Annotated in this window: 50 protein-coding genes and 1 pseudogene (1 of these 51 running past the window's edge); 31 read left to right on the top strand and 20 right to left on the bottom strand. The window is 70.8% G+C overall.

The features are described from left to right. Positions 1-373, top strand: the 3' end of a protein-coding gene (locus ACWCPM_RS13040; protein WP_450976201.1) for a YihY/virulence factor BrkB family protein. Its footprint begins 557 nt before the window's first position; only the last 373 of its 930 coding nucleotides appear in the window; its start codon lies off the left edge, out of view; it ends in the stop codon at positions 371-373. Between the two features lie 190 nt (positions 374-563). Here ACWCPM_RS13040 and ACWCPM_RS13045 read toward each other — a convergent pair whose 3' ends face one another. Beyond that, the gene (locus tag ACWCPM_RS13045) at positions 564-1,856 is read right to left on the bottom strand and encodes a D-alanyl-D-alanine carboxypeptidase family protein (RefSeq protein WP_450976253.1); all 1,293 of its coding nucleotides are present in this window, start codon (positions 1,854-1,856) and stop codon (positions 564-566) included. A 106-nt stretch (positions 1,857-1,962) separates the two neighbouring features. On the opposite strand from ACWCPM_RS13045, the gene ACWCPM_RS13050 reads away from it, so the two are divergent. The 3 genes from ACWCPM_RS13050 (at position 1,963) to ACWCPM_RS13060 (ending at position 4,445) form a co-directional block, all read left to right on the top strand. Beyond that, a complete protein-coding gene (locus ACWCPM_RS13050; protein WP_450976202.1) occupies positions 1,963-2,202 on the top strand; it encodes an SCO4848 family membrane protein in 240 nt (79 codons plus the stop codon). A gap of 37 nt (positions 2,203-2,239) precedes the next feature. Beyond that, positions 2,240-3,631: a metallophosphoesterase gene (locus tag ACWCPM_RS13055; protein WP_450976203.1), complete on the top strand. Its 1,392-nt coding sequence runs from the start codon at positions 2,240-2,242 to the stop codon at positions 3,629-3,631. Between the two features lie 412 nt (positions 3,632-4,043). Next, a complete protein-coding gene (locus tag ACWCPM_RS13060; protein WP_450976204.1) occupies positions 4,044-4,445 on the top strand; it encodes an ATP-binding protein in 402 nt (133 codons plus the stop codon). A gap of 189 nt (positions 4,446-4,634) precedes the next feature. On the opposite strand, the gene ACWCPM_RS13065 is transcribed toward ACWCPM_RS13060, so the two are convergent. Together ACWCPM_RS13065 and ACWCPM_RS13070 are read right to left on the bottom strand one after the other, a co-directional pair. Continuing rightward, on the bottom strand, positions 4,635-6,101 hold the full coding sequence (locus tag ACWCPM_RS13065; protein ID WP_450976205.1) for an ATP-binding protein: 1,467 nt from the start codon (positions 6,099-6,101) through the stop codon (positions 4,635-4,637). Continuing rightward, on the bottom strand, positions 6,098-6,787 hold the full coding sequence (locus ACWCPM_RS13070; RefSeq protein ID WP_450976206.1) for a response regulator transcription factor: 690 nt from the start codon (positions 6,785-6,787) through the stop codon (positions 6,098-6,100). The genes ACWCPM_RS13065 and ACWCPM_RS13070 overlap by 4 nt, the downstream gene beginning before the upstream one ends. A gap of 167 nt (positions 6,788-6,954) precedes the next feature. Between ACWCPM_RS13070 and ACWCPM_RS13075 the strand changes: the two genes are divergently transcribed. Continuing rightward, positions 6,955-9,378 carry an MMPL family transporter gene (locus ACWCPM_RS13075; RefSeq protein ID WP_450976254.1) on the top strand — a complete coding sequence of 808 codons (2,424 nt, stop codon included), beginning with the start codon at positions 6,955-6,957 and terminating at the stop codon, positions 9,376-9,378. Here the strand turns inward: ACWCPM_RS13075 and ACWCPM_RS13080 are convergent. The 5 genes from ACWCPM_RS13080 to ACWCPM_RS13100 form a co-directional block, all read right to left on the bottom strand. Continuing rightward, complete coding sequence (locus ACWCPM_RS13080; protein ID WP_450976207.1) at positions 9,350-9,967, bottom strand: Uma2 family endonuclease; 618 nt, start codon at positions 9,965-9,967, stop codon at positions 9,350-9,352. The two genes, ACWCPM_RS13075 and ACWCPM_RS13080, sit on opposite strands and share 29 nt — an antisense overlap. 91 nt (positions 9,968-10,058) lie before the next feature. Beyond that, positions 10,059-10,829, bottom strand: coding sequence for a TetR family transcriptional regulator (locus tag ACWCPM_RS13085; protein WP_450976208.1), 771 nt, complete (start codon positions 10,827-10,829; stop codon positions 10,059-10,061). A 9-nt stretch (positions 10,830-10,838) separates the two neighbouring features. Beyond that, on the bottom strand, positions 10,839-11,330 hold the full coding sequence (locus ACWCPM_RS13090; protein ID WP_450976209.1) for a thiol-disulfide oxidoreductase DCC family protein: 492 nt from the start codon (positions 11,328-11,330) through the stop codon (positions 10,839-10,841). 137 nt (positions 11,331-11,467) lie between these two features. Continuing rightward, positions 11,468-11,875 carry a hypothetical protein gene (locus ACWCPM_RS13095; protein ID WP_450976210.1) on the bottom strand — a complete coding sequence of 136 codons (408 nt, stop codon included), beginning with the start codon at positions 11,873-11,875 and terminating at the stop codon, positions 11,468-11,470. A 132-nt stretch (positions 11,876-12,007) separates the two neighbouring features. After that, a complete protein-coding gene (locus ACWCPM_RS13100; protein WP_450976211.1) occupies positions 12,008-12,418 on the bottom strand; it encodes a VOC family protein in 411 nt (136 codons plus the stop codon). A gap of 68 nt (positions 12,419-12,486) precedes the next feature. Here ACWCPM_RS13100 and ACWCPM_RS13105 point away from each other — a divergent pair, with 68 nt between their 5' ends. Both ACWCPM_RS13105 and ACWCPM_RS13110 read left to right on the top strand, forming a co-directional pair. Continuing rightward, a complete protein-coding gene (locus ACWCPM_RS13105; protein ID WP_450976212.1) occupies positions 12,487-12,879 on the top strand; it encodes a hypothetical protein in 393 nt (130 codons plus the stop codon). Further along, positions 12,879-15,356, top strand: coding sequence for a DUF4132 domain-containing protein (locus tag ACWCPM_RS13110; RefSeq protein ID WP_450976213.1), 2,478 nt, complete (start codon positions 12,879-12,881; stop codon positions 15,354-15,356). Before ACWCPM_RS13105 ends, ACWCPM_RS13110 begins: the two co-directional genes overlap by 1 nt. Positions 15,357-15,492: 136 nt before the next feature. Here the strand turns inward: ACWCPM_RS13110 and ACWCPM_RS13115 are convergent, their stop codons facing one another. The 5 genes from ACWCPM_RS13115 to ACWCPM_RS13135 all read right to left on the bottom strand — a co-directional run bounded on the left by ACWCPM_RS13115 (position 15,493) and on the right by ACWCPM_RS13135 (position 19,571). Next, entirely contained in the window at positions 15,493-16,254 is a 762-nt protein-coding gene (locus tag ACWCPM_RS13115; protein WP_450976214.1) for a succinate dehydrogenase iron-sulfur subunit, read from the bottom strand. Continuing rightward, complete coding sequence (gene sdhA, locus ACWCPM_RS13120) at positions 16,254-18,008, bottom strand: succinate dehydrogenase flavoprotein subunit (protein WP_450976215.1); 1,755 nt, start codon at positions 18,006-18,008, stop codon at positions 16,254-16,256. The genes ACWCPM_RS13115 and sdhA overlap by 1 nt, the downstream gene beginning before the upstream one ends. Positions 18,009-18,030: 22 nt before the next feature. Beyond that, the gene (locus ACWCPM_RS13125; RefSeq protein WP_450976216.1) at positions 18,031-18,513 is read right to left on the bottom strand and encodes a succinate dehydrogenase hydrophobic membrane anchor subunit; all 483 of its coding nucleotides are present in this window, start codon (positions 18,511-18,513) and stop codon (positions 18,031-18,033) included. Positions 18,514-18,518: 5 nt separating this feature from the next. After that, on the bottom strand, positions 18,519-18,899 hold the full coding sequence (gene sdhC, locus ACWCPM_RS13130) for a succinate dehydrogenase, cytochrome b556 subunit (RefSeq protein ID WP_450976217.1): 381 nt from the start codon (positions 18,897-18,899) through the stop codon (positions 18,519-18,521). A 156-nt stretch (positions 18,900-19,055) separates the two neighbouring features. Further along, positions 19,056-19,571, bottom strand: coding sequence for a 2-oxo-4-hydroxy-4-carboxy-5-ureidoimidazoline decarboxylase (locus ACWCPM_RS13135; RefSeq protein WP_450976218.1), 516 nt, complete (start codon positions 19,569-19,571; stop codon positions 19,056-19,058). Between the two features lie 290 nt (positions 19,572-19,861). On the opposite strand from ACWCPM_RS13135, the gene ACWCPM_RS13140 reads away from it, so the two are divergent. The 7 genes from ACWCPM_RS13140 (at position 19,862) to ACWCPM_RS13170 (ending at position 26,081) form a co-directional block, all read left to right on the top strand. After that, positions 19,862-21,442, top strand: a complete 1,581-nt coding sequence (locus ACWCPM_RS13140) for a beta-N-acetylhexosaminidase (protein WP_450976255.1) — start codon at positions 19,862-19,864, stop codon at positions 21,440-21,442. Positions 21,443-21,771: 329 nt separating this feature from the next. Then, positions 21,772-22,380, top strand: a complete 609-nt coding sequence (locus ACWCPM_RS13145; protein ID WP_450976219.1) for a hypothetical protein — start codon at positions 21,772-21,774, stop codon at positions 22,378-22,380. A gap of 222 nt (positions 22,381-22,602) precedes the next feature. Beyond that, positions 22,603-22,953, top strand: a complete 351-nt coding sequence (locus ACWCPM_RS13150) for a hypothetical protein (RefSeq protein WP_450976256.1) — start codon at positions 22,603-22,605, stop codon at positions 22,951-22,953. A 166-nt stretch (positions 22,954-23,119) separates the two neighbouring features. Continuing rightward, entirely contained in the window at positions 23,120-23,734 is a 615-nt protein-coding gene (locus tag ACWCPM_RS13155) for an RNA polymerase sigma factor (protein WP_450976220.1), read from the top strand. After that, positions 23,734-23,940 carry a hypothetical protein gene (locus ACWCPM_RS13160; protein WP_450976221.1) on the top strand — a complete coding sequence of 69 codons (207 nt, stop codon included), beginning with the start codon at positions 23,734-23,736 and terminating at the stop codon, positions 23,938-23,940. Before ACWCPM_RS13155 ends, ACWCPM_RS13160 begins: the two co-directional genes overlap by 1 nt. 402 nt (positions 23,941-24,342) lie before the next feature. Continuing rightward, positions 24,343-25,014 carry an RNA polymerase sigma factor gene (locus ACWCPM_RS13165; RefSeq protein ID WP_450976222.1) on the top strand — a complete coding sequence of 224 codons (672 nt, stop codon included), beginning with the start codon at positions 24,343-24,345 and terminating at the stop codon, positions 25,012-25,014. Then, positions 25,014-26,081 carry a hypothetical protein gene (locus tag ACWCPM_RS13170; protein ID WP_450976223.1) on the top strand — a complete coding sequence of 356 codons (1,068 nt, stop codon included), beginning with the start codon at positions 25,014-25,016 and terminating at the stop codon, positions 26,079-26,081. The genes ACWCPM_RS13165 and ACWCPM_RS13170 overlap by 1 nt, the downstream gene beginning before the upstream one ends. 190 nt (positions 26,082-26,271) lie before the next feature. On the opposite strand, the gene ACWCPM_RS13175 is transcribed toward ACWCPM_RS13170, so the two are convergent. Continuing rightward, positions 26,272-27,111: a L,D-transpeptidase family protein gene (locus tag ACWCPM_RS13175; protein ID WP_450976224.1), complete on the bottom strand. Its 840-nt coding sequence runs from the start codon at positions 27,109-27,111 to the stop codon at positions 26,272-26,274. A 145-nt stretch (positions 27,112-27,256) separates the two neighbouring features. Between ACWCPM_RS13175 and ACWCPM_RS13180 the strand changes: the two genes are divergently transcribed. Together ACWCPM_RS13180 and leuE are read left to right on the top strand one after the other, a co-directional pair. After that, on the top strand, positions 27,257-28,837 hold the full coding sequence (locus ACWCPM_RS13180) for an acyl-CoA mutase large subunit family protein (RefSeq protein ID WP_450976225.1): 1,581 nt from the start codon (positions 27,257-27,259) through the stop codon (positions 28,835-28,837). Positions 28,838-28,876: 39 nt separating this feature from the next. Then, a complete protein-coding gene (gene leuE / locus ACWCPM_RS13185) occupies positions 28,877-29,524 on the top strand; it encodes a leucine efflux protein LeuE (RefSeq protein WP_450976226.1) in 648 nt (215 codons plus the stop codon). 34 nt (positions 29,525-29,558) lie between these two features. Here leuE and ACWCPM_RS13190 read toward each other — a convergent pair whose 3' ends face one another. Both ACWCPM_RS13190 and ACWCPM_RS13195 read right to left on the bottom strand, forming a co-directional pair. Beyond that, positions 29,559-30,491: a class I SAM-dependent methyltransferase gene (locus tag ACWCPM_RS13190; RefSeq protein ID WP_450976227.1), complete on the bottom strand. Its 933-nt coding sequence runs from the start codon at positions 30,489-30,491 to the stop codon at positions 29,559-29,561. A gap of 396 nt (positions 30,492-30,887) precedes the next feature. Beyond that, a complete protein-coding gene (locus tag ACWCPM_RS13195; RefSeq protein WP_450976228.1) occupies positions 30,888-32,057 on the bottom strand; it encodes an acyltransferase family protein in 1,170 nt (389 codons plus the stop codon). Between the two features lie 379 nt (positions 32,058-32,436). Here ACWCPM_RS13195 and ACWCPM_RS13200 point away from each other — a divergent pair, with 379 nt between their 5' ends. The 3 genes and pseudogenes from ACWCPM_RS13200 (at position 32,437) to ACWCPM_RS13210 (ending at position 37,110) form a co-directional block, all read left to right on the top strand. Then, a complete protein-coding gene (locus ACWCPM_RS13200) occupies positions 32,437-33,849 on the top strand; it encodes a glycosyltransferase family 29 protein (protein WP_450976229.1) in 1,413 nt (470 codons plus the stop codon). Then, the gene (locus ACWCPM_RS13205; protein WP_450976230.1) at positions 33,846-36,182 is read left to right on the top strand and encodes a glycosyltransferase; all 2,337 of its coding nucleotides are present in this window, start codon (positions 33,846-33,848) and stop codon (positions 36,180-36,182) included. Before ACWCPM_RS13200 ends, ACWCPM_RS13205 begins: the two co-directional genes overlap by 4 nt. Positions 36,183-36,321: 139 nt before the next feature. Continuing rightward, positions 36,322-37,110: pseudogene (locus tag ACWCPM_RS13210) on the top strand (winged helix-turn-helix domain-containing protein). A gap of 5 nt (positions 37,111-37,115) precedes the next feature. Here ACWCPM_RS13210 and ACWCPM_RS13215 read toward each other — a convergent pair. The 3 genes from ACWCPM_RS13215 to ACWCPM_RS13225 all read right to left on the bottom strand — a co-directional run bounded on the left by ACWCPM_RS13215 (position 37,116) and on the right by ACWCPM_RS13225 (position 40,464). Beyond that, entirely contained in the window at positions 37,116-37,961 is an 846-nt protein-coding gene (locus ACWCPM_RS13215) for an FkbM family methyltransferase (RefSeq protein WP_450976231.1), read from the bottom strand. A gap of 185 nt (positions 37,962-38,146) precedes the next feature. Further along, a complete protein-coding gene (locus ACWCPM_RS13220) occupies positions 38,147-39,478 on the bottom strand; it encodes an alpha-2,8-polysialyltransferase family protein (protein ID WP_450976232.1) in 1,332 nt (443 codons plus the stop codon). After that, on the bottom strand, positions 39,478-40,464 hold the full coding sequence (locus ACWCPM_RS13225; protein WP_450976233.1) for a glycosyltransferase family 2 protein: 987 nt from the start codon (positions 40,462-40,464) through the stop codon (positions 39,478-39,480). Before ACWCPM_RS13225 ends, ACWCPM_RS13220 begins: the two co-directional genes overlap by 1 nt. A 198-nt stretch (positions 40,465-40,662) precedes the next feature. On the opposite strand from ACWCPM_RS13225, the gene ACWCPM_RS13230 reads away from it, so the two are divergent. From ACWCPM_RS13230 to ACWCPM_RS13245, 4 genes are read left to right on the top strand one after another with little or no spacing between them, the layout of a single operon-like run. Continuing rightward, positions 40,663-42,012: a DUF6716 putative glycosyltransferase gene (locus ACWCPM_RS13230; protein WP_450976234.1), complete on the top strand. Its 1,350-nt coding sequence runs from the start codon at positions 40,663-40,665 to the stop codon at positions 42,010-42,012. 32 nt (positions 42,013-42,044) lie between these two features. Beyond that, complete coding sequence (locus ACWCPM_RS13235) at positions 42,045-43,325, top strand: cytidylyltransferase domain-containing protein (protein ID WP_450976235.1); 1,281 nt, start codon at positions 42,045-42,047, stop codon at positions 43,323-43,325. A 14-nt stretch (positions 43,326-43,339) separates the two neighbouring features. Next, positions 43,340-44,278: an N-acetylneuraminate synthase family protein gene (locus tag ACWCPM_RS13240; RefSeq protein WP_450976236.1), complete on the top strand. Its 939-nt coding sequence runs from the start codon at positions 43,340-43,342 to the stop codon at positions 44,276-44,278. A 58-nt stretch (positions 44,279-44,336) separates the two neighbouring features. Continuing rightward, positions 44,337-45,401 carry a hypothetical protein gene (locus ACWCPM_RS13245; protein ID WP_450976237.1) on the top strand — a complete coding sequence of 355 codons (1,065 nt, stop codon included), beginning with the start codon at positions 44,337-44,339 and terminating at the stop codon, positions 45,399-45,401. Positions 45,402-45,428: 27 nt separating this feature from the next. Here the strand turns inward: ACWCPM_RS13245 and ACWCPM_RS13250 are convergent, their stop codons facing one another. Beyond that, positions 45,429-46,088 (bottom strand): class I SAM-dependent methyltransferase, encoded by a 660-nt coding sequence (locus ACWCPM_RS13250; RefSeq protein ID WP_450976238.1) that lies wholly within the window; start codon positions 46,086-46,088, stop codon positions 45,429-45,431. A 266-nt stretch (positions 46,089-46,354) separates the two neighbouring features. On the opposite strand from ACWCPM_RS13250, the gene ACWCPM_RS13255 reads away from it, so the two are divergent. The 8 genes from ACWCPM_RS13255 (at position 46,355) to ACWCPM_RS13290 (ending at position 56,450) form a co-directional block, all read left to right on the top strand. Then, positions 46,355-47,602 carry an amidohydrolase gene (locus ACWCPM_RS13255; protein ID WP_450976257.1) on the top strand — a complete coding sequence of 416 codons (1,248 nt, stop codon included), beginning with the start codon at positions 46,355-46,357 and terminating at the stop codon, positions 47,600-47,602. Positions 47,603-48,074: 472 nt separating this feature from the next. Beyond that, on the top strand, positions 48,075-49,127 hold the full coding sequence (locus ACWCPM_RS13260) for a BMP family lipoprotein (RefSeq protein WP_450976239.1): 1,053 nt from the start codon (positions 48,075-48,077) through the stop codon (positions 49,125-49,127). A 327-nt stretch (positions 49,128-49,454) separates the two neighbouring features. Further along, positions 49,455-50,504: a BMP family lipoprotein gene (locus ACWCPM_RS13265; protein ID WP_450976240.1), complete on the top strand. Its 1,050-nt coding sequence runs from the start codon at positions 49,455-49,457 to the stop codon at positions 50,502-50,504. Positions 50,505-50,656: 152 nt separating this feature from the next. After that, a complete protein-coding gene (locus ACWCPM_RS13270) occupies positions 50,657-52,309 on the top strand; it encodes an ABC transporter ATP-binding protein (protein WP_450976241.1) in 1,653 nt (550 codons plus the stop codon). Continuing rightward, on the top strand, positions 52,309-53,427 hold the full coding sequence (locus tag ACWCPM_RS13275; protein WP_450976242.1) for an ABC transporter permease: 1,119 nt from the start codon (positions 52,309-52,311) through the stop codon (positions 53,425-53,427). Before ACWCPM_RS13270 ends, ACWCPM_RS13275 begins: the two co-directional genes overlap by 1 nt. After that, positions 53,424-54,698, top strand: a complete 1,275-nt coding sequence (locus tag ACWCPM_RS13280; RefSeq protein WP_450976243.1) for an ABC transporter permease — start codon at positions 53,424-53,426, stop codon at positions 54,696-54,698. Before ACWCPM_RS13275 ends, ACWCPM_RS13280 begins: the two co-directional genes overlap by 4 nt. After that, on the top strand, positions 54,695-55,096 hold the full coding sequence (locus ACWCPM_RS13285) for a cytidine deaminase (protein WP_450976244.1): 402 nt from the start codon (positions 54,695-54,697) through the stop codon (positions 55,094-55,096). The genes ACWCPM_RS13280 and ACWCPM_RS13285 overlap by 4 nt, the downstream gene beginning before the upstream one ends. A gap of 70 nt (positions 55,097-55,166) precedes the next feature. Further along, a complete protein-coding gene (locus tag ACWCPM_RS13290; protein WP_450976245.1) occupies positions 55,167-56,450 on the top strand; it encodes a thymidine phosphorylase in 1,284 nt (427 codons plus the stop codon). Positions 56,451-56,521: the final 71 nt, after the last annotated feature.

Consider the following 56,521-nt stretch of genomic DNA (forward strand, 5'->3'; position numbering starts at 1 on the left):
GCGCACCGCGGCGTTCGCCGTCGCCGTACTCGCCGCCTTCCTGCTCCTGCTGTACGTCCTCACGCTGCTGCCCGGGGTCGAGCCGTCCCGGCGGCGGTTGATCGTGGGCGCGCTGATCGGCGCCGTCGGCTTCGAACTGCTGAAGCTGCTGCTGAGCGGTTACATCCAGGGCGTCGCCGCGAAGAGCATGTACGGCGCGTTCGGCGTGCCCGTCGCGCTGCTGCTGTGGATCAACTTCACCTCGAAGCTGATCCTGTTCTGCGCGGCCTGGACGGCGACGCCGAGCACGGAGGCCGAGCGCGCGGAGCCCGACGGGAGCGACGGCGTCGACGGGAACGGCGTGGCGGGCGCGACCGCGCCGAGCGGCGGCTGAGCGGCTGCCACGCTCACACACCCGGGACACCCGGGACACCCGGGACACCCGGGACACCCGGGACACCAGCGCCACCGGCGTCACGCTTCCGCTCGGCTCTCGTGCCAGCCGGCGGCCCGCCGCACCCAGCCCCCGCCCCAGCCTCGTCCCGGGCGCCCGCCCCAGCCTCCGTCCTGGCCCCCGTCTCCGCTCACCGACGGCGCAGCGGCCACCGTCGGTTCACCAGGACCGCACCGGCCGCGAGGAGCGCCAGCAGTCCGGCCGTGACGGCGAGGGCGATCCCGACGCCGGTGGAGCCGTTCCCGGTCGTCGAACTCGCCACGGGCTTGCCGGACTCCTCGCCCGCCCCGGAGCCGCCGCCCGCCTCGCCCGCCGCCGCTCCGGCGGCGGTGGCGGTGGCGCTGGGCTGGGTGCCGACCGCGCCCTTGGGCGGCACCAGTTCGCCCACCGGCTCCACCTTCCCGGCCGCCTTGAAACCCCAGTCGAACAGTCGAGCGGTCTCCTTGTAGACCTGGTTGTGCTCGCTCTTCTCCGGGTTCATCACGGTGACGAGCAGCACCTTGCCGCCCCGCTCCGCGACCCCGGTGAAAGTGGCGCCGGCGTTGGTGGTGTTGCCGTTCTTGACGCCCGCGATGCCCTGGTACTGGGAGAGGCCCGAGTCGCCGGTCAGCAGCCGGTTGGTGTTCTGGATCTCGAAGGTGTCGCGGACCGGCTTGCCCTTCTTGTTCTTCGTCGTCTGTCCCGGGAACTTCGCGCTCACCGTCGAGCAGTACTCGCGGAAGTCCTTCTTCTGCAGCCCGGAGCGGGCGATCAGCGTCAGGTCGTAGGCCGACGAGACCTGACCGGCGGCGTCGTAGCCGTCGGGGCTGATCACGTGCGTGTCGAGGGCCTGGAGCTCCTCGGCGTGCCGGTTCATCTCGGCGACGGTGTTGTCGACGCCCTTGTTCATGGCGGACAGCACGTGGACGGCGTCGTTGCCGGAGCGCAGGAAGACACCGAGCCACAGGTCGTGGACGGTGTACGACTCGTTCTCCTTTATCCCGACCATGCTCGATCCGGAGCCGATGCCCGCCAGGTCGGTGGGGGCCACCTTGCGGGTCATCGTCTTGGGGAACTTCGGCAGCAACGTGTCCGCGAACAGCATCTTCAGGGTGCTCGCGGGGGCGAGCCGCCAGTGCGAGTTGTGCGAGGCGAGCACCGCGCCGGATTCGGCGTCGGCGATGATCCAGGATCGTGCGGAGATGTCCTTGGGCAGTACCGGGACCCCGCTCGCCAGGTTCACCTGCGTCCCCGGACGGCCCAGCCGTGCGCCCCCCACCGTCGACATGTTCGACGGGGGAGTGGCCGACGGGCTGGTCGAGGCACTCGGCGACGGGCGGGGCGCCGCGAGAGCGGCGGGTGCCGTCAGCGAAACGGTCAACAGGGTGGCGGAAGCAAGCAGAAGAGAGCGCCGAGCGGTCGTCTTCTGCGCGCGGGTGGTCATCATCGGTGCGGGCACGAGCGAGAACGTACATGTACGGTCCCCGGAAGTCCCGTCCCCCGCACCACCCCGGCGCACGAACCGGACACCCTGCGGTGATACTGAACGCATGAAACTCAGCCGCCCGATCTCCTGGTTCCTGCTCGCCTTCGGGGTGTGGAGCTGGGTCATCTGGGTCACTTTCGTCAACAACCTGATCAAGGACAGCAGCGGGCTGGCTTTCGAGGACGGTCGACCGACGGCGTACTTCTGGGTGCATCTGACGCTCGCCGTCGTCTCCCTCGTATTGGGGACGATCGTCGGGGTCATCGGGTTGCGCGGAGTGCGCGCACTGCGCCGCAAGTCTTAGCAATCCGCAGCACCCCGGCCAAGGAGAGAACAACGGCATGGTGATCGTCTTCCTGCTCGTCGTGGTGAGCGTCCTCGTCGCGGCGAACTGGTATCTGTGGCGCCGACTGTTCCGCGACACCACCCGGAGCCCGGGCGTGTCGCGCCGGGTGGGTGCGGCGGTGATCGCGGGCGGCTGGGTGTTCGCGATCGGCGCCCTGGTGGCCGAACGCTCCGGTGCGCCGTTCTGGCTCCAGCGCACCCTGGCGTGGCCCGGCTTCCTCTGGCTCGCACTCTCGGTCTACCTGCTGCTCGCCGTGGTCGCCGGTGAGCTCGTACGACCGTTCCTCCGGCGCTACCTGGAGCGCCGCGACGCGCGCAGGCGCGGGCCGGCCGACGCCGGGCCGCCGCGGCCCGAACTGCGGCCCGAACTGCGGCCCGAACCGATACCGGCAGGTGCACCGCCGAAGGAGGAGGCCGCCGCCTCGCACGAGCCGCCGAGGGAGCCCACCGGCCGCGTCTCCGACAAGCCCGCCACCGGCCGCGTCTCCGACGAGTCGCCCACGGAGCCCGCCGCCCCGGAGACCGGGACACCCGCCCCCGGCGAGGGGCCTCAGCACCCCGCCCCGTCCCGCCGGTTGTTCGTCTCGCGCGTCCTCGCGGGTGCCGCCGCCGCGGCGGCCGTCGGCACGGTCGGCGCCGGCACCTACGGCGTCCTCGACGGCCCCGGCGTGAAGCGGGTCACCGTCCCGCTGGCCAAGCTCCCGCGCGCGGCACACGGTTTCCGGATCGCCGTGGTCAGCGACGTCCACCTGGGCCCGGTCCTCGGCCGGGGCTTCGCCCAGAAGGTCGTGGACACGATCAACGGCACACAGCCCGACCTGATCGCGGTCGTCGGCGACCTGGTCGACGGCAGCGTCAAGGACCTGGGCCCCGCCGCCGCACCTCTGGCCCAGCTGCGCGCCCGGCAGGGGACGTACTTCGTCACCGGCAACCACGAGTACTTCTCCGGCGCCGAGCAGTGGGTCGAGCAGGTACGGCGGCTGGGCATGCGCCCGTTGGAGAACGCGCGGACGGAGCTGCCCTGGTTCGACCTGGCGGGCGTCAACGACGTCGCGGGCGAGAGCGAGGGGCAGGGCCCCGACTTCGCACGGGCGCTCGGCGACCGCGACACCGCGCGCGCGTGCGTGCTCCTCGCCCACCAGCCGGTCCAGATCCACGAGGCCGTCGAGCACCACGTGGACCTCCAGCTCTCCGGGCACACCCACGGTGGTCAGCTGTGGCCCGGCAACCTCATCGCGGCGGCCGCGAACCCGACCCTCGCCGGCCTGGAGCGCTACGGCGACACGCAGTTGTACGTCAGCCGCGGCGCCGGCGCCTGGGGGCCGCCCACACGCGTGGGTGCCTCCTCCGACATCACGGTGATCGAGCTGGCGTCGACCCAGGCGTAGATCCGTGACGGCTGAAGGGGCCCTTCTCGCGAGGAAGGGCGCCGACCGTGCGGTCCCCCACAGTCGCTTCCTTGTGAACATTGTGTGAATCCCCCCGGAGGTGAGCACCCGACAAGTTCGTCCTCCTCTCGGTGAAGTCGCCTACTTCACCGGAAACACCCCGTGATGGACTGGGTGTTGCCCTGGGGGCCGGCGCATGGGGTCCGCCCGCTCCCCGCCGCACGACATCCCTGTCCACCAGGCCATGAGCCGCCCGGCCGACCGCGTCCGGCCCGTGGGCACGGTGTCCGACGGGAGGCCGCCGTCACGCGATCCCGCGGCTTCGACGACCGCCGGATCCGTCCAAGTGATGCCGGACAGCCCTCGGACACAGCACCATGTGTCGCAGGTGTGTGCGGGGTGAGGAGTGAATGTGGTGAGACGCTACGCCTTCCGGCTGCCCCGGCACCCGGCCTCCGTCGGTCTCGCCCGGCGCCGGGTGCGCGACCATCTGACCGACTGGGGGCTCGGACCCGGCACCCCGGCACTGGCCGACGCCGTGCTGCTGGTGTCCGAGCTCGCCACCAACGTCGTGCGCCACGGGCCGCGGACGGAGGCCGAGTTCGAGATCGCGGTGACCGCGCTGGCCGACGGCTCGTTCCTCCTCGAGGTCTCGGACGACGGCAGCCGCATACCCCGCCTGAGGGCGGTCGACGACGACGAGGAGGCCGGTCGGGGCCTGCATCTCGTGGAGCACATAGCCACCGCGTGGGGCGTCTGGAGCAGGGGCGCCCACGGCAAGACGGTGTGGGCCCTGGTGCACTCGGGGGCATAGGCCCACGCACGGCGCTGCAAGGGCGCCGGGTCCATGCACGGCGCCCACAGGGCACCGGGCCCACGCAGGGCGCTATCACGGGCGCCGGGCCCCCGAGGGGTGCCCACGGGGCACCGGGTCCGCGCGCGGCGGTTTCAAGTGCACCAGGCGCACGAGGGCCGCCCACACGGCACCGGACCCACGCAGGCGCTACAAAGGCACCGGCGCCCGCATGGGCAGCGTCACCGTCACCGTCATGCCCTCGCCCGGCGCCGTGCGCACCCCCACCGCGCCTCCGTGGGCGTGGACCACCCCCTGCACGATCGCCATCCCCAGCCCGCTGCCCGCGCCGCCCCCCGTGCGGAAGAAGCGGTCGAAGACGCGGGCCGCGTCGTCCGCGTCGAGCCCGGGACCGTCGTCGGCGACGCACAGCCGCACCGCCCCGTCGTCCGCCCGCTCCAACGCGAGCCGTACCGGCGCCTCGGCGGGCGTGTGGACGCGCACGTTGGCCAGCAGGTTGCCCAGGACCTGCCGGAGCCCGGACTCGTCGGCGTGCACCAGCACCGAGCCGTCGGCGCTGACGGACATCGGGCGTTCCGGCTGCTGCACGCGCAGGTCCTCGGCCGCGTCGCGCACCAGTCGGCTCACGTCGACGTCGCGGAAGCGCAGTTGGGGCTCCTGGTCGAGCCGGGCGAGCGTGAGCAGTTCGTCCACGAGCCGGCCCATGCGGTCGGCCTCCGCGAGCACCCGCTCCCAGGCGCGTGCGCGGTCCGCCGGGTCACGCAGCATGCCCTTGTCGTAGAGCTGGAGGTAGCCGCGTATCGCGGACAGCGGGGTGCGCAGTTCGTGCGAGGCGTCGGCGACGAAACGGCGCAGCTGGGCGGCGCTGTGCTCGCGGGTGCGGTACGCCGACTCCACCTGGTGCAGCATCGAGTTGAGGGCGAGCCGCAGCTGTTCGACCTCCAGCGTGGGTTCCAGGCTGGACGGCACACGCCGGGTCAGGTCGCCCTCCGCGATGGCCGTGGACGTCTCGACCATGTCCTCCAGCGGCTGGGTGCGGCGCCGCACGCTGAACATCGTGAGCCAGGCCAGCATCGCCGTCAGCACGATGCCGGCCGCGATGTCGAGCTTGAGGGCACGCGCGACGACCTCCCTCAGGGACTCGGTCGACGCGGCGAGCAGCACGGTCGTGCCGTCGGCGAGCCGACCGGCGGTGACGCGGTAGTGGCCGCCACTCATCTCCAGGTCGTGCGGCTCGGTGTCGGCGGAGAGGGCCGCCGGATCGTCCACGGCGGCAGCCAGGGCCCGCTGGGCGCTGGTCGGAGTGATGCCGCCGATGGTCCTGGCCTGCCCCTCGCGGTCCACGGCCACGAAGAGCGAGCCCTGCACGAGGGAGTCGGTGTCGTCGCCTGAGGCGCCGGACCCCACCTTTTCGCTCAGGGCGAACAGTGCGGTGAGCGAGTCGACCTGCTCGAAGGTCAGCGGGGTCTCACCGATCGAGTCCCGGGACACCATCAGCTCCCGGTCGATGGCGTCCAGCAGATACAGCCGCATGCCCATCAGGCTGACGCAGGTCGCCACGACGACGCCGAAGGCGAGCAGCAGCACGTTCGCCATCGTCAGCTTGCCGCGCAGGGAGCGCGGTCCGCGTGCGCGGCGCCTTTTCGGCCACCTCATGCCAGGCCGTACCCGACGCCCCGCCGGGTGGTGATCACCGGCGGTCCCAGGGTGTCCAGTTTGCGCCGCAGATAGCTGATGTAGGTCTCCACCACGGTCGACTCGGACGGCGCGTGCTCGTACTGCCAGACGTGCCGCAGGAGTTGCTCCTTGGGCACTATCCGGCCGCCGTTGCGCACCAGGAAGCGCAGCAGCGCGTACTCGGTGGGCGTCAGCTCGACCGACCTGCCCGCGCGGTGCACGCGGTACGTCGTCTCGTCCAGCTCCAGGTCGCCGTAGCGCAGGGGTGGGCGCTGCGGCAGGACGTCGGCGGGACGGGTGCGGCGCAGCACCGCGGTGACCCGGGCGACCACCTCGTCGATGTTGAACGGTTTGGTGATGTAGTCGTCGCCGAAGCCGAGGGCGCCGACGATCTCCGCGGGCGCGTCGCGCGCGGTGAGGAAGACCAGCGCCAGATCGGGGCGGCGCGCCCGCAGTTCACGGCCGAGGGCCCGGCCGTCGCCGTCGGGGAGCATGACGTCGAGGAGCGCCGCGTCGGGCCTGGTGCGCTCGGCCAGGGCGAGCGCCTCGCGGACGGTGCCCGCGGTCATGACCTCGAAACGGTGGTAACGCAGGGCGATCGCGAGGACGTCGGCGATGCTCACCTCGTCCTCCACGACCAGCACGGTGCCGGGAGCCGTCGTCATGCCCCCAGTATCGGCGCGGCCACTGACAACCGGGCCCGGGATCGCTTTGGAGTTCCTTGAGAGTCATGGCCGCGTCGTGTCCACGACCGCGCGGCGCCGCCGATCCTGTTGCGCAGGACCTGGGGGACCGACCGACTTGCGACGAAGGAGCGTAGAGCGTGGCGACATTGGCACGCTGGTGCTATCGGCACCGGCTGGTGGTCCTGGTGCTGTGGGTGGGGGCGTTGTCCGGCCTGGGCTTCTCGGCGACGACGGCGGGTACGGACTACGCGAACGTCTTCTCCCTGCCCGACACCGACTCGAAGCGCGCGTACGACCTGATGGAGAGGGCCTTCCCGGAGAGCGCGGGCGACACCGACACGGTGGTGTGGAAGGTCGACGAGGGCACGGTCCGGGACCAGGAGGTCCGGTCCCGGATCGAGCCCGCGCTGGAGAGCATCGGCGCGATGGACGGCGTCGGCGAGGTCACCGGCCCCTACGCCGGTGAGCGGGGCGCCGCGCAGATCAGCCGGGACGGAAGGATCGCGTACGCCCAGGTGACCTTCACCGAGCAGGCGAACGCCGTCCCGATGGAGCTGATCGAGGACGTCGTGGACACCGCGCGGGCGGCGCAGCGCGACGGGCTCCAGGTCGAGCTGGGCGGACAGGCGATCGCGCGCACCCAGGAGCCGCCCACCGGCACGGCCGAACTGGTCGGTATCGGGGCGGCGGCGATCGTGCTGTTCCTGGCGTTCGGCTCGCTGTCCGCGATGCTGCTGCCGATCGTCGTGGCGATCTTCGGCGTGGGTACCGGCATGCTCTCGACGATGCTGCTCAGCCATGCCACGAACGTGCCCGACGTGGCTCCGCTGCTGGGCTCGCTGATCGGCCTCGGCGTCGGCATCGACTACGCGCTGTTCATCGTCACGCGGCACCGGCGTGCCATCCTGCGCGGTACGAAGCCGGAGGAGGCGGCCGTCATCGCCCTCAACACCTCGGGCCGGGCGGTGCTGTTCGCCGGTGGCACGGTCTGCATCGCCCTGGCCGGCATGCTGGTGATGAACCTGCGCTTCCTGGACGGCGTGGTCATCGCGACCTCGCTGACCGTCGTGTTCAGCGTCCTCGCGGCCGTCACGCTGCTGCCCGCGCTGCTGGGCGTGCTCGGCATGCGGGTGCTCAGCCGCCGGCAGCGGCGTCGGCTGGCCCACTCGGGCCCGGAGTCGGAGGAGGCCAGCGGCCTCGCGGCGCGCTGGTCGGCGTACGTCCAGCGCCGGCCGCGCACGATCGCGGCGCTCGCGCTGGCGGTCATGGTGGTGCTGTCCCTGCCCGTGCTGTCGATCCGGCTGGGCGCCACCGACCAGGGCAACCACCAGGACACGCAGACCACCCGGCAGGCCTACGACCTGCTCGCCGAGGGCTTCGGTCCCGGTGTCAACGGCCCGCTCCAGGTCGTGGTGGACGGTGCGGCACCCGACGCGCTGGTCTCGGGCATCGAGTCGGCCGAGGGCGTCGCCCAGGTGGCCGCGCTGCCGCCCGTGAACGACGTCACGGTGATCCAGGTCGTGCCGACCACCTCACCGCAGTCCGAGGAGACGGACCGGCTGATCGACGTGCTGCGCGACGAGGTGATCCCGGCGTCCGGCGCCGAGGCCCATGTGGGCGGCGTGACAGCGGTCTTCAAGGACTTCGCGTCGGTGACGGGTGACCGGCTGCCGTACTTCGTCGCGACGATCATCGCGCTCGGTTTCCTCCTGCTGCTGGTGGCCTTCCGCTCGCTGGTGGTCCCGCTGACGGCGGCGCTGATGAACCTGATCGCGGCGGCCGCGTCCTTCGGCGTCCTGGTGGCGATCTTCCAGTGGGGCTGGGGCACGGAACTGCTAGGCATCGGCAAGGAGGGCCCGATCACGGCGTTCCTGCCGGTCATCATGCTGTCGCTGCTGTTCGGCCTGTCGATGGACTACCAGGTGTTCCTGGTGAGCCGGATGCACGAGGAGTGGGTGCACACCAAGGACAACGCGCGCGCGGTGCGGGTCGGCCTCGCGGAGACCAGCCGCGTCATCAACTGTGCCGCCCTGATCATGATCTGTGTCTTCTCCGCGTTCGTGCTCAGCGGTGACATGGAGGGCGCGATGGCCGGCATCGGCCTGGCGGCGGCGGTGGCGCTGGACGCGTTCATCCTGCGTACGGCGCTGGTGCCGGCCGCGATGCACCTGCTGGGCAAGGCCAACTGGTGGCTGCCGGCGGGACTGGAGAAGCGGCTGCCGCATCTGGCGGTGGAACCTCGGGAGCAGGAGCCCGTCGAGGAGACGAGCGGTCCCGCCTCGGTGGTCCACGGCTTCATCCGCACGGTGGAGGGCGAGCCCGTGTCGGACGCGGCGGTGACGCTGCTGTCGCGCGGCGGGCGTCAGCTGGACCGGGTGGCGTCGCTGGCGGACGGTTCGTACATCGTGGCCGTACCGGGGCCGGGGACGTATCTGCTGGCGGTGACGGCGGCGACGCACCCCTCACGCGAGGGTCAGGTGGCGGTCGGTGAGGGGCCGTTGGTGTACGACGTGGAGCTGGCGGAGGGGGAGGTGGACGCCGTCAGTCAGCCTTCCGCTGCCCGGCCTTGATGATCTGCTCCACGTCGAGGGCGACCTTGGCGCCGATCGTCTCGGGCAGCGTGATCGTCTCGCCGGGAGCGTGAACGCGGTGGTTCGCGTACTCGCTCCCGGTCGGCTCCGTGAGGACGTGGAGTCGCTGATGCTTGCGGTCGACGATGACGTAGACGGGGATCTTGGCCTGGGCGTAAGCGCCTGGCTTGGTCCTCAGGTCGTCCTTCCAGTTGCTGGATGTGACCTCGAGGACGAGGCGGAAGCAGACAGGGTCGTACGTGTTCTTCTCGACGAAATGATCATCGATGTCGGAATCCACCACCACGAGATCGGGGATGGCGTAGTCCTCGGCCCCGGTGGGCAGCCAGAGGCCGACGTTCTGGAGTACTTCGGTCTCCGTGCCGTGCAGTCCAGCGGCAATGAACGGCAGCATGAGGCCGGTGAGGGCGCGGGCGTGCGGCGCATCCGGTGTTGGGGTCACGAGGAGGTGGCCTCCGATGATCTCGACGCGGTAGCCCGGATGGCGCTCCATGATCTCGTCGGCGATGGCCGTGAGCGAGAACGGCTCGTCGTCGTCGAAGGGCTGCTCGACGGATGCAGCGGACATCGCGTGCCTCCTAGGGGCTGGTGTCGAGAGCATCATCGTAGGCAGGTGAGGACCCGAACGTCCCGATCGTGGGGCTTCACCCGATCGTGGATCAGCCCGCCCGGCCCTTGCCTCCCGGGTCCGGCAGCACCTTGGTCATCCCCGGCAGGAAGTCCGTGAAGAGCTCGTGGACCTCCAGCACCAGCGGCCGGAGCACCCGGAAGCGGGCCAGGGAGACGCCCCGGGCGGTGAGGCGGGCGCCCCGTTCGGCCAGGCGGTAGCTGCGCTCCCGCCCCTCCGTGCGGTCGAAGATCCAGTACAGGACGAGGCCCATCTGGGAGAGCCACATCAGCTCCGGAAGGATGTCGCGGAGCTCCGGCGCCACCTTGGTCCGCGAACCCGAGAGCACCTCCCGGTGGACGCTGATGGCCTCCTCGCGCGCGTGCTCCGACTCCGGGGAGAAGGGGCTGAGCGGGCTGTCAGGGTCGGCGGCGTTCTTGAAGAACTGCACTGCGAACTCGTGGTACGGCATGGCCACGTCCAGCCAGGCCTTCAGGACGCCCGCGAGCCGTGACTCCAGGTCGGTCTCCCGGCCCAGCACGTCCCGGACCGCCGCCTGGTGCTCGGCGGCGACCCGGTCGTAGAAGCCCTGGATGAGGTGCTCCTTGCCGGCGAAGTAGTAGTACGCGTTGCCGACGGAGACCCCTGCCTCCTGTGCGATGGCCCGCATCGTGGTCTTGTCGTAACCGCGCTCCCGGAACAGCCGCATCGCGGTCTCCAGGATCAGCGCACGGGTCTGCTCGGACTTGGTCTGCTCGGCCTTGGCCGGCGTACCGCCGCCCGCACCGGGGCGTTCGTTCGGGCTGTCGTTGTTCGCGGGCACGAAGAAAGCCTAGTCAGTGGGACAGGCGCCGTCCGCGCACCCCTTGGGGAGGTACACCCACCCCAGGGACGGCTCGTACGTCCACCCCTCCGCGCGCGGGTAGGCCTGTCCGCCCCACTGCCCGCCACGCCACTTCGCGGCGGCCAGCGCCGCCCCCTTCGCGACCCGCATCCCCGCGGGCGTGCTCAGGCGGTGGGCGAGCGGACGGTGCTCACGCAGCGCCCACAGGGTGACGATCCACGCGGCGGCGCCCTGGTAGACCTGCCCGCCGTCGCCGACGACGGTGATGTCGTCGAGCGTCGTGCGGTGGTCCAGGCCGGGGAAGCGCCGCCGCGCCTCGGCGGAACCGGCCGGCACCAGGTCCAGCGGCACCAGTTGCCGTTGCCGTGCCAGCCAGTCGCGCAGGAAGGCGCACAGCGCGCACTCGGCGTCGTACAGCACGGTCAGCCGGCGGACCGGGACGCGCACCGCGCCCCGGCTCCCCACGGCGGCCGTGGCCACGTCGCTTCCGCCCCGACCCCCGTCCGGGGCGGAAGCACCGCCACCCTGGCCCTCCGGCCCCCCTGCACCGCACCCGCTCCCCGCCGGGGCCGAAGCGCTGTACCCGCTCCGGCCCCCCTGCACCGTCTCCACGGTGCTCAGGCCCCGGTCGCCGGAGCGACCCACCCCTGGGGCGGGACCGGCGGCAGCTGCTCCCGCTCCATCGCGCCGCGCCGCCGGATCCGGTTGAGCACGTAGACGTTGCCCAGGTGCATCACCCCGAGCACCAGCAGCACCACGCCCAGCTTGGTCGACAGTGCCTCGAAGATGCCGCGCGTGTCGGTGATGGTCTCGTCGCCGCTCAGATAGAGCGCGACGAAACCGAGGTTGACCAGGTAGAAGCCGACCACCAGGAGGTGGTTGACGGCGTCGGCGAGCTTCTCGTTGCCGTGCAGTACGTCGGCCAGGAAGATCCGCCCGTTCCGGCTGAGCGTACGGGCCACCCATATGGTCAGAGAGATGCTGACGACCAGGTAGATGACGTAAGCGACGACTGTGCGGTCCATGTCCCCACCCTTTCTTGAACGCGTTCAAAACGCTGACAGGGATGACTGTAGCCCCATTTTTGAACGCGTTCAAGGCGGGCGTGGTGCTCGTCCGTCGGGGAGGCGGCGCGCGCCGCCCGACCTGTGCCCGGGTCAGGAGATCCGGCCCAGCTCCGGCCGTTTGCTGTAGTCCGTGAACCCGACGACGTTCCCCCAGGGATCGGCGATCTCGACCGTCCAGCCGGTCGCCACGGGGGAGGGGGCGTCGAGCAGCGGGATGCCCGCGGCGGTCAGCGACTCCGCCGCCACCCGCGCGTCCGGCACCTCCATCCACACCCGCGGGGACGGCCACGGTGGCGGCCGGTGCCCGAACTCCTCCTCCTCGCGCAGCAGGAGCCCGGGCATCTCGCCGCCGACCTTCAGCTGCGCGATCCCGGCCTCGTCGATCCGGAACCCGGTCGTGAACCCGGCCCGCTCGTAGAAGTCCACGGCCTCGCCGAGGTCCCCGACGGGCAGCAGCACGTTGTCGAAACCGAGCAGTTCGTACGACTCGTCATCTGACATGCCGTCAGCGTAGGTCGGCGGGCGCCCGAACCCCGGCATTGTCAGTGGTGGCCCCTACTGTCGTCGGCATGGCAATCGTGACGTTCGTCGACGAGACGACGACGGGGGACAGGGGCGCGGGCTGGGAGCTCGAGGTCGCCGAGGAGCGGCTCACCGTGGGTGAGTTGATCAGGCGCCGGGTTTTCCAGGAGGTCGCCGAGTACAACGCGCGCACACCGGGCGTGTTCCAGGGGCTGGTGCAGCCCTCGGACGCCGAGCGGGTGCTGAACGGGTACGCGCTGCGCACCCCCCGCCGGATAGACCCCGAGGCGCAGACCGAGCTGGCGCTGAGGGCCTTCGCGGGCAACGGTTTCCTGGTCCTCGTCGGGGATCGTCAGGTCACGGACGTCGAAGAGGAGATCGAGCTGCCGCTCGGCACCGAGGTCACGTTCCTCAAGCTCGTCCCCCTGGTGGGTGGCTGATGATCACATCGACATCCGAGTACGCCGGGCAGGTCAGGGCCGTCCTCGACCTGGTCGCCGCCGGCGACGCCGAGGGGGCCGTGCCCGCGCTGCTCGCCCTCGCCGGGACGATCGACGACCTCTGGAGCGGGGAGGGCCGCAAGGCCGCCACCGCCGTGCGGGACGCCGCCCCGGACTTCAAGGCGGCACTGCTGCACCACCTGGCGGTCCGGTACCACGAGTACGCGGCCGTACGCAGCCGCATCGTGCACCTGGTCGACTGGATCCAGGGCGGGGAACTCGTCGAGGGCCAGTCGCGCGACACCCGCGCCGCGCTGATCCGGCTCGCCGCCGAGCGGGAGATGCACTACCACACCGACCAGTTGGTGCGGCTCGCGGAGCTGGAGCTGACCGAGGGCCGTGACCTGCCCGGCGGGTTCGTCGCCGTCGTCCGCCGCTCCCAGCTGATGCTCTGGAACGGCTCCCACCAACTCGGAACCCTGGTGAAGCGCATGCCCCATCCCGTCGTCAACCCCGGCGAGGCATGGTCCGACCGGGCGCTCGCGGACGTCTCGGGCCTCGACGAGGTCTGGCAGCGGCTGCTCGCCCACACGGCCACGGCCACGGCCGCACGCCCTTCGGTGAAGTGGGAGCGGACGGCGCGGTCCCTGATCGACGCGGTCGGGCCCGAGGCCCTGCGGCAGCCGGCACTGTCCTGGCTCGCCCTGGTCGGCCGCCCCCGCACCCACCCGCTCGTGCCCACGTACTACGGCGCGAACCCCAACGACACCCTTGACCCGTACAACGCCAACGCGCTGCGCGGTCTGACCTGGCTGCTGGCTCTGCTGCCGGCCGACGCCGCGACCGCGCGCACCCTGGGCACGCTGGTGGACACCTGCCTGAGGAAGGTCCAGGGGCTCGGCCCGCGCAACCCCAAGGTCGCCAACGCCGCCGTGGGCGCCCTCGCCCGCCTCGACGGCGAGGCCCCGCTGGCCGAACTGGCCCGGCTCACCACCCGCGTCACCTACAAGGGCACGCTCAAGCTGCTCGACGCCGCGCTCGACACCCGCGCGCAGGCGCTCGGCCTCGGCCGGGACGAGATCGAGGAGCTGGCTGTCCCCGCGTACGGCCTCACCGACGTCGGCCACGCCCGGTACACGTTCGGGGAGGCCACCGCCGAGCTGTCCGTCGACGGCCCCCGGGCGCTGCTGAACTGGCGGAACGCGGCGGGCAAGCCGGTCAAGGCCGTCCCCGCCGCCGTGCGCCGCGACCACGCCGACGAGCTGAAGGAACTCAAGGCCGCGGTCAAGGACATCGACAAGATGCTCACGGCCCAGAGCGAGCGCCTCGACCGGCAGTTCCTCGCCCGGCGCACCTGGTCCTACGACACCTGGCGCGAGCGCTACCTCGACCACCCCCTCGTCGGCACGCTCGCCCGGCGCCTGCTGTGGACCGTCGACGGCATGACCGTCGGCCACGCGGACGGCGCCCTGCGCACCCTCACCGACGACCCCGTCACCCAGGGCGCCGAGGTCGCGCTCTGGCACCCCGTCGACCACGAGCCGGCGCAGATCGTCGCCTGGCGGGACTGGCTGGAGCGCCACGCGGTCACCCAGCCGTTCAAGCAGGCCCACCGCGAGGTGTACCTGCTCACGGACGCCGAGCGCGCGACGGGCACGTACTCGAACCGGTTCGCGGCGCACATCCTGCGCCAGCACCAGTTCCACTCGCTGGCCGCGATCCGGGGCTGGCGCAACAAGCTGCGGCTGTGCGTCGACGACGAGGCCCCGCCCGCCACCCGCGAGCTGAGGCAGTGGGGCCTGCGCGCCGAGTACTGGGTCGAGGGCGAGGGCGAGGACTACGGCGTCGACACCACCGAGTCCGGCAGCTATCTCCGGCTGCGCACCGACCAGGTCCGCTTCTACCCGATCGACGCCCCGGAGAACTCGGCGCACTGCTACGGCGGCGAGTACCGGATGTGGCTGCGCGACGGCGCCGACCCGGTCGGCCCGGTCCCCCTCACCGACATCCCGCCCCTGGTGCTGTCCGAAGTCCTGCGCGACGTGGACCTGTTCGTCGGCGTGGCCAGCGTCGGCAACGACCCGACCTGGCAGGACGGCGGCCCGGACGGCCGCTTCCGCGAGTACTGGACGTCGTACGGCTTCGGTGAGCTGGGCCAGAGCGCCGAGACGCGCCGCGCGCTGCTCGAACGCCTGATACCGAGGCTGGCGATAGCCGACCGCTGCACCCTGGAGGGCCGCTTCCTCCAGGTGAAGGGCGAGCGCCACACGTACAGGATCCACCTGGGCTCGGGCAACATCCTCAGGAGCCCGAACGACCAGTACCTGTGCATCGTCCCCAAGTCGGCCGCGGGCGCACCCCGGTCCGGCTACCTGCCCTACGAGGGCGACCGGATGCTGGCGGTCATCCTGAGCAAGGCGATGATGCTCGCGGACGACACCAAGATCACCGACCCGACCATCCTGAGCCAGCTGTAGACGCAGCCGACCCGGCTTCGGACGCGCCCGAGCCCGCTGTGGACGCGCAAGGGCCCCGTCTCCGGTGCCTCACCGGAAACGGGGCCCTCGCAAAGCGGCGCAGATCAGAAGCGGCGCAGATCAGAAGCGGCGCGGATCAGAAGCGGCGCGTGATGAGCGCCCGCTTCACCTCCTGGATCGCCTTGGTGACCTCGATACCGCGCGGGCAGGCGTCCGTGCAGTTGAACGTCGTGCGGCAGCGCCACACGCCGTCACGGTCGTTGAGGATCTCCAGGCGCTGCTCACCGGCCTCGTCACGCGAGTCGAAGATGAACCGGTGGGCGTTGACGATCGCCGCGGGGCCGAAGTACTGGCCGTCGTTCCAGAACACCGGGCACGAGGAGGTGCACGCCGCGCACAGGATGCACTTCGTCGTGTCGTCGAAGCGCTCCCGGTCCTCGGCGGACTGCAGACGCTCACGCGTCGGCTCGTTGGTGTCCTTGGTGATCAGGAAGGGCATCACGTCGCGGTACGCCTGGAAGAACGGGTCCATGTCCACGATCAGGTCCTTCAGGACCGTCAGGCCCTTGATGGGCTCGACCGTGATCGGCTTCGCGGGGTTGATGTCCTTGATCAGCGTCTTGCAGGCAAGGCGGTTCTTGCCGTTGATCCGCATGGCGTCCGAGCCGCAGATGCCGTGCGCGCAGGAGCGACGGAACGTCAGGGTGCCGTCCAGATCCCACTTGATCTTGTGCAGACCGTCGAGGACGCGCTCCTTGGGGTCGATCTCCAGCTGGAAGTCTTCCCAGGTCGCGTCCGCCGAGACCTCCGGGTTGAACCGGCGGACCCGGAAGGTGACGGTGATGTACGGGGAGGCCGCGGACTGCTCCTCGGCCTTGTCCAGAACGGGTGTAGCCATCAGTACTTACGCTCCATCGGCTGGTAGCGGGTCTGGACGACCGGCTTGTAGTCGAGACGGATGGATTCGGTGCCGTCGGCGCCGACCTCGCGGTACGCCATGGTGTGGCGCATGAAGTTGACGTCGTCGCGGTTCGGGTAGTCCTCGCGGTAGTGACCGCCGCGGGACTCCTTGCGGGCCAGAGCGGAGACCGCCATGACCTCGGCCAGGTCGAGCAGGTTGCCCAGCTCGATGGCCTCCAGCAGGTCCGTGTTGAACCGCTTGCCCTTGTCCTGGATCGACACGTTCCTGTAGCGCTCGCGCAGCTCGGCGATCTTCTCGACGGCCGTCTTGATCGTCTGCTCGGTGCGGAACACCATGACGTTCGCGTCCATGGTCTCCTGCAGCTCCCGCCGCAGGATCGCCACCCGCTCGTTGCCCGTCGACGTCCGCAGCCGCTCGATCTGCTCCAGGACGAGGGACTCGGGGGTCTCCGGCAGCTCCACGAAGGACGCCTTCTGCGAGTACTCCGCCGCCGAGATGCCGGCCCGCTTGCCGAACACGTTGATGTCCAGCAGCGAGTTGGTGCCGAGGCGGTTGGCGCCGTGCACGGAGACACAGGCGACCTCGCCGGCGGCGTACAGACCCGGGACGACGGTGCTGTTGTCCGCCAGGACCTCACCCTCGACGTTGGTCGGGATGCCGCCCATGGCGTAGTGCGCCGTCGGCTGGATCGGGATCGGGTCGGTGTACGGCTCGATGCCGAGGTAGGTGCGCGCGAACTCGGTGATGTCCGGGAGCTTGGCGTCCAGCTGCTCCGGCGGCAGGTGGGTGAGGTCCAGGTAGACGTGGTCACCCTCGGGGCCGCAGCCGCGCCCCTCACGGATCTCGGTGTAGATGGAGCGGGACACGACGTCACGGGACGCCAGGTCCTTCATGACGGGCGCGTACTTCTCCATGAAGCGCTCGCCGTCCTTGTTGCGCAGGATGCCGCCCTCACCACGGGCGCCCTCCGTCAGCAGGATGCCCATGCGCCAGATGCCGGTCGGGTGGAACTGGAAGAACTCCATGTCCTCCAGCGGCAGCCCCCGGCGGTAGACCGCGGCCTGGCCGTCACCGGTCAGCGTGTGCGCGTTCGACGTCACCTTGAAGAACTTGCCGGTGCCGCCGGAGGCGTAGATCACGGCCTTCGCCTGGAAGATGTGGATCTCGCCGGTCGCCAGTTCGTACGCCACGACACCGGCCGAGCGCTTGACGCCGTCGACCTCGGTGATCAGCTGGTCCAGGACGTAGAACTCGTTGAAGAACTCCACGCCCTCCTTGACGCAGTTCTGGTACAGCGTCTGGAGGATCATGTGGCCGGTGCGGTCGGCCGCGTAGCAGGAGCGGCGGACCGGGGCCTCGCCGTGGTTGCGGCTGTGACCGCCGAAGCGGCGCTGGTCGATCGTGCCGTTCGGGGTCCGGTTGAACGGCAGGCCCATCTTCTCCAGGTCGAGGACCGAGTCGATGGCCTCCTTCGCCAGGATCTCGGCGGCGTCCTGGTCGACCAGGTAGTCACCGCCCTTGACCGTGTCGAAGGTGTGCCACTCCCAGTTGTCCTCCTCCACGTTGGCCAGCGCGGCGGCCATGCCGCCCTGCGCGGCGCCCGTGTGGGAGCGGGTCGGGTAGAGCTTGGTCAGCACGGCGGTGCGGCTGCGCTTGGTCGCCTCGATCGCGGCGCGCATACCGGCGCCACCGGCGCCGACGATGACGGTGTCGTACTTGTGGATCTTCATCAGTAGTACCTCAGCCCCGTGCCTAGCGGATGTTCGGGTCGAAGGTGAAGATCACCAGCGTGCCCAGCAGGATCGTGAACACCGTCGCGGTGTACAGCAGGCCCTTCAGCCACAGACGCGTGTTCGTGCGCTCCGCGTAGTCGTTGATGACGGTGCGCAGCCCGTTGGTGCCGTGCAGCATCGCGAGCCACAGCATCAGCAGGTCCCAGACCTGCCAGAACGGGGACGCCCAGCGGCCGGCCACGAAGGCGAAGCCGATCTTGGAGACACCGCCGTCCAGCACGAGCTGGATCAGCAGGTGGCCGATGACCAGGACGACCAGCACGATGCCGGACAGCCGCATGAACAGCCACGCGATCATCTCGAAGTTGCCGCGCGTGGTCCGCGGGGTCTTCTTGGTGCGCAGGCGCGGGGCCTCGATCAGCGGTGCGGGGTCGTCGACCGTGTAGAGGGCGGCGCCCTCGACGGGGCCGATGCCGGAGACGGTCTCGTCAGTGGTGGACATGCGCGTCAGCTCCCGAAGACTTCACGAGCGGCGTGACCGAGGACGGGGTAGATCGCCCCGAGCATCAGCACGAGCCAGACACCCACGACGGACCAGAGCATCTGCTTCTGGTAGCGCGGGCCCTGCGACCAGAAGTCGACGGCGATGACACGCAGGCCGTTGAGCGCGTGGAAGAGGACGGCGGCCACGAGGCCGTACTCCAGCACGGCGACGAGCGGCGTCTTGTAGGTGGCGACGACCTCGTCGTACGCCTCGGGGGAGACGCGGACGAGAGCGGTGTCCAGCACGTGTACGAACAGGAAGAAGAAGATGAGGACGCCGGTGACTCGATGAGCCACCCAGGACCACATTCCTTCCCGGCCGCGGTACAGCGTTCCAGCCGGCACGGAAGCACCCTCCGGGAGCGGGGACTGGGGCCTGCCGGCTTCGGTGTCGGACGGGCCCGGCCGGGTACGGTCCACCGGCCCCCAGCATCGTAGCGACGCGCCGCCGCTCGGCTGAGCCCGGGTCGCGCGATGTGATCAAACTGGCAGTCGAACGGGCTATTCAGGTGGCCTGTACGGTTCCGCGCCGGGTGGGGGTGTGTCATGGCCGGTCGTGCGGTTCCTCGTGCCCCTGAGCAGCTCCAGCAGCCGTCCCCTCGCCAGGTGGCGGATCTCCTCGGCCGCCACGACCCGCTCTTCCTCCGGATCGTTCGTCAATCGTGACCGGATGGCGGCCAGCAGCCGGTCGAGGATCTCGTCCTCGGGCGTGTCGTCCAGGCAGATGACGAACACGTGACCGAATCGCGCCTCGTAGGCCGCGTGCGCCGCGCTCAGCGCCGTGTGGGCCGCCGAGTACGCGCCCTCCGGGAGGGCGGGCAGGGACTCGGCCGACAGGGCCTCGGCCAGGTCGCCGGCCGTGAGGTCGTAGGCGGCCTCGTCCGAGGCGGCGAGGAGGGCGGCCGGGTCGGGATAGGGACGGTGGGCCGTGAGGCGGTCGGCCCAGCGGACGCTGTTCAGGCAGCCGAGCAGGGACTGCCGGAGCTCGGCGGCGGGGGCGGTGTTGACGTGCGCCAAGGCGGGCGACAGGCCGGTCCGCACCGGTATGGCGACTCGGCCGGGGAGGTCTGGGAGACGGTGCGCGGGCAGCGTGATTCCTCGTGGGCGTCGCGTGTGTCGGCAGGGGATTGTGGAGGAGATGTGCCGTCACGTTATCGAGAGTGTTCACGGCGTGTCCGAGGGAGGCCTGAATTTCACCCGGACGGGAGAGTTTAGGGACGCGCGGTGGACGCTTGGAGTCGTACGTTGGTGGAGTGAGCCAGCACAGGCGCCGGGTGTCGGCGCGCAGCGACATACGGACGCGGTGGTTGATCGTGGTGGTCGCCACCGCCGTGGTGCTCGTGGGCCTCGGCCTGGGCCTGTGGACCGGCAAGGGGGCACCGGGCGGCGCGTCCGCGAACCCCTCCGCCCCCGTCGCGGCGGCACCGACGCCCACACCCACCCCGTCGCCCACCCGTTCCTACGCGCTGTCCGAGGCTCCGCGCACCATCCCCGCCGTCCGCGAGCACTCCCCGGCGCGCGGTCCCGGCTGGCGCCCCCAGGAGGGCGGGCGCGTCGTGGTGGCCGACGCCGGGCTGGCCGACGAGGGGCGCCTGACAGCCGGCGAGCTGGGGCTGACGTACGCGGGGGAGCGGAGCGACTCGCGGGCCGGGGACGTCCGGCTGGCGCTGGGCGGGCCCGACGGGGCGAACCAGGAGTCGTACACCATGACCGTCCGCGACGGGCGTGTCGACATCAGCGGGCCCTCCGAGGCGGGTGTCTTCTACGGCACCCGCACGCTCAAGCAGACGGTGGACGACGGCGCCACGGCGCCCGAGGGGGTCGTGCGGGACGAACCCGCGAAGGAGCGGCGCGGGCTGATGGTGGACATCGCCCGCAAGCACTTCACGGCCGACTGGATCGAGGACCGGATCCGGGAGCTGGGCGACCTCAAGTTCAACGAACTGGGCCTGCACTTCTCCGACGACCAGGGCTTCCGCATCGAGTCCACCTCGCATCCCGAGGTCGTCTCGCAGCAGCACCTGACCCAGGCGGAGGTCCGAAGGATCGTCCAGCTGGCCGAGAGCCGGCACATCGGCATCGTGCCGGAGATCGACTCGCCGGGGCATCTCGGCGCGATCATCGCCGCCCACCCCGACCTGCAGCTGCGCAACGCGCAGGGCGTCGCGGCGACCGGCGCGGTGGACATCGCGAACCCCGAGGCCGGCAAGCTCGTCGACGAGCTGTTCCAGGAGTACGCCGGACTCTTCCCCGGAACGCAGTGGCACCTCGGCGGTGACGAGTACCGGGCGCTCACCGTGTCCGACCCCCAGACCTCCTACCCGCGGCTCGCCGCCGCCGCGCGCGAGGCGTACGGCCCCGGCGGCACCGTAGCCGACCTCGCCACCGGCTGGCTCAACGACCGCGCCGCCGCGGTCCGGGCGCTCGACCGCACACCGCGTGCCTGGAACGACGGCTTCTACCGCGACGCCTCCGTGCAGCCCGACAAGGACATCGAGGTCGCGTACTGGACGGGCAAGGAGATCGGCGCGCGCCAGCCGGTGGAGTATCTGAGCGCGGGCCGCGAGGTCATCAACTACAACGACGAGTTCCTCTACTACGTCCTCGGCCAGCCGCAGACCTTCGTCTATCCGACGGGGCAGCGGATATACGAGCAGTGGACGCCGCGCGTGCTGCGCGGTACGCAGCCGGTCGCCGCCCGGTACGACGGCCAGATCCTCGGCGGTTCGTTCGCGGTGTGGTGCGATCTCGCGAACTCCCAGACGCAGGACCAGGTGGCAGCGGGGATACGGCTGCCGCTGCGCGCGACGGTCCAGAAGCTGTGGGACGCCGGGGAGCCGGAGCTCACCTGGGCGGAGTTCAGCGCACTGGCGGGCCGGCTCGGCTGAGGACCTCGCGGGGCGGTACGCCGGTGGTGACGGTGACGTCGGCTAGGGGAACGCGCTCGCCGGGAGGCCGGGGGGCGGACGCCTGCCTCCTCGGAGCCCGCGAATCCTCCGGCGGGCGGTCGCCCGGGCGGCGGTGACCGGGTACATCGCGCCCGCGGGGCCGCTGCCCGACGTGCCGGGCGCCGACGCCGCCCTGTTGGCCGAAAATCTATTCTTCCGGTTCCTTCGCCGAGCGGGTGTCGTGCCGGTGTGACAGTACGGCAGTATGGCGCGCAGTCAGGGGAAGTGCGGGCTCCGTAACGGATGGCGCCCCGGATCGGGAGGCGTGGATGAGCCTGGTGGAACTGATCGCGCGGGCCGACGAACGCGGGCTGACCGCAAGCGCGTTGGCTTGTTTGGACCGGTGCGTTCCGCTCCTCGGAGGCGACGACGAGGTGCTGCGCCCGTTGTGGGCGAACCTGGCGGACGACGGGGACGCCGTCGCGTGGGGAGCGCTGCTGGACAAGGCGCGCGGACAGTTGGGCGTCGGCGACGTCATGGACGCGGCGGACGTCGAGGACGAGGCGGCGCTGCTGGTGCGGCGGATGCTGGCCGGGGCCCCGGCCGTGCGGTCCGCCGCCGAGGCGCGGGTGTGGGCCGACGGCTGCTCGGTGGCGTCCTTGCAGATCCACCGGTCGCTCGACCCGGCGGAGGACGGCGCGGTCTCGGCCGAAACGTTCCCGCAGGTTCTTGAGGCCGTCCGGTCCGAGGCGGCCCCCGTCGCGGGCCGCGCGGACGCCGTGTCCCCCCTCGTCGCCGCCGAACTGCGCCGCCAGGTCACCGTCCTGGAACTCCTCACCGAACACGGCACGGTCGGCCTGCGCCGTGCCCTGGAGGTCTCGACCGAGGGCCGCAGGGTCCTGCGCGCGGTGGTCTCGCGGCGCGCGAGGAACGCCTGAGCCCCGGACAGGGAACCTGAAACCGGCGCGGCGCGAGGATCCTGTGACCGTCCCCGGGGTGCCGTGGGGCGGTCCTGTGCCGGTTGCGGGCAGCGGCCGAACAGGCGTGACGAATCGCTGCCGCAGCACGCTTTCCCGAAGGTGACGACCCCGACTGTGACGAACCAGACTGTGACGACGACCCGAACGGGGACCACCCCGGAGAACAGGCCCTCGGCCGCGATGAAGCCGGTGCGCTGGGCCGCGGACGCGGTGGCGGCCCTACGGGAGGGGGCGCGGCTGCGGCTCGACTACTCCGCGCAGTCCCTGTGGCATGCCGACCGGCTGATCGACGAGCTGCGCAGGGAGGGGACGCCGTACGCCGCGGCGCAACCCATTCTGCGCGGCCTCGGTTCCTACGCCGGTGAGGTGATCGCCCGTCAGACGGGTGCCGAGTGGTGGGCCGGCGGCGGCGACCACTGGATCCGCACGCCGGACGGCCGCCTCTGGGACCCCCTCGACGAGGCCCGCCGCTGCTTCACCGGCGACGGTTCGTTGCGGCTGCTGTGCCGGGACGCCGGTCGCGGCCGATGACGGAGCGCCGCTCGGCGCCCGTGTGACTCGGTGGTGTGCGGGGGCGTCTGACGAGCTGTGACACTTCTGTGTGGCCTGACGCTGATGACCTCGGGGGCGTCGACACGACGGGGTCGTGTCGCAGGGCGTGCCGACTCCTACGAACGCGGTGCGAACGAGGACGGTAGTGGGCCAGGGAGGGGAATCCCGTCGCGCGCACGCGTACGACGGGGAATTGGGCGTCGCGGTCGCGCGGGCGCAGGACGGCGACGAGGCCGCTTTCGCGGTCGCGTACCGGCTCGTGCAGCCGGGGCTGCTCGGCTACCTGCGGGGGCTGGTCGGCGACGATGCCGAGGACGTGGCGTCGGACGCCTGGCTGGACATCGCCCGCGACCTGGGCCGGTTCAAGGGCGACGGCGCCGGGTTCCGCGGCTGGACCGCGACGATCGCCCGGCACCGGGCGCTGGACCATCTGCGCCGCACCCGGGCACGGCCCCGGCCGGCGGCGCTCGAACCGGACGTACTGGATCTGCCGGGCCCGCACAGCACACACGACCAGGCCCTGGAGTCCATCACCACGGAGCGGGCCCTGACCCTGGTGCGCGAACTGCCGCGCGACCAGGCGGAGGCCGTGCTGCTGCGGGTGGTCGTCGGTCTGGACGGCCCCGCCGCCGCCCGGGTGCTGGGCAAGCGGCCCGGCGCGGTGCGGACGGCCGCCTACCGGGGACTGAGGCGACTCGCCCGTCGGCTGGGCACCGAGGACGGGCCGCAGGACGATCCCCTTGGCCCGGAGGAGTCGTGATGCAGGGTCAGCGGCGTTCCGGGGACGGTCGGCGCGGCGGGCGGTTCGCGGCCGTGCTCCGCGCCGCCCTGCGGGACGGCCGGCTGGACGCGGAGGCCGAGCGGCAGGCTCTGGACGCGTTCCGCGCCGCCCGGGACGGGGGCGCCCACCGGGCTCGTACGCGCCGCCGGGACGACTGGAGGACAGGGAGCGCCGGGGCCGGGTGAGGCCGGGGGCCGCCAAGGCAACGACCGGGGCCGCCACCCCCCACAGGAGAGGCCCCGGCCGTCGCGCGGCACGGGCCGCGCGGCGGCCCGTACTTCCTTCAGCGTCATGAGTGCGTTTTCTGTCACACCTCACTGCGTCACGAGTTAGTTGCATCGTCGACTACCTGCATGGACGGGACACAGTTTCAAGACGTAACGTGCCTTTCGCGCCGGAAGGCGGAGGGCCGGAGCGCGGAAGCGGTACGACCACCGCGACCGCAGCGGTCCTCGAACCGCAGCCGTCGACCGAGGAGCCACGACGGCGGGAACCCGGGCCGCGGGAGCGGTGCCGGCTCGGTCGCAGACGAGATGCGAACCCGGTCCGTGAGAGCGGTGCCGGCTCGGTCGCAAGGAAGGGCGCGCGTGGTGGGGGACGACGCGGAGCTGACGGCCGCGGTGCTCGCGGCACAGCACGGGGACGAAAGCGCGTTCCGGACGGTGTATCGCGCGGTGCACCCGCGCCTGCTCGGATACGTGCGGACGCTGGTCGGCGATCCCGACGCCGAGGACGTGGCGTCGGAGGCGTGGCTGCAGATAGCCCGGGACCTGGAGCGGTTCAGCGGCGACGCGGACCGGTTCCGCGGCTGGGCCGCCCGGATAGCCCGCAACCGGGCCCTGGACCACATACGGATGCGCGGCCGGCGGCCCGCGATCGGAGGGGACGAGACCGAGTTGACCGGCCGGCCCGCGGAGTCCGACACCGCGGGCGAGGCCATCGAGGCCCTCGCCACCGACCACGCCCTGTCGCTGATCGCCCGGCTGCCGCAGGACCAGGCCGAGGCCGTGGTGCTCCGGGTGGTGGTGGGGCTCGACGCGAACACCGCCGCCGAGACGCTCGGCAAGCGGGCGGGCGCGGTGCGCACCGCGGCGCACCGGGGGCTCAAACGGCTCGCCGAGCTGCTCGGTGACCTCGACGCCGATCCGGAATCGGCCGGTGTGCTCGACGCCCTGCCGCCCCAGCGTGAACCGCGCGCCCGCGCGGTGACGTCCGCGAGTGTGACGCCTACGCGCACGCGGACGCAGAAGGACATGTGATGGCCGACGAGCAGTACAGGTGGCTGGACCGCGAAACGGCGGAGCGCCTGCTGAGCGGTGAGCCGCTGGACGCCGCCGCTAACGTCACCCGCCGACAGGCCGACCGACTCGCCGGCACCCTCGGCGCACTCTCCCCGGAACCCCCGCTGAACAGCGACGAGCTTCCCGGCGAGGCCGCCGCGTTGGCCGCCTTCCGCAAGGTGCGGGCGGACCGCGACAGCGAACAGGCCGTCCTTCGCGTGCCTGGCGAAATAGCGGCTTCCGACGCCGGGTTGGTACGCATCGGCGCTCGTACGGGTGGCCGTGCCCACGCCGCCCGGCGTCCGTGCCGGGGCCGTCCCGTACGGATGGGGCTGGCCGCCGCGCTGGCCGTCGCCATGGTCGGCGGAGTGGCCGTCGCGGCCGGAACCGGAGTCCTGGACACACCGTTCCACGAGGACGCCCCGCGCCCGGCCGCCTCCGTCTCGGCGGCCGAGCCGCCCGAGCGGCCGCAGGTCCCGCCCTCGCCGACACGGCGCGAACAGCCCGGTTCCCCCACGCCGGACGCGAGCGCGGGTGACCCCGCCGTCGGCGCCCCGGGAACCTCCGGCGACGACACCCCGTCCGGCCGCGAGGAGAGCGGGAAGGGGACGCGTGACAGCCGCGGCTGGTGGCGAGCGCTCACCTCGGCCTGCCGCGACCTGCGGGAGGGCCGCAGTCTGGACGACGACCGTGAGCGCGCCCTGAGGCAGGCGGCGGGCGGCCACGCGCGTGTGCGCGCCTACTGCGAAGTCGTGCTCGGCGGCTCCGACGGCGGCCGGGACGAGGACTGGGGCCGGGACGGCAGGGGCGACGACGACCCGGACGGCCGGGGAGACGACGGCCACTCGAACGGCTGGGGCGACGGCGACGGCTGGGGCGGCGGCCACGACGGTCGCGGCGACGACGAGGACGACGAGGACGGCGGTGAAGGCCGGAACGGCTCCGGTCCCCGCGCCTCGGGCAGGTCCGCGGCCCTCGCCCCGGACCTGCCCCGTCGGGCGGCCTCACTGCTGCCGACGTCGAGCGCCTCGTACTCAACCCTCTGAACTGCGGTTTTCCTGTCCCGTAGATATTTCTGCCCGAGCGGTGTGACGTTTCGGGCCGCGTCGGCGCAGTACTGAGTGAGCCGACTGGTCATCGGCTGTCGCACTGAGCCGGGGTTCCCCCCGTACCTACGGCTCGTGCACCTGAGCGCGGGCGGGACACGTTCCCCCGGTCCCGCCCGCGCCCCTCACCTCACCAGTGGACGACGACCTTGTCGCCCTTCTCCACCGCGCCGAACACCTGCGCGATCACCATCTCGTCCCGGACGTTGACACAGCCGTGCGAGGACCCCGCGTAACCGCGGGCGGCGAAGTCGGACGAGTAGTGCACGGCCTGCCCCCCGCTGAAGAACATGGCGTACGGCATCGGCGAGTCGTACAGCGTGGAGTGGTGGTGGCGGGACTTCCAGTACACCCGGAACTCACCCTCCCGGGTGGGTGTGTACTGCGAACCGAAGCGCACCGGCACGGTCGTCACCGTCCGGCCGTCGATCATCCAGCGCAGTGTGCGGCTCGTCTTGCTGATGCACAGCACCCGCCCGGTCCGGCAGCGCGCGTCGGGCGCGTCGGCCGGCTGACCGCCCATCAGGTACAGGTCCCATCGGCCGGGCTCGCGGGTCATCTTCAGCAGCCGCTGCCAGGTGACGGTGTCCGTGGTGCCCGTCCTCGGCAGTTTGCGCTTGCCCTGGAAGCCCCGGACGGCCTGCTCGGTCAGATCGTCGTACGTTCCCGTCGGTCCGTCGAACAGCCAGGCGACCTGGCGCAGTCGTGCCTGGAGTTCGCGCACGTCACGGCCGGTGTCGCCGGGCGACCAGAGCACCCTGGCCGGTTCCGGTGCGGGCGCCGGGGGCGCCGGCCGGCCGGGCGTCGCCGAGGCGGTGGGGGACGCCGGGGCGGGTGCCGTTCGGGTGATGTCGATGTGGATCGGCCCGCGCGGCTCTCCGTCCGCGTCCACGGCCGGCACGGTGCACCCGCACACCGCGGCGAGCGCCGCCAGCGCGGCAACCGTCCTTCCCGCCCATGCCTCGCGCATGTCAGTCCCCGCCTTCTCACCGAAGTGCACCGGCTCCACCTGAGATGGCTTCCCGCGCAGGACGGTTCGCGAACGGCGCGGCATCGTGGTGGGCACGGAGTGAGTCACTGCAAGGAGTGGTCACCGTCCGGCGGAAGGCACCACCATGGCGCGCGAGTCCGAATCCGGACTGCCCATCGCACCGGTCTACGGGCCGGGGGCCCTGGACGGCTGGGACCCGGCCCTACGGCTGGGCGAGCCCGGCGCCTACCCGTTCACCCGCGGGGTGTACCCCACGATGTACACCGGCCGCCCCTGGACCATGCGCCAGTACGCGGGCTTCGGCACGGCGGCGGAGTCCAACGCCCGCTACCGGCAGCTCATCGCGCACGGCACCACCGGACTGTCGGTCGCCTTCGACCTGCCCACCCAGATGGGACACGACTCCGACGCGCCCCTCGCGCACGGCGAGGTCGGCAAGGTCGGCGTGGCCATCGACTCGATCGACGACATGCGGGTGCTGTTCGACGGCATCCCGCTGGACACGGTGTCGACGTCGATGACGATCAACGCCCCGGCCGCGCTGCTCCTGCTGCTGTACCAGCTGGTCGCGGAGGAACAGGGAATCCGGGCGGACCAGCTGACGGGCACGATCCAGAACGACGTCCTGAAGGAGTACATCGCGCGCGGCACGTACATCTTCCCGCCGGGGCCGTCCCTGCGGCTGACCGCCGACATCTTCCGCTACTGCCGGACCGAGATGCCCAGGTGGAACACCATCTCGATCTCCGGCTACCACATGGCCGAGGCGGGCGCGTCCCCCGTGCAGGAGATCGCGTTCACCCTCGCCGACGGCATCGAGTACGTTCGCACGGCCGTCGCCGCGGGCATGGACGTCGACGACTTCGCCCCACGCCTGTCCTTCTTCTTCGTCGCCCGGACGACGCTCCTGGAGGAGGTCGCGAAGTTCCGTGCCGCCCGCCGGATCTGGGCACGGGTGATGCGCGACGAGTTCGGTGCGCGCGACCCGAGGTCGCTGATGCTGCGCTTCCACACGCAGACGGCCGGCGTGCAGCTGACCGCCCAGCAGCCCGAGGTGAACCTGGTCCGCGTCGCCGTCCAGGGCCTGGCCGCGGTGCTCGGCGGCACCCAGTCCCTGCACACCAACTCCTTCGACGAGGCGATCGCCCTGCCCACCGCCAAGAGCGCGCGCCTCGCCTTGCGCACCCAGCAGGTCCTCGCCCATGAGACCGATGTGACCGCGACCGTCGACCCGTTCGCCGGTTCCTACGCCGTCGAGCGGATGACGGACGACGTGGAGGCGGCCACCGTCGAGCTGATGGCGAAAGTCGAGGAGCTGGGCGGTTCGGTCGCCGCGATCGAGCTCGGTTTCCAGAAGGGCGAGATCGAGCGCAGCGCCTACCGGATCGCCCAGGAGACGGACGCCGGTGAGCGGGTCGTCGTCGGGGTGAACCGCTTCACGGTCGACGAGGACGAGCCGTACGAGCCGCTGCGCGTCGACCCCGCCATCGAGACGGAGCAGGCCGAGCGCCTGGCCGCGCTGCGCGCCGGGCGGGACGGGCGGGCGGTGGACACGGCCCTGGCGGCGCTGCGGGAGGCGGCCGAGGGCGACGACAACGTGCTGCCTCCGATGAAGGAGGCGCTGCGGGCGCGGGCGACCGTGGGGGAGGTGTGCGACGCCCTGCGGGAGGTCTGGGGGAGTCACGTACCGAGTGACTCTTTCTGACCCGAACCGTTGTCGTACCACCGTGCGACACTCCTGGACATGTTCGGTGTCATCGATCTCCCCACCTATCTGGCAGGGCTCGCCCTGATCGTCCTGCTGCCCGGCCCCAACTCGCTCTATGTGCTGTCCGTGGCCGCCCGGCGCGGAGTCCGCCCCGGGTACACGGCCGCGGCCGGGGTGTGGTGCGGCGACACCGTGCTGATGACGCTGTCGGCGGCCGGAGTGGCCTCGCTGCTGCAGGCGAACGCCCTGCTGTTCGGGATCGTGAAGTACGCCGGTGCCGGTTACCTGACCTGGCTCGCGATCGGCATGATGCGCGCGGCGTGGGGGATGTGGCGGACGCGGCGGGAGAGCGCGGCGGCCACTGCCGCGCCGGAGCCGGGCGATGAGCGGCCGTTCCGGCGCGCGCTCGTCATCAGCCTGTTCAACCCCAAGGCGATCCTCTTTTTCGTCGCTTTCTTCGTTCAGTTCGTCGACCCGGGGTACGCCCACCCCGCGCTGTCCTTCGTCGTGCTCGGGGCGTTCGCGCAGCTCGCCAGTTTCCTGTACCTGAGCGCGCTGATATTCGGCGGTACGAAGCTGGCCGAGGCCTTCCGCCGCCGTAGGCGCCTCACGGCGGGGGTCACCTCGGCGGCGGGGGCGCTCTTCCTCGGGTTCGCGGTGAAGCTGTCGCTGACCAGTTCCTAGGAGAGCCGGGCGGCGGGGTCCCTCACACGCCGCGTCAGCGTGCCGCCGCCCGCTTGGCGGCGCGGGCCCGGCGGATGGCGCGGGTCACCAGCGGCGGCAGCAGGTCGATCGCGAGACGGCGGGCGCGGTCGCCGGTGCCCCGGGACGAGGCGAGGCGGGTCGCCCCCGGGCCCGATGCCGTGGACGCGCCCGGCTCGGGCGTTCCCCGCGCATGCCGGGACGGCGGGAAGTCGGGGGCCTCCATCCCCTTCGACTTCAGCCGGACGAGGCGGTGCCCGGCCGCGTGCTGCACGCTCATCCCGCAGTCGTCGCGTTCCCGTGCCATCGCCATCAACGCGTCCTGCACGGGCGCCGGGTCGTCCCAGGTGCCGTAGAGCTTCTGAGTGGTCAGACAGATCGGGCGCAGACCCCGGCTGAGCACCGCCTCCCAGACGGCGACGGAGACACCGGGGGTGTGCTCCGAGCGGAAGTCGTCCAGGACGACGATCCCGTCCGGCAGGAGGACGTCACGCGCGGCGGCGATGTCGTCGTACACGTGCGCGTACAGATGCGAGCCGTCGATGTGCGCGAAACGGCACGAGTCGCGCTCGACCTCGCCGGGCACGAGCGAGCTGGGGCCCTGCACGACACGGGGGAGTTCGTCGTGGAAGGAGAGGTAGTTGGTCTCGAAGACCTGGCGGGTGAGCGCGCTGTACGACTTCGTCGACTCGACCCGGTTGGCCTTGTCCGGGGCGTCGCCCTCGAAGAGGTCGCACACGGTGTAGCGCTCGCCTTCCCGGAGGTGGCGGCCCAGGAAGATCGCGCTCTTGCCCATGTAGACCCCGACCTCCAGCAGATCGCCGCGGATGCCCGCGGCCTCCTGCCGGCTCAGAAGCCACTCGAAGAGCATCTGGTCGAGTACGGGGAACCAGCCTGGGACGTCGTCGAGCCGGCGGGGACGCGGGGGCGCCTCATGTGCAGTGGTCATGAAAGGCGAGCACTTCCTCGTTGCGGTGTGCGGTCAGGAGTCGCCCGGCGCCTGCCCGGGAGGAGAGCCCATCGAAACCCCCGAGAAGGTGAATACCGGGTCAATTCCCTACGTACCGTACGCGGTCCCGGGCCCACCCGTGGGGCGAACGGCAACACGCCCGGTGAACGATTACCAGGATGCTTCGATTACCCCCGTCAGGGCCGCGCATTCCGCGCTTCCCGCACCCGATGCGCCCGCACGCCCGATGCGCCCGCACGCCCGACGCGGCCGCCGGGCCGCGCGGACCTGGTTCACGGCGGACCCGAGGGCCGTCATCGAGGGCCGGCGCGGCGTCCCCGAGAGCCACGCCCGCGACGTCCGGGTGGGTCGGGTCGACGTCAGGCCCTCGCGGAGTCACCCTTTGGACGGTTCCCGTACCTGGGTCAGCGCCCGCCGCAGCACAGGCGTGGACCACTTCTCCACATACCGGTTGAAAAGCCATGCCAGAAGCAGCATGGTCGTCAGCGTGCCGGTCATCGTCATCCACGAGCTGAGCCCGAGGTCCTGGTGCAGCAACTCGACGACCGGCCACCCCAGGTGCTCGTGGACCAGGTAGAAGGGGTACGTCAGCGCCCCGGCGACTGTCAGCCACCGCCAGTCGGCCCAGTTCAGCCACCCCAGCGCCACCGCGAGCACGGCGACGAAGCCGAACGTGACGATCAGGATGATCACCGAGGCGGAGCGGTAGGAGAACTGGTCCGGCCGGGGGCTGTGCCACAGGTGGGCCACCGCCTGGTGCTGCCCGGTCAGCCAGCTCACCGCCACGATGCCCCAGGCGGTGACGTCCCGCCGGTTGCGGTGCAGCAGGTAGATGCCCATGCCGCCGATGAAGAACGGCGCGTACTCCGGCATCAGGATCAGGTCGAAAAACGGCTGATCGGCGGCCTGCGTGATCGCCGCGAGCAGCGTCCAGACGGCGCACAGCATGACCACCCGCTGCCTGTTGGCGCCGGGCAGCACGATGCAGACGGCGAACAGCGCGTAGAAGCGGATCTCCACCCACAGCGTCCAGCAGACGCCGAGCACCCGGTCCGCGCCGAGTGGCTGCTGGAGCAGGGTCAGGTTCACCAGCGCCTCGCTGGGCGACACCGCCGCGTAGGCCACGCCCGGCAGCGCGAACACCGCCGTCACCAGGACGACGGCCACCCAGTACGAGGGCATCAGGCGGGCGACCCGGGAGGCGAAGAAGGAGCGCAGGGGCCGGCCCCAGCCGCTCATGCAGATGACGAAGCCACTGATCACGAAGAAGATCTGGACGCCGAGGCAGCCGTAGGCGAACCAGGAGTGGAGCGTCGGGAACTGAACTTTGGGTGACGAACCCCACGCATGAGTGATCTCACCGCCCCGGCCGCCGTAGTGGTACAGCGCCACCATCACCGCGGCCAGCAGCCGCAGCCCGTCCAGGGCGCGCAGCCGGCCCCCGGTGCTTCTGGGCCGCGGCCGGACGCCGCCGGTGTCGAGCGGCTGCGTGGGTGTGGGGGTGGCGGTGTGGGGCTTGGCTGTACTGACGACCGTCTCGGTCACGCTGGGATACCTCGGCTACCTCGTCTGTCCGTGGGCCTGCATGCGTGCCATCCTGCCCAAAGCGCTCGCAACCGTCATAACCCCGGAGATGTGTGTCAACGTCCTGCGACGCCGCCCGCCACCCTAGGGCGTCGGTTGACGGAATTCCGTTCGACGGAAACATGATTTGCTCACCGGCCCCTATGGGTTCACCTTTTCGTCGTATTGGTTTCTTAGCGTTCTCCAACCCACCACGATCACCGAGGCAGATCCTTGCCTGCTTCGTCACGTCCAGAGCAGGAGCACCATGACGGTTCGCAGCAGATGGTCACGTTCCCGAACAGGGGACACGGCATCGGCGACCACTGACGCCGGTCCGCCGACCGCCCAGGTCACTCCTGTGGAGCTGGAGGACTGCCTGCGCGCCTGCGCGGTGCACAGCGGAAAGCTCGTGGGCAGCCTCGACTCCCGGCGGATCGTGCTGGCGGAGAAGCTGCGGGAGCTGCTCGCGCTGTGGGCCGCCCAGGAGCAGCCCGAGTCGGGCTCCCCGAGTGCGGGCAACCTGATCCGGCGTGGCGCGAAGGCCGTCGGGGGCGCGAGCCTGAGCAACGAACTGCTCGACGCTCTTCTCGCCGTCGGCAACAAGGCGCTGGACTGCGGCTACGACGACGAGCTGAACCTCGCCCTGCTGATCACCGACACGGTGCTGTCGCAGCGCAAGAACTCGCGCGCGGGCTGGCGGCTGCGCGGCCGGCTGCTGGAGGCCATGGGCCGTCCGACCGCCGCCGTGGACGCCTTCGAGCGCTACCTGAGCCTCACGACGGAGGACGGCTTCGGCGTCCGGGGCAAGGTGGCCGGCCTGCGCACCGCCCAGGAGAAGCGTGGTGAGCTGCTGACCCTGCTGAAGCGGACCGTCCCGGACGCCACCGCGTACGCCGCGGGCCCTGCGACCGACGTGTGGGCCGACGGCCTCGCGGCACACGCCGCCGGGGACTGGGAGCGGGCCCAGGCGCAGCTGGTGGGCGCGCTGGTCGCGCTCGACCGCACGGAGGCGCCCGAGCAGGAGTTCCAGGAGGCGCTCAGCCACTACCTGGACCTGAGCACAGGCGTCCAGCACCGCCCCAGCCCCGAGCTGATCGAGACGATCGGCCTCTTCGCGGAGCAGCGGCGCAACCGCATGCGCGGCACGCTGGACGACCCGACCTTCGGCAACCTGCAGTGGATCAGCCTCGGTGAGTTCCGCAACCGGATCGCCGGCAAGTCCATCGCCCTGATCGCCAACTCCGGCAAGGTCGGCCAGAGCGCCAAGGGCACCGAGATCGACGGCTACGACCTGGTCGTCCGCTTCAACTCGTACAAGATCGACGCCGCGAACACCGGCAAGCGGACCGACATCCACGTCACCATCCACAAGCACGGCTTCAACTGGGACCAGCAGGTCGACACCCGGCTGGTCTTCGGCGGGATCTCGGGCGACTGGAAGTACTCGCTGCGCAACCGCCTCGTGCCGGGCGCGCAGAAGTACCTCGGCGACGAGTCGCTGCGCTGGCCCGTGCGCAACATCGGCAAGTGGGGCACGGACAAGTGGCCGTCGATCCCCACCTCCGGCTTCAACATGCTGTGGCTGCTCGACTTCCTCGACGTCAGCCCCACCATCGACCTGATCGGCTTCGACTTCTACGAGAGCGGTGCGTACCGCATCGACGCGGCGATGAAGATGCCCATCACGTCCGTTCACGAATACACCAGCGAGAAGGCGTGGGTCATGGAACGGGCCCAGAGCGTCTCCGGCATGAGGATCTCCCTGCGATGACCGCGACCCACATATCCCCCGCCGAGCCTCGCACCGCGGCCCCGGCCACCGACGCCCGCGCGCTGACCGGCAAGCGCCGCATAGCCTTCGCGAGCTTCGTCGACGAGAACTACCTGCCCGGCTTCCTGGCCCTGCTGCGCTCCCTCGCGCTGTCCAACCCGTCTGTGTGCGAGGACTTCATCGTCCTGCACGACGACCTGAAGCCGTCCTCCGTCGCCAGCATCCGCGCCCTGCACCCGCGCGTCAGCTTCCGACGCGTCGACGCCGAGCACTACGACTCCTACGCCAAGGGCGACCAGGACAACTACCTGGTCCGCAAGGCGTACTTCATCCTCGACGTCTTCAAGATCCGCGACTACGACACCGTGATCACCCTGGACACCGACATGGTGGTCCTCGGTTCGCTCTCGGAACTGCTGTCGCTGCGCGAGGGCCTCGCCGCCGTACCGCAGTTCTTCTACGGCCAGCACAAGCTCAACAGCGGTCTGCTCGTCATTCAGAAGGAGTACCTGAGCGACGAGTTCTACGCGAAGATCGACCACGTCGGCCGCACCGGCGCCTACGAGCTCGACAAGCACGACCAGGGCATCCTCAACGCGGTCCTGGCGGGCGACTTCGTCCGCCTCGACCCGAAGTACAACTTCGTCAAGCGGCGGCTCTCCGGTGACCTCGCGGTCCCCGACGACACCGCGATCCTGCACTTCACCGGCCGCCACAAGCCCTGGCAGGGCGGCGAGGCGGGCTACCACAAGGCGCAGGAGCGCTGGCGCGAGTTCGACATCACGGACGCCGAGCTGCACGCGGCGTACGTCGCCGCGGGCGGCACCACGCACCAGGACCTGCTGGTGCACTACGGCACCCCGTACGTCGAGCGCACCGGTGACGTCGACACCGCCCGCCGGGTCGCCCTCGCCCACATCGGCTCCGGCGACTACCAGGCCGCCGTCGACATCATGGAGCGCGTCCACATCCCCGTCGACGAGGCCTGGCCGCACGAGGTCTACGGGCACGCCCTGCTGGCCGTCTCCCGCTACGACGAGGCCCAGGCCCAGCTGCTGCTGGCCACCGCCGCGCCCAACCGCGCCGCGACCGCCTTCGCCCGGCTCGCCCTGGTCTCCTGGGTGCACGGCGAGGACGCCGCCGCGCACAAGCACGCCGTCCAGGGCTTGACCGTCGACCCGACGCACCGGGCCAGCCGGATCTGGCACCAGCGCACCATCGGCATGCCGGCCCAGCAGTCCGGCAGCGCCTCCGAGCAACTCGCGCACGTCGCGTTCTACATGGACCGGCAGGGCAACGCGGGCGACAAACTCCTCCCGGAGAGCGTCCGCCTCGCCTTCGACGCCGACACCACGGGCCGCCGCTGGCACTCCGTGCACGCCCACCGCCTGTTCGACGAGGCGGCCCTGGAGCGCGTCAACGCCCGCCGCGGGATGGTCATCGGCGGCGGCGGCCTGTTCATCCCGGACACCATGCCGAACGGCAACAGCGCCTGGCAGTGGAACGTCCCCGACGAACTGCTGAAGCGCATCGACGTCCCCATCGCGGTGTACGCCGTCGGCTTCAACGCCTTCGACGGGCAGAGCTACCGCGCCCAGCGGTTCCGTGAGTCGCTGCGGCTGCTGGTGGAGAAGTCCGCCTTCTTCGGGCTGCGCAACCACGGCTCGATCGAGAAGGTCCGGGCCATGATCCCGGCGCATCTGCACGACAGGGTGCGCTTCCAGCCCTGCCCGACCACGGTCACGCGCCAGCTCGTCGCAGGCTGGCAGGACCCGGTCAAGCGCGACGACACCATCCTCATCAACGCCGCCTACGACCGCGCGACCCTGCGCTTCGGCCACGACTACGGCTACTTCCTGGCGCAGATGGCCAAGGCCGTGCGCGAGCTGGGTGACCTCGGTGAGGTCCAGTGCGTGGCGCACTCGCTCGACGACGAGCGGATCGCCTTCGACCTGCGCCGCGAACACGGCATCTCGATGCCCGTCATCCCGATGTACGACTTCGAGAACGACGAGATCCGCGAGCTGTACGCGCGCACCCGGCTCGTCATCGGCATGCGCGGTCACGCGGGCATGATCCCGTTCGGCTGTGGCACGCCCATCATCAGCCTGATCTCGCACCCGAAGATGGCGTACTTCCTGCGCGACATCGAGCGTCCCGAATGGGGTGTCTCGGTGCATGACCGCAACCTCGCGGAGGTGCTCGTGGAGCGCTCCCGCGACCTGCTCGCCGACCACGCGAAGACGGTGGCCGACGTCCACGGCCGTCAGCAGGAGCTGTGGAAGATCACCCAGGCCAACGCCGCGGAGCTGCGGACGGTCCTGGGCGGCTGAATCGACGAGCGCCCTCATGACGAAGACGCTCCCGGAGCCGAGGCGGACTCCGGGAGCGTCTTCGTGTGCGCGTCCTCCTGAGGTTTTCGGGTTGTCGTCGGGTGGTGACGGTTGATGGTCCTTGCGGTATGCCGGTGGGGTGAGGTATCCGGAGGGTGGGGCCTGACCGCTGAGCGTCGGGCGTTTCGTGAGGGGATCCGGCTTCAGGCCGGCGAGAGGTTCGCGGCGGGTGAGAAGACCGCGGTCATCGCGGAAGACCTGCGTGTGAGTGTGCGGTCGTGGAACGCCGGCGCCGTACCTGGCGCGAGGGCGGCATGGAGGCCCTGCGGTCGGCCGGTCCGGCGAACGCCCCGACCGTCACCGATGCCCAGTTCGCCGTGCTGGAGGAGGAATTCGGCAAGGGACCGACGGGGCACGGTTTCGAGGACGAGCGGTGGACCCTGGCCCGGGTCCGGACGGTGATCCGCCGGGGTCTGCGGGTGAGCCTGTCGACAGCGACGGTGTGGCGGTTGCTGAAACGGCACGGCTGGTCCTGGCAGGCACCCGCCCGCAGAGCTCTCGAACGGGACGAGCACGCGGTGGAGCTGTGGAAGAAGGAGGTGTGGCCCCGGGTAAAAGCCTCGCAGCGGCGTGCGGGGCCTGGATCCCCTTCGAGGACGAAGCCGGCTTCTCGATGACTCCGCCCCGTGCCCGCACCCGGGGCCGGCGCGGTCACACCCCTGTCGTCCGGTATGCACCCGACCTCAATCCCGTCGACGCCGTCTGGTCACTCGTGCGCAGAGCAATGGCCAACACCGTCTTCGACACACCCGACGACCTCGACCGCAGGCTCCGCGGCGAGTTACGCAGAATCCAGCTCCGGACGTGCTTGATCGACGGCTTCCTCACCGCCACCAGCCTGACCCTCAACCCACCGACCCCACCCTGAAAACCTCAGTAACGGCGTTGTGTGAACAGCAGGTTGCGGGTGCCGCTCGGCCGGGGGCGGTCCGCGGGGAGGAGGGTGTCCTCCTCCTCGGCGACCCAGTGCGCGTCGTACCCCAGGGGGCCGAACTCGGCGAGCAGCGGGTCCAGCGGGGCACCCACGAGGGCCTCCAGCATCACGGTGGGCCGGTCCCGCTTCAGCACCTGACGGGCGCCTTCCAGTACCGACATCTCATGGCCCTCGACGTCGATCTTGATCAGGTCGAGCTTGGTGTCGGCGAACACCTCGTCCAGCGTGACCAGCTGGATCCGCTTCATCTCGGCGTCGCCGGCCGGGTGTTCCAGGGAGGAGCCGGTCGAGAGCAGGTTCCCGGAGAAGCGGACGCCGATGTCGGCCCAGCCCGGCTCGCTGGAGACACCCGCCTGGTAACGGCGCACGTTCTGCACGTTGTTGAGCCGGATGTTCACCGCGAGCCGCGCGTGGACCTGGTCCACCGGCTCGAAGGCATGCACCTTCGCCTTGGGGTTGGTGAGTGCGGCGATCATCGAGAAATAGCCGACGTGCGCGCCGACGTCGGCTATCGTCGCGCTCTTCGCGGCCAGCCGTGCCCAGGTGGAGAGACTGCCGGGCTCGTAGCCGAAGGTGCCGTTCCACAGGGTGTCCAGGGCGACCGCGTCATCGTTCACGCAGAACATGACGAACGGCGGGCAGTAGGGCGAGTCGATCTCCGCAAGGCCCCGGTACGGGTGCTTCTTGCGGTGCGTGCGGATGATGTCGCTCGTGGCGACGGGCCGGACGGACGGCGCGTGGGCCAGCATCCGGGCGTTGGCGGCTTCGACCTGGGAGATGCGCATGGCCGCGATCGTAGGCCTGCGGTCATTGCCATTTGAAGGTGTGGAGAGTATTCCTTGCGTAATTCCCCGTAATCGCTGGTCAGAGGCTGCGACGGCTTCCCTGGCCACCGCCTGGGGAAAGCCGCCGCTCCGAGATTCCCTTTTCGTGGTTCTCGGTTTTCGCGCCCTGTTCACGCCCTCTTCATTTACCGCTTCACTGCCTTCTTCAACGCCCGTGCCCGGCGCACCACTCGGCGTGCCGTGGAGTTGCGGGGCAGGAACGACAGCCGCTCGGGGATGCCGCCGGGCAGGCCCAGCGAGGTGAGCCGGCGCTTCTTGAAGTAGCGCTGGGTGCGTGGGCCGAGGTGCTGGGAGAGGAACCGTTCGGCGGCGGTCCGCGTGCCCGACTGGATCTGCGGCTGCATGGTGAAGCCGACCGCGGTGACCAGTCCGGTGAGCAGTTCGTCCGCGACCGGCTCCTCGCTCGCCCGGTTCTCCAGATCGGGCAGCAGCGCGTCCGCCAGGGTGACCGGCAGCCGGTTGCTGTTCTGGTACGGGGTCAGCCGGTCCAGCAGCGGCTCGGTGCCGACGCGGGCGACCGGCAGGTCGTAGAACGCGGACGCGGTGAACAGCGCGGTCGAGAAGCAGCCGACGACCAGGGCGGGCCGGGCCTTCGCGAACAGCACCTCGGCGAGGACGGGGGAGTCCAGCACCGTGAGGTCCACACCGAGCTTCTCGGCCTCCGCCTCCAGGGCGCGGCTGTAGCGGGCCGGCGCGGTCGGGTGCGGCTTGAACACGACGGCCCGGTGCCCGCGCTGCACCGCCCCGCGCAGCATCCGCACGTGGAGGTTCTCCTCCTCGGCGGTGGACATGATGTTCAGCGCCGACAGGTACTGGCCGAGCAGCAGCGCGGCATTGTCCGGAAGGTCGGGCAGGTCGTCGGCGACCCCGGTGAGGCCGCTCATGACCTTGAGGAACGCGTCCGTCGGCACCAGCTGTGCCGGCACGTCGAACTCGGTCAGCAGCAGCGGGGTGAGACCGGGCACGAGGTCCAGGTGCAGCAGGCGCCGCACCCGGGTGCCGACCAGCGGGTCGAGCTTGTTGCGGGTGGGGCCGTAGCTCATCAGGCCGTCGGCGTAGACATGGACCGGGGCCCCGGTGAAGATCTGCGCGAGTGCCAGCGCCGGGTTGACCTGGAGGGATTCCATGATCAGCTCGACCCGGTCGTCGCCGAGCCCCCACAGCAGCCGCAGATAGCGCTCGAACAGCGGCATGTCGTCGGGGCGCGGCTGCCAGGCGCCAGGGTGGAACGGATGGATCGCCTCGTTGAAGGACAGGACGTCGTCGAAGTGGTCGCGCAGCGTGCTGAAGCCCGGCATCTCGTCGACCGCCGGCGTGGTCTCCGGCGTCGCCGAGTTGTTGAAGACCAGCAGCACGCGCCGGTCGGGTTCCTCGAAGCAGTCGGAGTCGATCGCGGCGGCGAGCGTCGCCGCGCCGTACAGCGTGGAGACGCAGAAGATCTGGGTGGTACGGGACATCAGGCAGCCGCCTTCGCTGTGGTGATCCGGCGCCGCAGCCGCCGCAGCTTGGAGGCGCGCCGCAGGTCCATGGTGTCGAGTACGTCGCCGAGGGCGTCCTGCGGCATGCGCTTTATGGCCGCCGCGCTCATGATCCGCAGCTGCTTGGCCACGGACGGCTCGAACTTGTCGATCTCCGACAGATGGTGGGCGATGATCGCGCAGTAGGTGCGCACGGCCTTGGGCAGCAGCCGGTCGGCGTCACGGTCGGCCGCCGTCTCCTCGACCACCTGGTCGAACGCGCGGATGAAGTCGAGCTGACGGACGTCACCGATCTGCGTGAGGGAGCCGGCGACACCCCGGCGGTAGAAGACGCCGAGCAGGCCGACCACGGCGAAGGACTCCGCCTCGCGGTGCAGCTTCCAGATCCACGGCCGGTCCTCGGCGGTGCGCAGCCCGTCGGTGAAGTGCAGGACGCCCTTGTCCAGCAGCCGGCGGTGGAAGGCCCCGGCCCACGCGTAGGCGTAGTCGACGGAAGTCGTACGGTCGGCGGGCAGGATGGCGTCACGGGGGTTCATGACCTCGTCCCGGAGCCCTACGGGGACGCGGTGCACGGTCCGGGCACGGTGGGTGGCCTGGACGTGGTCGGTGCGGACGAAGTCGCAGCCCAGCCGCTCGATGGCCGCGACCAGCTCGCTGTAGTAGCCGGGAGCCAGCCAGTCGTCACCGTCCAGGAAGGTGATGTATTCGCCGGTCGCGGCGTCGAGGCCGGAGTTCCGGGCGGTGGCCAGCCCTCCGTTTTCCTCTCTGCGGATATAGCGCACCTGGGCGACCGAGGAGAGCTCTTCGGCCGCGCGTTCGAGAATGGCCGGCGTCTCGTCCTTCGATTTGTCGTCGACCAGGATGAACTCGAAGTCTTGCCTGGCGTTCGCGCGAAGGCTCCTCAGGTTGTCCGGGGCGTATTGCTGCACGTTGTAGAACGGCACGATCACGGAAAGCTTTGGCACCTGCGAAAGCCTAGGAGGCGGCCCGGCTGCGGAACTTTCCGGTGAGGGTACGGAGGGTGAACTCGATGTGTCGGAACGGTGCATCGCGTGTACTTCCTGGGCTTCGACGAGCCAGTTCGGCTCTCGGTGGTCTGCTGTTAACTTTTCGTTGAGGCGAGGTTGGCCGGTAACTAGAAATTGCTTCCTAGCGTCTTGGACGTGCCACCAAGTACAACGAAGCAGACGCGGATCGCAGTACTCGCCGACTCGGACACCCGCTGGAAGTGGGGTGCGCTGACGGCGAGCCGTATCGCTCCGGGCCCGTCCATGGAAGCCGGATCGCAAGGTGAGGCGCAAGTCGCTCCGCACCTTGACGGATTTCTGCTGCGCGGCAGGGCCACCCCCACGCCCCGCCAGCTCGCGGAAGTGGGCGTGGCCGCCGATTCCCTCACCGAGGTGACGGCCGTGGAGTTCCTGCGCACCATGGCGCGGGAGTCGTACGACGTACTGGTGCTCTCCCTGGTCGGGGGCGGTGTGCAGGCGATGCTGCACGGCCTGCGGCACGTCTGGGCGGACCGTGAGAAGCGGCCCGTCGTCGCCACCGGCTACGTGGGCGTCGTCTACGAGAAGCTCGCCGACGGTCTGCTGCTGCGGCACGGCGCGGACCTCGTGCTCGCCAACTCGCGCCAGGACGCCGAGCGCTTCCGCGCGGTGTACGACGGGGTCGGCGCCGACTCCGCCGCGGTCACCGAGGTCGCACTGCCGTTCCTGGGTGGCGCCAAGTACGCGGGTGGACACGATCCGTACACGGTCGTCTTCGCCGCCCAGCCGTCGGTCCCCGAGAACCGCAAGGACCGCACCTACCTGCTGGGCCGTCTGCTCCAGCACGCCCGGCTGCACCCCGAGCGCGAGGTGCTCCTCAAACTGCGCTCCAGGCCCGGTGAGCACACCACCCACATCGAGGAACTGCCGTACCAGAAGCTCGCGCAGCAGTTCGGCGAACTGCCGCCCAACTTCAAGCTCGTCTACGGCAACATGGGCGAGGTCCTGGACCGCACCGACCTGCTCGTCACGGTCAGCTCGACGGCGGCGCTGGAGTCGCTGCACCGCCGCATCCCCACCGTCGTCCTCTCCGACCTCGGTGTCCGCGAGGTGCTCGGCAACCACCACTTCGTCGGTTCCGGCTGCCTCGCCTCCTGGGACCAGCTCGACGCCGGGCACCGGCCGACGCCGGACGCCGACTGGGTGGCCCGGCAGGGCGTCGCGGCCGACGGCTCGTACGAGACCGCGTTCGACGCTGCCCGGGAGCGGATCGCCAAGCTGCTGCGGCAGCCCGGCGGACTGGCGCCCCTGTCGCCGTACTACACGCAGGTGACCGCCCCCGGCTATCTGCCCGGCATCCTCGCCCGGCACCACCTCGGCCCCGACGGCACCCCGCTGCCCGGCGCCCCCGCGCACGACAAGGAGCCCGGTCCGGTGCGGCAGATAGTGCGGCGCGCCGCACGAGGTGCCTACCGCCACGGCGTCCAGCGGGTCGCGCCCGTCATCCGGCGGATGGGGGAGCTGTGAGCCGCATCAACCCTGGTCAAGGAGTAGTTCCCATGTCCCACCCGGAAGCGGACCCAGGCGTGACCGTCCGCCGTGTGCTCGCGGTGATCCCCGCGCGCGGCGGCTCCAAGGGCGTCCCCGCGAAGAACCTCGCCCCGGTCGGCGGCGTACCGCTGGTGGCTCGCGCGGTCCGCGAGTGCCGGGCCTCGCGGCTGGTGACCGACGTCGTCGTCTCCACCGACGACCAGGCCATCGCCGCCGCCGCCCGCTCGGCCGGCGCCGAGGTCGTGCTGCGCCCCGCCGCCATCGCCGGTGACACCGCCACCTCCGAGGCCGCGGTCCTGCACGCCATGGACGCCCACGAGGCCCTGCACGGCTCCCCGGTCGACGCGGTGCTGCTCGTGCAGTGCACCAGCCCGTTCCTGATCCGCGAGGACATCGACGGGGTGGCCGGCGCGGTCGTCGAGAACGGCGCCGACACCGCCGTCACCGTCGCCCCCTTCCACGGCTTCATCTGGCGGGACGCGGACGCCGAGGCGGCCACCGACGACGTGGTCACCGCGGCCGACTCCCGCAGCACCGGCGGCGGCTACGGCGTCAACCACGACAAGTCGTTCCGCCCGCGCCGCCAGGACCGCCCCCAGGACCTGCTGGAGACCGGCGCCGCCTACGCGATGAACGCGGCCGGCTTCCGCGAGCACAAGCACCGCTTCTTCGGCCGCACCGAACTGGTGCGCACCGACCCGGCGCGCGTGCTGGAGGTCGACGACCCGCACGACCTCGCCCGCGCCCGCGCCCTGGCCCCGCTCTTCGACGCGGAGCGGCCCGGCGCACTTCCGACCGCCGCCGACATCGACGCGGTCGTGCTCGACTTCGACGGCACCCAGACGGACGACAGGGTGCTGATCGACGCCGACGGACGGGAGGTCGTCTCCGTGCACCGCGGGGACGGCCTCGGTATCGCGGCCCTGCGGCGCAGCGGTCTGAAGATGCTGATCCTGTCCTCGGAGCAGAACCCGGTCGTCGCCGCCCGGGCACGGAAGCTGAAGCTCCCGGTGCTGCACGGCATCGACCGCAAGGACCTCGCGCTGAAGCAGTGGTGCGAGGAGCAGGGCATCGCGCCGGAGCGCGTGCTCTACGTCGGCAACGACGTCAACGACCTCCCGTGCTTCGCCCTCGTCGGCTGGCCCGTGGCGGTCGCGAGCGCCCACGACGTCGTGCGCGGCGCCGCACGCGCGGTCACCACCGTCCCTGGTGGCGACGGCGCGATCCGAGAGATCGCCGGCTGGATCCTCGGTCCCTCTCTCGACTCTCTCGACCCCTCCACCAAGTAAGGAAAGTTCCTGCCATGAGCACCAACTCCCGCCTCCGTACCTTCGGTTCCCGCGAGGTCGGCCCCGGCAAGCCCGTCTACATCTGCGGCGAGATCGGTATCAACCACAACGGTGACCTGGAGAACGCCTTCAAGCTCATCGACGTGGCCGCCGAGGCGGGCTGCGACGCGGTCAAGTTCCAGAAGCGCACCCCGGAGATCTGCACCCCGCGCGACCAGTGGGACATCGAGCGCGACACCCCCTGGGGCCGGATGACCTACATCGACTACCGCCACCGCGTGGAGTTCGACGAGGACGACTACCGCAAGATCGACGAGTACTGCAAGTCGAAGAACATCGACTGGTTCGCCTCCCCGTGGGACACCGAGGCCGTCGCCTTCCTGGAGAAGTTCGACGTCCCGGCCCACAAGGTCGCCTCCGCGTCCCTCACCGACGACGAGCTGCTGAAGGCGCTGCGCGCCACCGGCCGTTCGATCATCCTCTCGACGGGCATGTCGACGCCGAAGCAGATCCGCCACGCCGTCGAGGTCCTGGGCAGCGACAACATCCTGCTCTGCCACGCCACCTCGACCTACCCGGCGAAGGCCGAGGAGCTCAACCTCCGCGTGATCAACACGCTGGAGAAGGAGTACCCGAACGTCCCGATCGGCTACTCCGGCCACGAGACCGGCCTGCAGACCACCCTCGCCGCCGTCGCCCTCGGCGCCACCTTCGTCGAGCGTCACATCACCCTCGACCGCGCCATGTGGGGCTCGGACCAGGCCGCCTCCGTCGAGCCGCAGGGCCTGGTGCGCCTGGTGCGCGACATCCGCACCATCGAGTCCTCCCTCGGTGACGGCGTCAAGCAGGTCTACGAGTCGGAGCTCGGCCCGATGAAGAAGCTGCGCCGCGTCCAGGGCGTCGTCGCGGAGGCGGAGATCGCCGCCGCCGCCGGCGAGCCGCACCAGGTCTGACCTTCACGTCCTCCGCCACAACTCCCACAACGCCTGATCACGGGACGGTCGTACGCCGATGAGCCCCCGCGCCGGGAATGCCGGCCCTCGCACCCTCGCCTTCGTCGAGAGTCCGGTACAGCTCCTGAACGTGCTGGAGTGGGCGCATGTCCACGCGCCCGGCGCGGGGCTCACCCTCGTCGTCCTCTCGCCCCTCGACCCCATGACCCGCGGCCAGCTGCGGCGCATGGCGGAACTGGCCCGCGAGGAGGGCTACGAGGTCCGCTGGGAGGAGGCGCGCGGCGGCGCGTCCGCACCCTTCCAGACGATCGGCGGGCTCATGGGAGTGCTGCGCCGCGCGGACCGGATCGTGATGGGCGATCCGTTCTCGCGGTACGTGCAGCTGCTGCTCACCATCACGCGGGCGGGCGAGCTCGTGGTCGTGGACGACGGGACGGCGACGATGGAGTTCGTCACCCAGCTCGCCCGCGGCGAACGTCTGGTGCGCTGGCACCGGCGGGGTTCCCGTCCCGGTCCGCGTGATCTGCTCTTCGCCCCGGTGTCGTCCTCGGCCCGGCGTCGTCTGACGCCGGGCGGGGACCGCCGGGTCGAGGTGTTCTCCTCCATGCCCATCGAACAGACGCCGGACGGTGTCACGATCACCGCGAACGACTTCGCCTGGACCCGCGCCCGCTTCGGTCCGCCCCGCATCACCAAGGGCGCGGACATGGTCGGCACCTCGCTGGTGGAGACCGGTGTCGTGGACGCCGACCGCTATCTGGAGGCGGTGCACTCCCTCGCCAAGGCGCACGGGGCCCGCCGCTACTTCGCCCACCGCCGCGAGAGCGTGGAGAAGCTCCACCGGCTGGCCGTGGAGACCGGTCTGGAGGTGGTCCGCCCCGACCTCCCGCTGGAGCTCATCGCCCGCCGCGGCCCGGTCGGCCGCACCATTCTGAGCTTCCCCTCCACGGTGGTCCACACCCTGCCGCTCGCGCTCGCGGGCACCGAGGTCCGTGTCGCCGTGTGCGACATCGACCCCGACTGGCTCACCCGGACGGCCTCACCCCGCGCCCAGGGCTTCCTGGACGGGGTGACGGGGACGGCGCGTGACGTCCACCGCCTGTCCGCCGTACAGGCCGTCTAGAGCCTCGCGGGCCCGCCTCCGGCGGGCCTATCGTGGCTTGCGGACCAGCAGGAACGCCCTGGCGTACCGCTCGCCCTCGTCCGGTTCGCGCCGGACGCGGGCGTAGACGTCGAGTCCGGCCTTGCCGAGCAGCCGCTCCACCTTTTCGGGCGTACGCCAGTGGTAGTCCAGCGCGATCTCGCGCCCGAAGCGCTCTGTCACGTGAAGACCGTCCTCCTCGTCGGCCGTCTGGAAGGACAGCAGCACGGGGGCGCCCGGTCGCAGCACCCGGTGGAACTCGGCGAACGTGTCCGGCAGATGGTCGTCCGGCACATGGATGATCGAGAAGAGCGCCAGGACGCCGCCCAGCGTCGCGTCCGGCAGGTCCAGACGGGTCATCGTGCCCACGTGGAAGCGCAGCGCGGGGTACGCGCGCCGGGCCAGCGCCACCATTCTGGGTGACAGGTCCACGCCGAAGACCGGAACGCCGAGGCCGTGCACCAGTGCGGTGACATGTCCGGGGCCGGAGCCGAGGTCGGCGACCGGGGCGGGGGAGTGGGCGCGGGCCAGTTCCGCGAAAGCGCTGACCAGGGCCCGGTCGAAGGGCACGCCGCCCATCGCGTCGGGGAACGCGGAGGTGTAGTCGGCGGCGATGGTGTCGTACGAGGTACGGGTGGCCTCCAGGAAGGCCGCGTCCAGATCGGTCACGGTGGCGCAGGCTACCGCGCGAGCGGGTGCCACGGGGGTCCGGCAGATGAACGGAAGCGCGCGGGTGGGGCCGGGCGTGGTATGCGTGGAGGAGTGGGTGGTACCCCTGATCAGCCCGACCGAAGGAAATCGGGCGAGTTTACCCACCCCGACCGATACCTATGCGCTCGACGGCCAGGTTTTCTTCCCCTAACGGGCTGAACTTTTGTTGATCTCGGGTCAGTTGGCCGTCCGGGCGTCCTACCCTTCAGAGGGTGAAGCAACTGATGTCACTGGAGTCCGACGCCGACCTCCTCGGAGCCGCCGCCGCGGCGGGAGCCGCCCTTCCCGGCACGCTCCCCGAACCGTTGCGCGCTGAACTCGTCGCGTTCCGCCGCGACTTGCACATGCACCCGGAGCTCGGCAACCAGGAGTTCCGCACGACCGCCGCGATCAAGGCCCGGCTGGAGAAGGCCGGCCTGCGTCCGCGGGTGCTCGCCGCCGGCACCGGGCTGGTCTGTGACATCGGCGTACCGGGCGATCAGTGGCGCGGTGGGCCCGAGATGCTCGCCATGCGGGCCGACATCGACGCCCTGCCCATCCCGGACGCCAAGACGGAGTGCCCGTACCGCTCGACCGTCCCCGACCGGGCGCACGCCTGCGGCCACGACGTGCACACCTCCGTCGTGCTGGGCGCCGGGCTGATCCTCGCCGACCTGCACCGGCAGGGCCTGCTGCCGCGGCCCGTGCGGCTGGTCTTCCAGCCGGCCGAGGAGGTGCTGCCCGGCGGTGCCGCCGACGCCATCGACTGCGGGGTGCTCGACGGGGTGAGAAGGATCATCGCCGTGCACTGCGACCCCCGGGTGGACGCCGGGAAGATCGGCCTGCGCGAGGGTCCGATCACCTCCGCCTGCGACCGTCTGGAGATCGCCCTGGACGGCCCCGGCGGCCACACCGCCCGGCCGCATCTGACGACCGACCTGGTCACCGCCGTCGCCCGGGTGGTCACCGACGTGCCCGCGCTGGTCGCACGCCGGGTGGACACCCGCAGCGGCCTGGCGGTGACGTGGGGGCGTATCGAGTCCGGGCACGCCCCGAACGTCATCCCCCAGCACGCCGAGCTCTCCGGGACCGTTCGGTGCCTGGACATGGTGGCGTGGCGGGACGCCCCCGACATCGTGCACGCGGCGATCGACGAGGTGGCCAACCTGCACCGCGCCAAGTCCGAGATCAACTACGTCCGCGGCGTCCCGCCCGTCGTCAACGAGCCCGGCGCCACCGAACTCCTCGCCGACGCGATGACCGCGCGCCGGGGCGTGGCGTCGGTCGAGGGCACCGACCAGAGCCTCGGCGGCGAGGACTTCTCCTGGTATCTGGAGCAGGTCCCGGGCGCCATGGCCCGCCTGGGCGTGCGCACCCCGGGCGAGCGCACGGTCCGCGACCTCCACCAGGGCGACTTCGACGTCGACGAGTCCGCGATCAAGGCGGGCGTGGAGCTCTTCACCGCCGCGGCCCTGCTCGACGCCGACCGCTAGGACGTGTTTCGGAAGTCCCTTCTGCCCCGCGACGCCCGGCACGCACTCCTGCCGCACCGGACGAAATGCCGATTACGTCCAGTACGAGGCATTCCGTTCGGCACGCCGAGAGCACGCACCGGACGCCGCGGGGCCGCCCTTCGGGCGACGAAGGGACTTCCGAAACACGCCCTGGTTCCCGAAGCGCGAGCGGGAGCTTCTCAGGGCCGCGGGCCCCCGGGCCGGTCCCGGTTGCGGCCCCCTGGCCCGCGCGGCAGCCTTGCCCGTAGCGCTCGCTCCGGAGCCGCCCCGAGGCATGCCGGGATCGTCCCGGGCGCACACCGTTCGAGCCGGTGGTTCACCTGTCCGTAACCGGCCACCGGCACGAATGGATAACGGCCACGGAGTACCCCGTTCCCAGGAGTGTCTACGCGCGTTAATGTGCGCCGAACCGAGCGCCCACTGCGGGGCTTTGGAGAATGGGGAACTTCAGATGCGTCGGATATCCAAACTGACTCGCGTCGCGGTGGGGGTCGCTTCGCTCGCACTCGCTGCCACGGCCTGCGGCGGCACCAGCAGCGAGAGCGGCGGGAAGGGCGAGACCAAGGAGGACCTCGGTCTCGCCATCGCGTACGACATCGGCGGCAAGGGCGACCAGTCCTTCAACGACGCCGCGTACGCGGGCCTGGAGAAGGCCGCGGACGAGTTCGGCTACAAGACCGCCGACATCGAGCCCAACGAGGGCGAGACCGACGCCGACAAGGAACTGCGGCTGGCCTCCCTGGCGAAGAAGGGCTACAACCCCGTCATCGGCGTCGGCTACGCCTACGGCCCCGCGATGACGGCCGTCGCCGCGAAGTACCCGGACACCACCTTCGGCATCGTCGACTACGTCGTCGAGGGCAAGAACGTCGCCTCCCTCGTCTTCTCCGAGGAGCAGGCCTCCTACCTCGCCGGTGTCGCCGCCGCCAAGGCCACCAAGACCGACACCGTCGGCTTCATCGGCGGTGTGGACATCCCGCTGATCCACAAGTTCGAGGCCGGCTTCAAGCAGGGCGTCGAGGAGACCGGCGGCGGCAAGGTCAAGGTCGTCTCGCAGTACCTGACGCAGACCGCCGAGGAGGGCGGTTTCGCCAGCCCCGACAAGGGCAAGGCCGCCGCCGAGGGCCAGATCGAGAAGAAGGCCGACGTCGTCTACGCGGCGGCCGGTCTGTCCGGTCAGGGCGTGATCGAGGCCGCCGCCGCGGCGAAGGTCTGGGCGATCGGCGTCGACTCGGACCAGTACCAGCAGGAGGCGCTGGCCCCCTACAAGGACTTCATCCTCACCTCGGCGCTCAAGGACGTCGGCGGCGCGGTGTACTCGCTGGCCAAGTCCGTGGAGGGCGGCAAGGCCCTGAGCGGTGTCCAGACCTTCGACCTGAAGGTCGACGGCGTGGGCCTGGCCGACACCAACCCGGAGTTCGCGAAGATCGCGGGCCTTCAGGACGCGGTGGAGAAGGCCAAGGCGGGCATCATCGACGGCTCGATCAAGGTCAAGACCGAGTAGCAGCAGGCTGCTGAGCAGGCCGGAAGAGCAGATCCGTACGAAGCGGGCGGGTGCCGTGAGCACCCGCCCGCTTCGCCGTTCCCGGCGGCCCGCCCGCCCTTTGCGGATGGCAAGCCTGCGCCCGGACCCCGAGTGCCGTTGGCCACGGCCGCATAACAAGGTGGACAGAAGGGGTTTTCAGGCTGGTCTACGCGCGTTAATGTGCGGCGAAGCCAGCGTCGAAGATGTATGTCCGGCGCTGCGCGCGGAGAAGTGCGGGCACGCACTGAACGACGCGGGAACGCACCCGCACACTCCGGATCCACCAGTACGACAGGAGCACCACACATGCGCCGGGTTTCCCGCATAGCGGTCGCGGGCGCAGCGACCGCCTCCCTCGCCCTCGTCCTCTCCGCCTGTGGCGGCACCTCGACCGAGAGTTCCTCCTCGGACTCCAAGGGTGACATGGGCCTCGCCATCGCCTACGACGTCGGCGGCAAGGGCGACCAGTCCTTCAACGACGCGGCCTACGCGGGCCTGGAGCAGGCGGCGAAGGAGTTCGGCTACGAGACGGCCGACATCGAGCCGACCGAGGGCGAGACGGACGCCGACAAGGTGCTGCGCCTGTCCTCGCTGGCGAAGAAGGGCCACAACCCCGTGATCGGCGTCGGCTACGCCTACGCGCCGGCCGTCAAGGAGGTTGCCGCCAAGTTCCCCGACACCACCTTCGGTGTCGTCGACGACTCCCAGGTCGAGGCCGACAACGTCGCCGACCTGGTCTTCTCCGAGGAGGAGGCCTCCTACCTCGCCGGTGTCGCCGCGGCCAAGAGCACCAAGACCGACGTCGTCGGCTTCGTGGGCGGCGTGGACATCCCGCTGATCCACAAGTTCAAGGCGGGCTTCGAGCAGGGCGTCAAGGACACCGACCCGAACGTCGAGGTCCTCTCCCAGTTCCTGACCCAGACCGCCGAGGAGGGCGGCTTCTCCAGCCCGGACAAGGGCAAGACGGCCGCCGAGGGCCAGATCGAGAAGAAGGCCGACGTCGTCTACGCGGCGGCCGGTCTGTCCGGTCAGGGCGTGATCGAGGCCGCGGCCGCCAACAAGGTGTGGGCGATCGGCGTCGACTCCGACCAGTACCAGCAGGAAGCCCTCGCGAAGTACAAGGACTCGATCCTGACCTCCGCCACCAAGGACGTCGCCAAGGCCGTCTACAGCCTTGCGAAGTCGGTGGAGGACGGCAAGCCTGTCACCGGTATCGTCAGGGGCGATCTGAAGAGCGGTGAGGTGGGCCTCGCGGACTCCAACCCGAAGTTCGCGGACGACGCCGAGCTCCAGGAAGCCATCGAGGCGGCCAAGGAGAAGATCATCAGCGGCGAGATCAGGGTCAAGAGCAGCTGACGAGCCGTTGCCGAGCAGTCGGTAACCGCGGGGTTACGTCCGATCGACGGGGTACGGGGAGCCGGTCTCCCCGTACCCCGTCGTCCCGGAACGTCGCCCCGCTTTGTATGCCGTAGGGGCGCTACGCGCGTAGACGGCCCCCGTCCCCAGGAGTGTGCGCCATCAACGCGTCCAGCAGCCCTCCGGCCGGAGCGGCGGTCCACGGTCAGGCGACCGCCGTCGAACTCGCCGGGATCACCAAGCGATTCCCTGGCGTCGTGGCCAACCACGACATCCATCTCAGCGTCCGCAAGGGCACCGTGCACGCCCTCGTCGGGGAGAACGGCGCCGGCAAGTCGACGCTGATGAAGATCCTCTACGGTATGCAGAAGCCGGACGAGGGGACCATCACCATCCACGGTGAGCAGGTCACCCTGAACAGCCCGGCCGACGCCATCACGCGCGGCATCGGCATGGTGCACCAGCACTTCATGCTGGCCGACAACCTCACCGTGCTGGAGAACGTCGTCCTCGGCAGCGAGAAGCTGTACGGCATCGGCGGCAAGGCCCGACGCAAGATCAAGGAGATCTCCGAGCGCTACGGCCTCGGAGTCCGCCCCGACCTCCTGGTCGAGGATCTCGGCGTCGCCGCCCGCCAGCGCGTGGAGATCCTCAAGGTCCTCTACCGCGGCGCCACCACGCTGATCCTCGACGAGCCGACCGCCGTGCTCGTGCCGCAGGAGGTGGACGCGCTCTTCGCCAACCTGCGGGAGCTCAGGTCCGAGGGACTGTCGGTTATCTTCATCTCGCACAAGCTGGGCGAGGTCCTCTCCGTCGCCGACGAGATCACCGTCATCCGCCGCGGCACCACCGTCGGTACGGCCGTCCCCGCCGAGACCACCCCGCGCCAGCTCGCCGAGATGATGGTCGGCAGCGAACTGCCCACCCCGGAGACCGCCGAGTCCACGGTCACCGACCGCCCGGTCCTGACCGTCGACACGCTGCGCCTGGCCGCGCCCGGCGGCAAGGCCCTCCTGGACGACATCACCTTCACCATCCACGCCGGCGAGGTCCTGGGCATCGCCGGCGTCGAGGGCAACGGTCAGACCGAACTGGTCGACGCGCTGATCGGCCTGCGCCACGCCGACTCCGGCACGATCGCCCTGGCCGGCGACGAGATCACCGCCTGGCCCACCCGCAAGCGCCGCGAGCAGGGCATCGGCTACATCCCCGAGGACCGCCACCGGCACGGCCTGCTCCTGGAGGCCCCCCTCTGGGAGAACCGCATCCTCGGCCATGTCACCGAGAAGCCCAACGCCAAGGGCGTCTGGCTCGACCTGAAGGCCGCGCAGGACGACACCTGCCGCATCGTCGAGGAATACGACGTGCGCACCCCCGGCATCGACGTGACCGCCGCCTCGCTGTCCGGCGGCAACCAGCAGAAGCTGATCGTCGGCCGCGAGATGAGTCACAAGCCGCGCTTCCTGATCGCCGCCCACCCCACCCGCGGTGTGGACGTCGGCGCGCAGGCCGCGATCTGGGACCACATCCGCGACGCCCGCCGCGAGGGCCTGGCCGTGCTGCTGATCTCCGCGGACCTGGACGAGCTCATCGGCCTGTCCGACACGCTCCGGGTGATCTACAACGGCCGGCTGGTGGCCGATGCCGACCCCGCCACCATCACCCCGGAGGAGCTGGGCTCCGCCATGACGGGTGCCGCGACCGGTCACCTCGAGTCCGAGGAGACCCCCGAGACCCCGGCAGACACCCCCGAGACCCCCGAGATCCGCAAGTCTCCCGAGTCTCCGGAAGACGAGGCCCGCTGATGAAGAAGTTCGACAAGGAGCGCGTGCTCCTCGCGGTGGCCGGACCGGTCATCGCGCTCGCCGTGGCCTTTGTGCTGGTCGCGATCGTGCTGGTCGCCTCCGGCAAGAACCCGGTCGAGCCGTTCGCCCTGATGTTCGAGCAGGCCGGCTTCTCCGACATCCAGATCCTGATCCTGAACCAGGCCTCGATGTACTACATCGCGGCGCTCGCCGTGGCCATCGGCTTCCGGATGAACCTGTTCAACATCGGTGTCGACGGCCAGTACCAGCTCGCCGCCATGATGGCCGCCATCGTCGGCGCCCACATGAACCTGCCGGCCGCGATCCAGATCCCGCTGCTGCTGCTCACCGCGATGCTCACCGGCGCCTTCTGGTCCGGTATCGCCGGTGTCCTGAAGGTCACCCGGGGCGTCAGCGAGGTCGTCGCGACGATCATGCTCAACGCGATCGCCACCTCCGTCATCGGCTACCTGTGGCTGCCGACCGTCTTCGGCGTCAAGGTCGGCAACAACAACACCACCGGCGAGATGCACTCCTCCGGCTGGGTGCCCGGCATCGACATGGGCGCGGCCGGCGAGATCTACGGCCTGGTCGTCCTCGCCATGCTGCTCGGCATCGGCTACTGGGTCGTCCTCAACCGCACCCGGTTCGGCTTCGACCTGCGCGCCTCCGGCGCCTCCGAGTCCGCCGCGGCGGCCTCCGGTGTCGACCCCAAGCGGATGGTCCTCACCGCCATGCTGATCTCCGGCGCCCTCGCGGGTCTCGCGGGTCTGCCGATCCTCATGGGCGACACCCACACCTACAGCCTCAACTTCCCCACCGGCATCGGCTTCCTGGGCATCGGCATCGCCCTGCTCGGCCGGAACAGCCCGGTCGGCATCGCGTTCGCCGCCCTGCTGTGGGCCTGGCTCGACAAGGCATCGCCGGAGCTGGACTTCCACGGCTACGACAAGGAGATCGCGGTCATCATGCAGGGCCTGATCGTGCTCGCGGTCGTCGTCTCCTACGAGGCCGTCCGCGAATGGGCTCTGCGCCGCCAGCAGCGCCGTGTCGGCGCCGAACTCGCCGCCGGTCACGTCCTCGGCGCCCCCAACACGAAGGAGGTGGCAGGCCGATGACCGCCCCTGTCTCCGCGACCGACGTCAACCAGCCCTCGCTGCGGTCCGCGGCGCCGACCGGCCGCCGGATGTCGTGGCCCGTCCTGCTGCTGGTCATCGCCGGAGCCCTGGCGCTGATCTCGCTCGTCCGCATCATCACCGGCGCCGACGGCATCACCAACGTCAGCCAGATGTCCACCGCTCTCCAGCTCGCCGTGCCGATCGGCCTGGCCGGCCTCGGCGGTCTGTGGGCCGAGCGCGCGGGCGTGGTCAACATCGGCCTCGAGGGCATGATGATCCTCGGTACCTGGTTCGGTGCCTGGGCCGGCTTCCAGTGGGGCCCCTGGACGGGTGTCCTCGTCGGCATCCTCGGCGGCGCGATCGGCGGTCTGCTGCACGCCTTCGTGACCGTCACCTTCAACGTCAACCACATCGTCTCCGGTGTGGCCATCAACATCCTCGCCCTCGGCGCCACCCGCTACCTGGCCCCCCTCGCCTTCGAGGGCCACGCGGGCGGTTCCGCCAAGCAGTCCCCGGCGGTCGAGTCCCTCGGCCACTTCACCGTGCCGGGACTCTCCGAGGGCCTCAAGGAACTCAACGACCAGGGCTGGTTCCTGGTCTCCGACCTCGCCGGTCTGCTCGGCGGTCTGGTCACCAACGTCTCCTGGCTGACCCTGGTCGCCATAGCGCTCGTGCCCGCCACCTGGTGGATCCTGTGGCGCACCTCGTTCGGCCTGCGGCTGCGGTCCTGCGGCGAGAACCCGGTCGCGGCCGAGTCCCTCGGCGTGAACGTCTACAAGTACAAGTACATCGCGGTCGTCATCTCCGGCGGCCTGGCCGGCCTCGGCGGTGTCTTCCTCTCCATCGTCGCCAACCCCTTCTACCTGGAGGGCCAGGTCAGCGGACGCGGCTACATCGGCCTCGCCGCGATGATCTTCGGCAACTGGATGCCGGGCGGACTCGCCATCGGCGCGGGCCTGTTCGGCTACACGGACAGCCTCAACCTGCGCGGCGGCTCCGAGAACGTCCACGCCCTGCTGCTGCTCGGCGCGCTGCTGCTGATCATCGGCGCGGTCTGGATGGTGTTCCGCAAGAAGTACGTCAACGCGGTGATCACCCTCGCCGCCGGCGCCCTGTTCTTCGCCTGGTACGCCACCACCAACGAGGTCCCCAACCAGGTCGTCTCCGCCACGCCGTACGTCATCACGCTGGTCGTTCTCGCGCTCTCGGCGCAGCGACTGCGGCCGCCCAAGGCCGACGGTCTGCCGTACCGGAAGGGACAGGGCAAGTGACACCGCCGGCCGAGGTCGACTGGGAGGCGCTGCGTGCCGTGGCCCGCGAGGCCATGGCCCACGCGTACGCCCCCTACTCCGGCTATGCCGTCGGGGTCGCCGCCCTGGTCGACGACGGGCGCACGATCAGCGGCTGCAACGTCGAGAACGCCTCCTACGGCCTCTCCCTGTGCGCCGAGTGCGGGCTGGTCTCGGAGCTGCACCGCACCGGCGGCGGCCGGCTGACGCACTTCGCGTGCGTGGACGGCCGGGGCGTACCGCTCGTCCCGTGCGGCCGCTGCCGTCAGCTGCTGTACGAGTTCGGCGGCCCGGGCCTGCTGCTGGACACCCCGGCGGGCATCCTGCCGCTGTCGGAGATGCTGCCCCACGCCTTCGGGCCGGAGCACCTCTCCTCGTAACTCCCGTACGGCCCCTGGGACCCGGTCCGCAGGGGCCGTACTCTTCGCAATCCCCGGAAGGAAAGCCAGCATGGCCATGGACGCCATCTCCGTCATCCGCACCAAGAGGGACCGCGGTGAACTCGGTGACGAGCAGATCGACTGGGTCATCGACGCGTACACGCGCGGCGAGGTGGCCGACGAGCAGATGTCGGCGCTCGCGATGGCCATCCTGCTCAACGGCATGAACCGCGGCGAGATCGCCCGCTGGACGGCGGCGATGATCGCCTCCGGCGAGCGCATGGACTTCTCGTCGCTGTCGCGCCCCACCGCGGACAAGCACTCCACGGGCGGCGTCGGCGACAAGATCACCCTTCCGCTGGCCCCCCTCGTCGCCGCCTGCGGCGCGGCCGTCCCGCAGCTCTCGGGCCGCGGCCTCGGACACACCGGCGGCACGCTGGACAAGCTGGAGTCGATCCCCGGCTGGCGCGCGCTGCTCTCGAACGAGGAGATGCTCTCCGTCCTGGACGGCGTGGGCGCGGTGATCTGCGCGGCCGGCGACGGCCTCGCTCCCGCCGACAAGAAGCTGTACGCGCTGCGCGACGTCACCGGCACGGTCGAGGCGATCCCGCTGATCGCTTCCTCGATCATGTCCAAGAAGATCGCGGAGGGCACGGGCTCGCTGGTCCTGGACGTCAAGGTCGGCACCGGCGCCTTCATGAAGACCCTGGACGACGCCCGCGAACTGGCCTCCACCATGGTCGGCCTCGGCACGGACCACGGCGTCAAGACCGTCGCGCTCCTGACGGACATGTCGACGCCGCTCGGCCTGACGGCGGGCAACGCGCTGGAGGTCCGCGAGTCCGTCGAGGTCCTGGCCGGCGGCGGTCCCGCGGACGTCGTCGAACTGACGCTGGCGCTGGCCCGCGAGATGCTCGAAGCGGCCGGCATCCGCGACGCCGACCCCGCGAAGGCACTGGCCGACGGCTCGGCGATGGACGTCTGGCGCCGGATGATCGCGGCCCAGGGCGGTGACCCGGACGCCGCGCTGCCCACGTCGAAGGAGCAGCACGTCGTCAAGGCCCCGTCGTCCGGCGTCCTCACCCGCCTCGACGCCTACGACATCGGCATCGCGGCCTGGCGTCTGGGAGCCGGCCGGGCCCGCAAGGAGGACCCGGTGCAGGCCGGCGCGGGCGTCGAACTCCACGCCAAGCCCGGCGAGACCGTGACCGAGGGCCAGCCCCTGCTGACCCTGCACACGGACACCCCCGAGCGCTTCGACTACGCCCTCCAGGCGGTCACCGGCTCCTACGACATCGCGGCCCCCGGCACGGAGTTCACCCCGTCCCCCGTGGTGCTGGAACGTATCGCCTGACCTGGGCTTTCCCCTTCCGGGTGAACGGGACCGGTGGACCACCACCGGTCCCGTTCGGCATGCTTGGACCG

The sequence above is a fragment of the Streptomyces sp. NPDC002309 genome, assembly GCF_053593375.1.

Bases quoted from the DNA above. Each gene is read 5' to 3' on its own strand.
- ACWCPM_RS13045 (WP_450976253.1), bottom strand. From the start codon at position 1,856: ATGACCACCCGCGCGCAGAAGACGACCGCTCGGCGCTCTCTTCTGCTT.
- ACWCPM_RS13050 (WP_450976202.1), top strand. From the start codon at position 1,963: ATGAAACTCAGCCGCCCGATCTCCTGGTTCCTGCTCGCCTTCGGGGTG.
- ACWCPM_RS13055 (WP_450976203.1), top strand. From the start codon at position 2,240: ATGGTGATCGTCTTCCTGCTCGTCGTGGTGAGCGTCCTCGTCGCGGCG.
- ACWCPM_RS13065 (WP_450976205.1), bottom strand. From the start codon at position 6,101: ATGAGGTGGCCGAAAAGGCGCCGCGCACGCGGACCGCGCTCCCTGCGC.
- ACWCPM_RS13070 (WP_450976206.1), bottom strand. From the start codon at position 6,787: ATGACGACGGCTCCCGGCACCGTGCTGGTCGTGGAGGACGAGGTGAGC.
- ACWCPM_RS13080 (WP_450976207.1), bottom strand. From the start codon at position 9,967: ATGTCCGCTGCATCCGTCGAGCAGCCCTTCGACGACGACGAGCCGTTC.
- ACWCPM_RS13095 (WP_450976210.1), bottom strand. From the start codon at position 11,875: ATGGACCGCACAGTCGTCGCTTACGTCATCTACCTGGTCGTCAGCATC.
- ACWCPM_RS13100 (WP_450976211.1), bottom strand. From the start codon at position 12,418: ATGTCAGATGACGAGTCGTACGAACTGCTCGGTTTCGACAACGTGCTG.
- ACWCPM_RS13105 (WP_450976212.1), top strand. From the start codon at position 12,487: ATGGCAATCGTGACGTTCGTCGACGAGACGACGACGGGGGACAGGGGC.
- ACWCPM_RS13110 (WP_450976213.1), top strand. From the start codon at position 12,879: ATGATCACATCGACATCCGAGTACGCCGGGCAGGTCAGGGCCGTCCTC.
- ACWCPM_RS13115 (WP_450976214.1), bottom strand. From the start codon at position 16,254: ATGGCTACACCCGTTCTGGACAAGGCCGAGGAGCAGTCCGCGGCCTCC.
- sdhA (WP_450976215.1), bottom strand. From the start codon at position 18,008: ATGAAGATCCACAAGTACGACACCGTCATCGTCGGCGCCGGTGGCGCC.
- ACWCPM_RS13125 (WP_450976216.1), bottom strand. From the start codon at position 18,513: ATGTCCACCACTGACGAGACCGTCTCCGGCATCGGCCCCGTCGAGGGC.
- ACWCPM_RS13145 (WP_450976219.1), top strand. From the start codon at position 21,772: ATGAGCCTGGTGGAACTGATCGCGCGGGCCGACGAACGCGGGCTGACC.
- ACWCPM_RS13150 (WP_450976256.1), top strand. From the start codon at position 22,603: ATGAAGCCGGTGCGCTGGGCCGCGGACGCGGTGGCGGCCCTACGGGAG.
- ACWCPM_RS13160 (WP_450976221.1), top strand. From the start codon at position 23,734: ATGCAGGGTCAGCGGCGTTCCGGGGACGGTCGGCGCGGCGGGCGGTTC.
- ACWCPM_RS13170 (WP_450976223.1), top strand. From the start codon at position 25,014: ATGGCCGACGAGCAGTACAGGTGGCTGGACCGCGAAACGGCGGAGCGC.
- ACWCPM_RS13175 (WP_450976224.1), bottom strand. From the start codon at position 27,111: ATGCGCGAGGCATGGGCGGGAAGGACGGTTGCCGCGCTGGCGGCGCTC.
- ACWCPM_RS13180 (WP_450976225.1), top strand. From the start codon at position 27,257: ATGGCGCGCGAGTCCGAATCCGGACTGCCCATCGCACCGGTCTACGGG.
- leuE (WP_450976226.1), top strand. From the start codon at position 28,877: ATGTTCGGTGTCATCGATCTCCCCACCTATCTGGCAGGGCTCGCCCTG.
- ACWCPM_RS13190 (WP_450976227.1), bottom strand. From the start codon at position 30,491: ATGACCACTGCACATGAGGCGCCCCCGCGTCCCCGCCGGCTCGACGAC.
- ACWCPM_RS13205 (WP_450976230.1), top strand. From the start codon at position 33,846: ATGACCGCGACCCACATATCCCCCGCCGAGCCTCGCACCGCGGCCCCG.
- ACWCPM_RS13215 (WP_450976231.1), bottom strand. From the start codon at position 37,961: ATGCGCATCTCCCAGGTCGAAGCCGCCAACGCCCGGATGCTGGCCCAC.
- ACWCPM_RS13220 (WP_450976232.1), bottom strand. From the start codon at position 39,478: ATGTCCCGTACCACCCAGATCTTCTGCGTCTCCACGCTGTACGGCGCG.
- ACWCPM_RS13235 (WP_450976235.1), top strand. From the start codon at position 42,045: ATGTCCCACCCGGAAGCGGACCCAGGCGTGACCGTCCGCCGTGTGCTC.
- ACWCPM_RS13240 (WP_450976236.1), top strand. From the start codon at position 43,340: ATGAGCACCAACTCCCGCCTCCGTACCTTCGGTTCCCGCGAGGTCGGC.
- ACWCPM_RS13245 (WP_450976237.1), top strand. From the start codon at position 44,337: ATGAGCCCCCGCGCCGGGAATGCCGGCCCTCGCACCCTCGCCTTCGTC.
- ACWCPM_RS13255 (WP_450976257.1), top strand. From the start codon at position 46,355: ATGTCACTGGAGTCCGACGCCGACCTCCTCGGAGCCGCCGCCGCGGCG.
- ACWCPM_RS13260 (WP_450976239.1), top strand. From the start codon at position 48,075: ATGCGTCGGATATCCAAACTGACTCGCGTCGCGGTGGGGGTCGCTTCG.
- ACWCPM_RS13265 (WP_450976240.1), top strand. From the start codon at position 49,455: ATGCGCCGGGTTTCCCGCATAGCGGTCGCGGGCGCAGCGACCGCCTCC.
- ACWCPM_RS13275 (WP_450976242.1), top strand. From the start codon at position 52,309: ATGAAGAAGTTCGACAAGGAGCGCGTGCTCCTCGCGGTGGCCGGACCG.
- ACWCPM_RS13280 (WP_450976243.1), top strand. From the start codon at position 53,424: ATGACCGCCCCTGTCTCCGCGACCGACGTCAACCAGCCCTCGCTGCGG.
- ACWCPM_RS13290 (WP_450976245.1), top strand. From the start codon at position 55,167: ATGGCCATGGACGCCATCTCCGTCATCCGCACCAAGAGGGACCGCGGT.